This is a genomic window from Nitratidesulfovibrio sp. D1 (assembly GCF_051133415.1).
GTDB lineage: Bacteria > Desulfobacterota > Desulfovibrionia > Desulfovibrionales > Desulfovibrionaceae > Cupidesulfovibrio.
The window spans coordinates 114,832-172,502 of record NZ_JBPGNZ010000004.1 but is presented as its reverse complement, the minus strand read 5'-3'; the positions used below and the strand labels follow the sequence as shown (position 1 = coordinate 172,502).

Annotated in this window: 37 protein-coding genes (2 of these 37 only partly in view); 14 read left to right on the top strand and 23 right to left on the bottom strand. The window is 67.9% G+C overall.

The window, feature by feature from the left end:
- The 6 genes from ACR4XJ_RS08775 to ACR4XJ_RS08750 form a co-directional block, all read right to left on the bottom strand.
- Positions 1–1,129: the 5' portion of a tyrosine-type recombinase/integrase gene (locus ACR4XJ_RS08775; RefSeq protein WP_434754876.1), read on the bottom strand. The gene continues 14 nt to the left of window position 1, outside the view; 1,129 of the gene's 1,143 nt are visible here — the first part of the coding sequence; it begins with the start codon at positions 1,127–1,129; its stop codon lies beyond the left edge, outside the window.
- A gap of 504 nt (positions 1,130–1,633) precedes the next feature.
- On the bottom strand, positions 1,634–2,197 hold the full coding sequence (locus ACR4XJ_RS08770; protein WP_434754875.1) for a hypothetical protein: 564 nt from the start codon (positions 2,195–2,197) through the stop codon (positions 1,634–1,636).
- Positions 2,198–2,212: 15 nt separating this feature from the next.
- On the bottom strand, positions 2,213–3,139 hold the full coding sequence (locus tag ACR4XJ_RS08765; protein WP_434754874.1) for a phage tail protein: 927 nt from the start codon (positions 3,137–3,139) through the stop codon (positions 2,213–2,215).
- 33 nt (positions 3,140–3,172) lie between these two features.
- Positions 3,173–3,742, bottom strand: a complete 570-nt coding sequence (locus tag ACR4XJ_RS08760) for a YmfQ family protein (RefSeq protein WP_434754873.1) — start codon at positions 3,740–3,742, stop codon at positions 3,173–3,175.
- Positions 3,739–4,800, bottom strand: a complete 1,062-nt coding sequence (locus ACR4XJ_RS08755; RefSeq protein WP_434754872.1) for a baseplate J/gp47 family protein — start codon at positions 4,798–4,800, stop codon at positions 3,739–3,741. The genes ACR4XJ_RS08760 and ACR4XJ_RS08755 overlap by 4 nt, the downstream gene beginning before the upstream one ends.
- Before the next feature lie 8 nt (positions 4,801–4,808).
- On the bottom strand, positions 4,809–5,180 hold the full coding sequence (locus ACR4XJ_RS08750; protein WP_434754871.1) for a phage GP46 family protein: 372 nt from the start codon (positions 5,178–5,180) through the stop codon (positions 4,809–4,811).
- A 77-nt stretch (positions 5,181–5,257) separates the two neighbouring features.
- Between ACR4XJ_RS08750 and ACR4XJ_RS08745 the strand changes: the two genes are divergently transcribed.
- Entirely contained in the window at positions 5,258–5,878 is a 621-nt protein-coding gene (locus tag ACR4XJ_RS08745; protein ID WP_434754870.1) for a hypothetical protein, read from the top strand.
- Here the strand turns inward: ACR4XJ_RS08745 and ACR4XJ_RS08740 are convergent.
- Entirely contained in the window at positions 5,817–6,293 is a 477-nt protein-coding gene (locus ACR4XJ_RS08740) for a phage baseplate assembly protein V (RefSeq protein ID WP_434754869.1), read from the bottom strand. The genes ACR4XJ_RS08745 and ACR4XJ_RS08740 overlap by 62 nt on opposite strands.
- 78 nt (positions 6,294–6,371) lie before the next feature.
- Between ACR4XJ_RS08740 and ACR4XJ_RS08735 the strand changes: the two genes are divergently transcribed.
- From ACR4XJ_RS08735 to ACR4XJ_RS08690, 10 genes are all read left to right on the top strand, one after another.
- Positions 6,372–6,833 carry a MarR family winged helix-turn-helix transcriptional regulator gene (locus tag ACR4XJ_RS08735; protein ID WP_434754868.1) on the top strand — a complete coding sequence of 154 codons (462 nt, stop codon included), beginning with the start codon at positions 6,372–6,374 and terminating at the stop codon, positions 6,831–6,833.
- Positions 6,834–6,938: 105 nt separating this feature from the next.
- Positions 6,939–8,798, top strand: coding sequence for an ABC transporter ATP-binding protein (locus ACR4XJ_RS08730; protein WP_434754867.1), 1,860 nt, complete (start codon positions 6,939–6,941; stop codon positions 8,796–8,798).
- Positions 8,795–10,516 (top strand): ABC transporter ATP-binding protein, encoded by a 1,722-nt coding sequence (locus ACR4XJ_RS08725; protein WP_434754866.1) that lies wholly within the window; start codon positions 8,795–8,797, stop codon positions 10,514–10,516. The genes ACR4XJ_RS08730 and ACR4XJ_RS08725 overlap by 4 nt, the downstream gene beginning before the upstream one ends.
- Before the next feature lie 192 nt (positions 10,517–10,708).
- Positions 10,709–12,787 (top strand): TonB-dependent receptor, encoded by a 2,079-nt coding sequence (locus ACR4XJ_RS08720; RefSeq protein ID WP_434754865.1) that lies wholly within the window; start codon positions 10,709–10,711, stop codon positions 12,785–12,787.
- Positions 12,788–12,841: 54 nt separating this feature from the next.
- The gene (locus ACR4XJ_RS08715) at positions 12,842–13,564 is read left to right on the top strand and encodes an energy-coupling factor transporter transmembrane component T (RefSeq protein WP_434754864.1); all 723 of its coding nucleotides are present in this window, start codon (positions 12,842–12,844) and stop codon (positions 13,562–13,564) included.
- A complete protein-coding gene (locus ACR4XJ_RS08710; RefSeq protein ID WP_434754863.1) occupies positions 13,561–15,117 on the top strand; it encodes an ABC transporter ATP-binding protein in 1,557 nt (518 codons plus the stop codon). Before ACR4XJ_RS08715 ends, ACR4XJ_RS08710 begins: the two co-directional genes overlap by 4 nt.
- Positions 15,114–15,713: an MptD family putative ECF transporter S component gene (locus ACR4XJ_RS08705; RefSeq protein WP_434754862.1), complete on the top strand. Its 600-nt coding sequence runs from the start codon at positions 15,114–15,116 to the stop codon at positions 15,711–15,713. The genes ACR4XJ_RS08710 and ACR4XJ_RS08705 overlap by 4 nt, the downstream gene beginning before the upstream one ends.
- A gap of 24 nt (positions 15,714–15,737) precedes the next feature.
- Entirely contained in the window at positions 15,738–16,439 is a 702-nt protein-coding gene (locus tag ACR4XJ_RS08700; RefSeq protein WP_434754861.1) for a MotA/TolQ/ExbB proton channel family protein, read from the top strand.
- 2 nt (positions 16,440–16,441) lie between these two features.
- The gene (locus ACR4XJ_RS08695; protein ID WP_434754860.1) at positions 16,442–16,870 is read left to right on the top strand and encodes an ExbD/TolR family protein; all 429 of its coding nucleotides are present in this window, start codon (positions 16,442–16,444) and stop codon (positions 16,868–16,870) included.
- A gap of 1 nt (position 16,871) precedes the next feature.
- Positions 16,872–17,600: a TonB family protein gene (locus tag ACR4XJ_RS08690; RefSeq protein WP_434754859.1), complete on the top strand. Its 729-nt coding sequence runs from the start codon at positions 16,872–16,874 to the stop codon at positions 17,598–17,600.
- Between the two features lie 508 nt (positions 17,601–18,108).
- Here the strand turns inward: ACR4XJ_RS08690 and ACR4XJ_RS08685 are convergent.
- The 5 genes from ACR4XJ_RS08685 to ACR4XJ_RS08665 form a co-directional block, all read right to left on the bottom strand.
- A complete protein-coding gene (locus tag ACR4XJ_RS08685; RefSeq protein WP_434754858.1) occupies positions 18,109–18,975 on the bottom strand; it encodes an NAD(P)H-hydrate dehydratase in 867 nt (288 codons plus the stop codon).
- Complete coding sequence (locus ACR4XJ_RS08680) at positions 18,963–19,514, bottom strand: DUF3343 domain-containing protein (RefSeq protein ID WP_434754857.1); 552 nt, start codon at positions 19,512–19,514, stop codon at positions 18,963–18,965. The genes ACR4XJ_RS08685 and ACR4XJ_RS08680 overlap by 13 nt, the downstream gene beginning before the upstream one ends.
- Before the next feature lies 1 nt (position 19,515).
- Positions 19,516–19,737: a sulfurtransferase TusA family protein gene (locus tag ACR4XJ_RS08675; protein ID WP_434754856.1), complete on the bottom strand. Its 222-nt coding sequence runs from the start codon at positions 19,735–19,737 to the stop codon at positions 19,516–19,518.
- 12 nt (positions 19,738–19,749) lie between these two features.
- Positions 19,750–20,832 (bottom strand): YedE family putative selenium transporter, encoded by a 1,083-nt coding sequence (yedE, locus tag ACR4XJ_RS08670; protein ID WP_434754855.1) that lies wholly within the window; start codon positions 20,830–20,832, stop codon positions 19,750–19,752.
- A 372-nt stretch (positions 20,833–21,204) separates the two neighbouring features.
- Complete coding sequence (locus tag ACR4XJ_RS08665) at positions 21,205–24,804, bottom strand: SH3 domain-containing protein (RefSeq protein WP_434754854.1); 3,600 nt, start codon at positions 24,802–24,804, stop codon at positions 21,205–21,207.
- A gap of 573 nt (positions 24,805–25,377) precedes the next feature.
- Between ACR4XJ_RS08665 and ACR4XJ_RS08660 the strand changes: the two genes are divergently transcribed.
- Positions 25,378–26,247 carry a formyltransferase family protein gene (locus ACR4XJ_RS08660; RefSeq protein WP_434754853.1) on the top strand — a complete coding sequence of 290 codons (870 nt, stop codon included), beginning with the start codon at positions 25,378–25,380 and terminating at the stop codon, positions 26,245–26,247.
- On the opposite strand, the gene ACR4XJ_RS08655 is transcribed toward ACR4XJ_RS08660, so the two are convergent.
- The 11 genes from ACR4XJ_RS08655 to ACR4XJ_RS08605 form a co-directional block, all read right to left on the bottom strand.
- Positions 26,228–28,693 (bottom strand): MFS transporter, encoded by a 2,466-nt coding sequence (locus tag ACR4XJ_RS08655; protein ID WP_434754852.1) that lies wholly within the window; start codon positions 28,691–28,693, stop codon positions 26,228–26,230. The genes ACR4XJ_RS08660 and ACR4XJ_RS08655 overlap by 20 nt on opposite strands.
- A gap of 10 nt (positions 28,694–28,703) precedes the next feature.
- Positions 28,704–29,804 (bottom strand): ABC transporter substrate binding protein, encoded by a 1,101-nt coding sequence (locus ACR4XJ_RS08650; RefSeq protein ID WP_434754851.1) that lies wholly within the window; start codon positions 29,802–29,804, stop codon positions 28,704–28,706.
- 55 nt (positions 29,805–29,859) lie between these two features.
- Entirely contained in the window at positions 29,860–30,027 is a 168-nt protein-coding gene (locus tag ACR4XJ_RS08645; RefSeq protein WP_434754850.1) for a hypothetical protein, read from the bottom strand.
- 11 nt (positions 30,028–30,038) lie between these two features.
- Positions 30,039–31,178: a prohibitin family protein gene (locus ACR4XJ_RS08640; RefSeq protein ID WP_434754849.1), complete on the bottom strand. Its 1,140-nt coding sequence runs from the start codon at positions 31,176–31,178 to the stop codon at positions 30,039–30,041.
- Positions 31,175–31,654 (bottom strand): hypothetical protein, encoded by a 480-nt coding sequence (locus ACR4XJ_RS08635; protein ID WP_333506489.1) that lies wholly within the window; start codon positions 31,652–31,654, stop codon positions 31,175–31,177. Before ACR4XJ_RS08635 ends, ACR4XJ_RS08640 begins: the two co-directional genes overlap by 4 nt.
- Positions 31,651–33,360 carry an ATP-binding cassette domain-containing protein gene (locus tag ACR4XJ_RS08630; RefSeq protein ID WP_434754848.1) on the bottom strand — a complete coding sequence of 570 codons (1,710 nt, stop codon included), beginning with the start codon at positions 33,358–33,360 and terminating at the stop codon, positions 31,651–31,653. The genes ACR4XJ_RS08635 and ACR4XJ_RS08630 overlap by 4 nt, the downstream gene beginning before the upstream one ends.
- A 170-nt stretch (positions 33,361–33,530) precedes the next feature.
- Entirely contained in the window at positions 33,531–34,178 is a 648-nt protein-coding gene (locus ACR4XJ_RS08625; RefSeq protein WP_434754847.1) for a YcjF family protein, read from the bottom strand.
- 43 nt (positions 34,179–34,221) lie between these two features.
- The gene (locus ACR4XJ_RS08620; RefSeq protein WP_434754846.1) at positions 34,222–35,334 is read right to left on the bottom strand and encodes an ABC transporter substrate binding protein; all 1,113 of its coding nucleotides are present in this window, start codon (positions 35,332–35,334) and stop codon (positions 34,222–34,224) included.
- 130 nt (positions 35,335–35,464) lie between these two features.
- Entirely contained in the window at positions 35,465–36,259 is a 795-nt protein-coding gene (locus ACR4XJ_RS08615; protein ID WP_434754845.1) for a 4'-phosphopantetheinyl transferase family protein, read from the bottom strand.
- Complete coding sequence (locus ACR4XJ_RS08610; protein WP_434754844.1) at positions 36,256–36,990, bottom strand: thioesterase II family protein; 735 nt, start codon at positions 36,988–36,990, stop codon at positions 36,256–36,258. The genes ACR4XJ_RS08615 and ACR4XJ_RS08610 overlap by 4 nt, the downstream gene beginning before the upstream one ends.
- An 86-nt stretch (positions 36,991–37,076) precedes the next feature.
- Positions 37,077–38,216, bottom strand: coding sequence for a KamA family radical SAM protein (locus ACR4XJ_RS08605; RefSeq protein WP_434754843.1), 1,140 nt, complete (start codon positions 38,214–38,216; stop codon positions 37,077–37,079).
- Positions 38,217–38,592: 376 nt separating this feature from the next.
- Between ACR4XJ_RS08605 and ACR4XJ_RS08600 the strand changes: the two genes are divergently transcribed.
- The gene (locus ACR4XJ_RS08600; protein ID WP_434754842.1) at positions 38,593–55,539 is read left to right on the top strand and encodes an amino acid adenylation domain-containing protein; all 16,947 of its coding nucleotides are present in this window, start codon (positions 38,593–38,595) and stop codon (positions 55,537–55,539) included.
- On the top strand, positions 55,539–57,671 hold the 5' portion of the coding sequence (locus ACR4XJ_RS08595) for an AMP-binding protein (protein ID WP_434754841.1). 1,302 nt of this gene lie beyond the right edge of the window; the window shows 2,133 of its 3,435 coding nt (coding positions 1–2,133); it begins with the start codon at positions 55,539–55,541; the stop codon falls past the right edge of the window. Before ACR4XJ_RS08600 ends, ACR4XJ_RS08595 begins: the two co-directional genes overlap by 1 nt.

Genomic DNA, 57,671 nt, shown 5'->3' with positions numbered 1-57,671 from the left:
CGGTTGGAGCCTTGGAGAGCACGCTGTCGATGATGCTAGCGCCACGCTGTAGCGCTTCGTCGGCTAGGTGGGCGTATCGCTGGGTCATTTGCGGGCTGGAGTGGGTCAGAAGTTTCTGTAGGGTGTACAGGTCTACTTGACCGCTGGAGGCGAGGAAAGAAGCGTAGGCATGACGTAGGCCATGCAAGGGTCTGAAGTCTTCGGGTAGGCCTGCGCGCTTCTTCACCCGTCTTGCGATGCGTCGGAAGTCCTGCCGCTGCTCCCCTTCTTTCCCAGGGAACACGTGCTCGCTGCCGAGCCTGGGTATCTGCGCGAGTATCTGCCGTGCCGTTGCGGTCAGGGGGATGAAGTCGGTCGTTCTCTTCTTGGCGGATTCCCCCCGCAGGCGGATCATGCTTCGCTGCCAATCGATGTCATCCCATTTGAGGGCAATAAGAGCACCCCGGCGCATGCCTGTAGCGAGCGCCAAGCGGAGGAAGGCTGCAGCGCCTTGATCCTCCTCTTCGTCGAGGGCCTTGATGTATCGCGCCAGTTGTTCCGAGGTTAGCATTTCTGTTTTCTGATTGTCTATGCGGGGCATCTCGAAATGCAGTCGTGACGTGGGAGGGAGTTCGCAGATGCCTTTTTGCGCGCCGAAGCGAATGATCCTACGCAGTTGGCCGAGGATATGCTTGATCGTTTGTGGTGCCTTGTTCTGCTGAGTGAGTTCGATACGCAGGTTGTCGATTTCCAGTGTGGTTATATCTTCCGGAGAAGTGTGTCCGAAGCTGTCCTTGAGATAGCGATTGTAGCGGCTGATATCGCCTCGCAGACTGGCCTTCCCCGTGCTGTGTGTTTGATAGACGGTCCAGATGGCGTCGATGGTCACGCGGTTGACCTGGTTGGCTGCGGAAAGGCGTTTTTCCTTGTTGGATTGCCGCTTGCCCTCGATCCTCTCGGCCCGGATGCGGGCAGCCTTGGCGGCGGTCATGTCGTCCGCGTACTGCCGCCCGGCCTTCTCCTCGATAACCTTGCCGTCCTTCTTGAAGACGATGTAGAAGACTTTCTCGGCACCGGGGCCGCCGATTCTTCTGACTTCCCTGAAGAACACGCCCGGGTATTTGGTCTTTTCTCTGCCGGTTGCTGCCATGGGTGCCTCGCGCGTTTTCCAACCCTATTTCCAACCTTGGGTTGGAAAGTCAATGGCAAAGAATGGCATGTCGTGGCAAAGGATGTTAAGTATTCGCTTGAAATTTCTTGTCTATGTCGCTTGGTGGCGCTGGATGTAAAATGATCTGCGTGGACTTCTAAGCTCTTGGCCGGGGGTTCGAATCCTCCCGGGCGCGCCAGTAAAAACGGCTAGTTATGCAAATAAGCATGGCTAGCCGTTTTTGTGTTTTGAAATCTCTCCCACTTCTCTCCCACCTTTGGCCGTGACGCCCTGTGATGGCGAGTGAATAGGTTGGGGCCGACAGGCTCGACCGTGTGGGGAGCAGCACTTTTTTGGTGATGTACGCGCGCGCGACGTTTGACACGGTGGCGCAGCCCGCTTGGCACTAAAAGCCCCCGACGGATTTTTCGCCGGGGGCTTTGCTCTATTCCGTAGCCAGCGCATCGCGGTGGGCCGTCGCGCTGCGCTTCGCGGCGATGCGGTCTACGTGGGGTAGCTGACCACGATGGCCAGCACGGCGGCCACGGGGTCGGCGGCGGCCTGGGCGATCAGCAGGGCCTGTTCCAGTTCCACCCGGCGGGCGGTCAACCGCTCCACCAGATATTCCAGCCCTTCGGGGTCGCTAACGGCCATCAGGGCCGACCCCACGGCCACACCGGTGGCGGTGGCCTCTGCCCCGGCCAACACACCGGACAGAGCAGTGTCATAGCCGGTGCGGATTTCAGCCTGTTTGGCAGTACGGGCCTCTTCCAGCGAGGGATGCGGTGCCGTCTCGCTCCAGCCCTCCGGCAGCGGCCCCAGCGTGTCCATTACGTGCTGGGTGCCGTCCGCCAGCCAGCCCGCCTTGCCCCGGTGATCCTCGGCGTATTCCCAGGCATCGCCCCGCGCGTTCAGGACGCGGGCATGCCCGGCGCGCGCGGGCGGCAGTGGGGCGGCCTCGGCGGCCACGGCATCAGCGGGAAGGGCCACCCACGGATGCGGTGGTACCCAGTCTTCCGTGCGCAGGTATTCACGGGTTATAATGGCATAAATATATATTTCTTTCACATGGATATCCTTTCACTACACAAGCACGATGTACATTGTGGCTATGTTCCTCGTTCGGTTTTCACCAGACACGGACGGGGAATAGGGGTTGTCGGACAGTTCCCAGTTGTCTTGTGTGGTGTCACCGGCCAACTGCGAGTTCTGGTTGGTGGGTGTAAAGGCAGCCCCCCGCCCGAACGGGTTTGTTGCCTGCACACGCAAGTAGCCGCCCCGTGATTCGTCAAATCCGAAGGGCAACTGGTGCTTGTGCTGGGGCATGCTTTGCCCCTGTGCGCTGCCAAGCCCGCGCCCCGCATCCACGCCCCGCCCATGGTCCCACCCTCGGGGAAACTCGCCGCGTCGGTCCTGCATCCGGATGTATCCCCCTGCCGCATTGCGTACTCCGGCACCCGTGCAGCGGTACCACGCCGGAGCAGTGGCGTTCTTGGCCTCGCCACACCATTTGCGCAGCAGACGCGGAAACATGGCCAGCGCAACTACGTCACCCGCCAGTTCCAGCCCTAACGGCAACCCGTCAGCCAGCGTCGGGATGGTTTCGCTTTCCCACTCCACGATGCCGCCCGCCAGCATATCCCGCACGCTAGCCGTGACGCTGACCCGCCCCAGCAGTTCCGCCAGTTGCGGCGGCGAGATGTAGCCATCCCCCACCCCGGCCTCGGTATCCTCGTCGGTAGCCCGGCGCACCAGCCCCGGCGTTTCCGTGGTGGCGTAACCGGGCATCTCGGGCGCGGCGTTGGCGATCAGCGTGGCGATGGCCTCCAGCAACTGGCCGTTGTCGGCCTTGTCCAGGACGATGCCCGCCCCGGCGATGACGGCGGCCACCTCTTCCTGCACGGCGGTCAGCCATTCGGCGCTGACTTCCGTGGCGGCGGTGGGGATGGTGGGGTCGCCTTCGGTAAAGCGGTTGTCCGGCGTCGCGCCGGGGGGGTCTATGCGGTGCATGGCGGCTCCTGTCCGTTGCTATCCGTTCCGTAACTATCCGTAGATGAACAGTACGTTGGTGTGCGCCGGGGCAAGCCTGCGCATCACGCATTCCAGAATCTCGTCGCCCCAATGGGCCAGCGGTTCGCCCGCCGCGCTGCGTCCGGCCCGGAACCGGTGGACGGTCTGCGCGGGCGAGGCCACGGCCCAAGCGAATTGCCAGTCGCCGTTGGTCAGGGCGTCACCGGCGCGCGAACGCCCGGCCCGGAAGGGCTGGTATTCCCGCACCGTCACCGTGTAGCCCAGCATGGCCCCCAGCCGGACGTACCACCCGCGCGAGAGGCCGCCGCGCTCCTGCACGGCGATGGCCAGCGCGGTGATGCGCTCTTGCAGGGTGCGGTCGGCACGGGCGCACGGGTCTGGCAGGCCGTAGACGCGCTCCCAATCCTCCAGCCATTCCGTGGCCCGGAAGGGGTTGATGCCCAGCACAGCCCGCACGGACGATGCCAGCGCCGCATCCAGCGCCGCGCCCTCTGCGGTGAGGTGCGCGCCGATGGCCGTGCCGTTGGGGTCATAGCTGACGGGCGGCAGCAGCGTGCGCAGCAGGGTGGCGTGCCCGCTCACATGGCCTCCACGGTGACGGTGCCAAGGCGCGGCCATTCGATGCACGCGGCATCCACCACGGCCTGCACGTTGGCGGTGGGGGTGGCCACCTCGCAGTCGGCCACGCCGGGCAGCCCGGAAATGATGGCGGCGATGCGCGACCGCACCACCAGCCCGCCCGGCTCCAGCGTCAGGAAGTAGGCGGCAAGGGCGGCCTGCACCTGCGCCGCAAGGGTGGCCAGCAGCACGCCGGACAGGCGCACCCGCACCAGCACATCCACGGGCAGCGGCGCGGGCGGCAGCACCAGCGCATCCTTGCAGGCCACCGGGCGCTTGGCATCGATGCTGGCCTGCGCGGCGGCCACCAGTTCCGCCGACGGCAGCCCCCCGGAGGACAGCACGGCCACGTCAACGGTGCCGATGCCCCGGCGCAGCGGGTAGACCCACGCCCCGGTGATGCCCGGCACCTCCATGGCCCAGCGCCGGTAGTCGTAGCGGTTGCCGCCGCCGGGCGGGTTGCGCATGTAGTCCAGCAGGCGGGCCAGCAGTTCCGCGTCGGTTTCCGCGTCGGTGCCGCCGGTAAGGGTCAGCCGGGCCTCGGCCTGTACGCCCGTGGGCGCAGTGACGAACAGCACCGGCTCGTCCGCATAGTCGGGCATGGCCCCGGCGCTGGCCGCCGAGCAGGCGATGATGGCCGTACCGCCCTCGTTCAGGGTGATGGCCGCCGTAGTGGCAAAGGTGGCCCCGGTGGGCACGTGGCGCACCAGGGTGGACGCGGGCACCTCTGCCCCGGCGGTGCCGGTGACGGTCAGCGTGCCCGTGGCCGTGGTGGCCGCCTTGCGGGTGATGCCGCGCAGGGACGCATGCAGTTCAAGGTAGGCGGTATCCGCCGTGTCCGGCAGTATCTGGCGGGCCATCCACGCCTGATGCTGGTACAGGCCCTCCACCGCAGAGGCCACGGACGACGCGCGCACGTAGGCGTCGCTGTCCGTGGTGGTGGCGGCGTCGGGCAGCAGGTTCTTCACGTCGCGGAGCAGGGCCGCACGTATCTGCTCGAAGGTGGGGATGGTAAAGGACATGGCCGCCTCTACGCTACCCGCACGGGGTGGGTGTAGGTTTCGTGGCGGCCCGCCGCGTCGGTGACTTCCACATGCAGCAGGCAGCGCCCGCCGCCGGAATCGTCCCGGCCCAGGCCGCTGACGGTGACGCTGACGGCGCGGGCGCGTCCGTCCGTCACCAGCGGTTGCAGGGCCTGTTCGGCGTACTGGACGGCCAGACGCCGCACCCGCGCCACGTTCTTTTCCCGCTCCAGTTCGTGCAGGCGCGACCCCACGGAAGGGTCCGCCCACCATGTGCCTAAGGGCGTCATCAGGCGCAGGTACACGGCATTGGCTAGACTGGAAATGCGCTCACCGGTATAGTCGCCGGTACGTGTATCAAGTGCGGCATCGGTACCCATGCCGCCACTCTAGTGGCGGCGGGGATGGAAGACAGGGGGAAGGGGTTCAGTGGAACAAATTTGCAAAGAGAATAACCATGCTTAACAACATTGAATGTGCAGATGAATACGATAAAATCGCCCGTGAACTCCTTGAAATGTCAGATAGAGAAGCTGTCGTGTATGGTCTGTCAATGCTAGAAACTGCAATAACAGAATCCCTCGACAAGAGACTTATTCCCTTTGCACTTTCAGGAAACAACTGGATAACAAAACATAACAGCTTTACGATGAAGCTGAAGATTGCATACTCTGTAGGTCTAATCAGCGAACCACTATACAACGATCTTTGCACTATTGCAAAGATACGGAATGTTTTTGCACACAATCCGAGTGCAAACAGTGTAGACCAAGAGCATGTCAGCAAGCATATTTCAGCACTTCTGACATCAATGAACGACATAATTGAAGCCATGAAGCGAAGCGTAGTGGAGAATACAAAAAACAACTTGGGCGTCACATATGAACAAATCTCAAGCACCATGGACGCCAGCTTCACGCTTAGACACGTTATTTCATTATTGTACGGCCTCATTAAATCAGATGCAAAGTATGCAAAAATAATTTCATGCAATGCGTATCATGAATCGAACCAGCTCACACTGCTTCCCCCGTCGTCCCACCCGAATCCCCCGGATGGCGGTGATGGCGCAGACTGATACCCCCGGCGACGTGGTCCCCTTCAGAGGTCACGTCGCCGGTCGTGTTCAGGTCGGCGTCCAGCGTGGCCCGCGCGCGGGTGCCATCCATGCCCCCGAAATCCAGTGACGGCGAGGCGAAGGTGGTCCCCTCGCTGGCCGTGGCCTGCCACTGTTTGGTTTCCATCCGGATGGATTCCTGCGCCGCCACGCGGAAGTGATCGCAATCCACCTCCACGATCTTCTCCTTCTTCAGCGTGATCTTCGCGCCCCACTGGTTGTAGACGCACACCTCGCCCCCTTGCAGGGCCTGCACGCGGAAGGCCCCGTTTTCGGTGGCCACCACCACGGAATGGGCCGTCTTGCCGCCCAGTGGCAGCAGGATGCACTGCGTACCGGCGGGCGGGGCCGCGGCAAGCCCGAGGTCCAGTCCCACCCCGAGTAGGCTGACCAGGAAGAACCGGGCCTCATCCAGGCATTGACGTCCATATGTTCAGCTGCTAAACACTCTTCCATGCCACAGAACACCGCCATAGAGGCTCTCTTCGAGAGCCTGGAAAAGACGCTAGTAACCTATTCGGAAATCGAGCGGAAAGCTTATGATTTCGGGGTGGGGATGCCGCTCTATCCGGCGGAGATGCACATGATTTCCAAAGTGCACAAGCTTGGCGGCGCCAGCATAACCGAGTTGGCCCAGCAGACGGGCGTGACCAAGGGGGCTGTGTCCATGCTTGTTTCAAAGCTGGTGCAGAAGGGGCTGCTTGAAAAGAACGTGGACCCGGACAACCGCTCGCGGGTCGTGGTCTGTACCACCGGTGCCGGCGAGCGGGCCAGCGCCTGCCACGAAGCATTCCATGCCCGTCATGACAAGGAATTCCTTGCCTGGCTGGGCACGCTTGATGATGCCGCTTTCGCCTGCATCAACGAGTTCGGGCGGCGGATGAGCGTGTGGATGCGCGGTTACCTCGACGAGTAAGGCGCACGACGCTCCGTCACCGAGGGTACACGGTACCCTTTTTTGTTATGCAAAGTGTTTAGCTGCTAAACACCTTCAGACGCCACCACTGGCGAAGGAACACAAATGATCGACGCAGCCAGACTCCGCAAGCTGTGGCAGTTGCTGCGCCCCATTCGGGGGCGGTTGCTGGCGGCCTGCGCACTGCAGGCCGTGGCCACGACCTGCGGCATGGTCCCGTTCGTGGCCGTGGTGGAGCTTGCGCGGTTGCTCAGCGGACAAGGACTGGACACGACAAGCGCTTGGAGCGTCACGTCCTTGGTGCTTGGAGCGGTCGTGTTGCGTGTGGTGTGCTCGTTTTCCGCAGGCGCATTGACGCATTTTGCTGATAACGACTTCCAGTATCATATTCGGGCGCGCATGACAGAGGTGCTGCGCCGGGCTCCGCTGGGCTGGTTTTCAGGGCATGCTTCCGGTGCGGTGAAAAAGGCCGTGCAGGATGATGTGACTGCCATGCACCATTTGGTGGCGCACACCTGCCTGGACATCGTGGGGGCGCTGGTGCTGACGGTGCTCATTCTCGGCTACCTCGCCGCGATCAATTGGCCCCTCGCCCTGCTCACCGCTGTGCCGTGCGCCGTCAGCATCGTCGTGTACCTGCGGCAGATGACGGATTTCTCCCGCCATCTCGATGCGTACAATGCCCATCTCGCCGAGATAAACGCCGCCTCCGTGGAGTTCGTCCACGGCATAGAGGTGGTGAAGGTTTTCGGACGGACCCGGCAAGCCCATGGCAGGCTTGCGCGCGCGACACGCGCGTTCCTGGATGCGTTCGGCACCTGGGTGCGCGGGCTCGTGCGGCTTTCCGCCGCCAACGAAGTGCTGCTCTCACCCGGGGGGACGCTGGCATGGACATGCGCAACGGGGCTTCTGTTCGTGGCGTACGGAGGGTTGGTCCCCGTGGATCTGCTGCCCTTCCTGCTGCTGGGCACCGGGCTCGCCGCCCCCCTCGGCACCCTGACCAGCACCGTGCCCAAGTTGCAGGGAGCGGCGGACGCCGCGGACCGCGTGGCCGGGTTGCTGGGGGTTGCGCCTCTGGCCAGCCCGGCCGTACCGCGAACGCCGCAGGGCTCCCACATCCGTTTCGAGGGGGTCAGCTTCAGCTACGACGGCGTGCGAACTGTGCTGCACGACATTACGCTGGACCTGGCGCCCGCCACCATGACCGCGCTGGTTGGCCGCTCCGGATCGGGCAAGTCCACGCTGGCCAACCTGCTGCTGCGTTGCGCGGACCCCGCATCGGGCCGCGTCACGCTTGGCGGCGTGGACCTGCGGGGCATGGATCCCGACGAACTGGGACGGCACATCGGCTTTGTCTTTCAGGAGGTGCAGTTGCTGCGCGCCTCCATCCGCGACAACATCCGCCTCGCCCGGCCGGACGCGCCGCAGGACGAGGTGGAACGCGCGGCTCGGGCAGCACACATCCACGACGTCATCGCCGTGCTGCCGCGCGAATATGACAGTATCGTGGATGAAGACGTCCGCCTTTCCGGTGGCGAGGCCCAGCGCGTGGCCATCGCCCGCGCCCTGCTGGCCGATACCCCGGTGCTGATCCTGGACGAGGCCACGGCCTTCGCCGATCCGGCTTCCGAGGCCGAAGTGCAGCAGGCCCTGGCGACGCTCGTCGCCGGGCGTACCCTGCTGGTCATCGCCCACCGGCTGGATACCATTACCGGCGCGCACCGCATCGTGGTCCTGAACGAAGGACGCATCACGGAAACCGGCACCCACGGCGAACTGCTGGGGAAGGGCGGTGACTATGCCCGGATGTGGGCCGTGCACATGGGAACCGAAGCCGGTGGCGATGCCGACGCGCCGCCAGCGCGTCGGCGCCGGAGTGCCGCCTTGCCGGATATCGGGCATGCCGGGGGCGGGCAATGCGCTGATGCCCCCCGGACTGCCCCAATGCGGGAGGTGGAGGCATGATCCGGGTTCTGCGCAGCGTGTCGGCACATGCCGACCGTGACGTGACCGCCCCCCTGCGCCTTACGGCCATCGCCGCCATTGTTCAGGGTATCGGCTTTGCCTTGCTGGTGCCGTTTACCTCCGCCCTGCTGCAGGGGCGGGTCGATACGGCAGGCTGGTGGCTGGCGGGCATGGTAGGGTTGCTCGGCCTGTACGCACTGTTGCAGTACCGGGCGCAGTTGGCCTGCTACGCGGGCGGCGAGCGGCTGGCGGCAGACCTGTACGAGGTCCTTTCGGTGCACATTTCGCGCCTGCCGCTGGGCTGGTTCGGCGGCGAGCGGGTAGGGCAGGTGGGCCGCCTCATGAGCAAGGGGGTTATCGATGTCATGGGGGTGCCCGCGCACCTGCTGCGGCCCATTGTCGGTGCCTTCATCACCCCGGCGGCCGTCCTTGCCTGCATGTTCCTGTTCGACTGGCGTCTGGCGCTGGCTGCCGCCGTCGGAGCCCCCTGCCTGTGGGGGGCCTACCGTTACGCGGGCTGGCTGGCCGCCCGGGCCGAACACGCGGCGGACGCTGCAGGCAGCGAGGCCAACGGGCGGCTGGTGGAATTCGCGCGCATGCAGGCCGTGCTGCGCGCCTATGACAGGGGAAACAAGGGAATGGCGCTGCTGCATGCCGCGTTGCGGCGGCAGCATGTCACCGGCCACGCCCTGCTGCGTACCGCCGTTCCCGGTCTGATCCTCTTTTCCGTGGTCCTGCAGCTGTGCTTCACCGGCATACTGGGGCAGGGGGTGCTGCTGGTGCGTTCCGGAGCGCTGGGGCTGGCCGAACTGGTGGCGCTGCTGGTGCTGGCGGCCCGGTTCATGGAACCCATGGTCATCGCCGCAGACCTTGGGGCGTCCGTGCGCATCGCGGGCAACACGTTGCAGCGCATGCGCGAGGTTCTGGACACCCCCCCGCTGCCGGAGCCCGGCGTGCCGGAATCCATGGGCGACGATTCCGACATCGAGTTCGACGGGGTGCACTTCTCTTATGGAAACATACCGGTTTTGCGGGGCGTGACCCTGCACGCGAAACCCCGTGCGGTCACCGCGCTGGTGGGCCCGTCCGGAGCGGGCAAGAGCACGCTCCTTCAACTGGCGGCCCGGTTCCGCGACGTGGACGCGGGCCGCGTGCGGGTGGGCGGTACGGATGTGCGCAACGTGCCCGCCGAAGACCTGATGCGTCGTTTCTCCTTCGTGTTCCAGCACGTCTACCTGTACGACGCCACCATCGAGGAGAACCTGCGCATCGGCAACGAGCACGCCACCGACGCGCAACTGGCGGAGGTGATCCGCCTTGCCCGCATAGACGAGATGCTGGAACGCCTGCCTCTGGGCCTCGCCACTCTGGTGGGGGAGGGCGGTACGGCGCTTTCCGGCGGCGAACGCCAGCGCATCGCCATCGGCCGCGCCATGCTGAAGGATGCCCCCATCCTGCAGCTGGACGAAGCCACGGCGGCACTGGACCCGGAGAACCAGCGGGCCGTGCAGCAGGCCATCGACAGCCTGCGCGGTTCGCGCACCATCGTCGTGATAGCCCATCGGCTCCAGACCATTCGCGATGCCGACCACATCGTGGTGCTGGGTGCGCAGGGAACCGTCGTCGATGCCGGAAGGCACGAGGAACTTCTGGAGCGTGGCGGGCTGTATGCCGACTTCTGGCGCCGCCGCGAACAGGCGCAGGGCTGGCGGCTGTAGCGGTACGGCCCGGCTGGCCGGGCGCTTCGTGGATACCGGGCAATGCCTCATCTCGCACGGGTGTGGCCTGCCGTTCGTCACTGAGAACAACTCTGATTATCACCATCAACAAGAGCGAAAGAGGGCCAAGGGATGAAGGCAAAGCGACAGTTGCGAACGCTGGTTCATGCATCGGGAACTGCCGTCCTGTGCATGCTGTTGGCTGGCGGGCCCGGCGGCCTGCCGGGTTTCATCGGCGTCGCCCGCGCCGCGGACGCCAACGCCACCGGGCAGAAGGTCTACGTGCTCGACGAGATCACCGTCAGCGCAGACAAGCGCGAGCAGAGTGTGCAGGAAGTGCCGGTCAGCGTTTCGGTGATCGGCGCCACGCAGGTCGAGGACAAGGGCGTGACGAAGACCGAGGACATCTTTCCGCTGGTGCCCAACATCTACCTGACCAAGACCGGGCCGGCGGCCGCGTTCACCACCTTCGCCACGGTGCGCGGCGTCACCTCGTCCATGGGGGGCAGCCCCGCGCTGGGGTATTACGTGGACGACGTCTACTACCCCGGTCTGGACATGACCCTGCTGGACATCGAGCGCATCGAGGTCCTGCGCGGTCCGCAGGGCACCCTGTACGGCCGGAACACCGAGGCGGGGGTTATCAACATCATCACCAGGCAGCCCGAGAACGACTGGAAGAGCAAGCTGACCATGGACTACGGCAGCTTCAACACCCGGGGCATGCGCGGCACCGCCACCGGTGCGCTGGTGGAGGACACCGTCTTCCTGCGGGCCACGGGCAACTACGAGGCCTCCGACAACTACTTCACCAACAAGTTCGACGATGACGACAGCGTGAACGGCTACGAGAATTTCGACGGCCGGTTCAAGGTCCAGGCCTTGCCGTCCTCAGATCTCGACCTGTCCGTCACCTTCGACGTGCAGAACTACCGCAGCGACGGCTACGCGGAATTCGCGCCCATCGATTCCGCCAGCCTCGCCAAAAGCGTGGACGTGGACTACGCGGGCATGGCCGAGAAGGATGCCTACGGCACGGCGGTGCGCGGCGAATACGACCTCGGCGACATGAAGCTGTTGTCCATCACCTCCGGCAGGCAGGAAAACTACCTGATGGACAACGACATCGACTTCCTGCCCATGGATCTGGTGCGCCTGAAACTGGACAAGGAAGTGGGCCTGCTGAGCCAGGAACTGCGCTTGGTGTCGGACGACAAGACCTCGCCCCTGCAATGGCTGGTGGGGGCCTATGCCTTCTACGAGAAGGACGACCGCGCCTACAGCACCCGCATGAATCTCGAGAACATGGGCATGACCGGTATGGGCACCCAGACCATCCGGCAGGACAGCACTACCGACTCGCTGGGATCGGCCCTGTTCTTCCAGACCACCTACACGCTGTGGGAACGGCTGGAACTGACGGCGGGCCTGCGCTACGACCGCATCGCCAAGGACTTCTCGTACACGCAGAAGGATGGCGACATGCTGGGCTACGCCTCCATGGATGACGACGAGGACAAGACCTTCGATGCGTGGCTGCCCAAGGCGGCCATCAGCTACAGGCTCACCGACGACGTCCGGCCCTACGTCAGCGTATCGCGCGGGTTCCGCAGTGGCGGCTTCAACGACAACGAGGAAATAGGCGAGGCCTACGACGCCGAATACACATGGAACTACGAGGTCGGCGTGAAGACCGAGTGGCTGGACAAGCGGTTGCAGGTCAACCTGGCTCTGTTCCATATCGACTGGACCGACCGTCAGGTGGAGGTGATGTCTGCCGGCGGCAGTTCGTACCACATCGAGAACGCGGGCGAATCCAGCAGCGACGGCGTGGAGATCGAGGCCATCGCCCGCCCCGTGCAGGGCCTGGAACTGACCGGCAGCTTCGGCTACACCCGCGCCGAATACGACGAATACGCCCCTTCCGCCACCGAGGACTACTCCGGCAAGAACGTCATCGACTCCCCGGAGTATACCGCCAGCCTCGGGGCCACCTACCGCTTCCTGGACGGCTGGTTCGCCTCGGCCACCTACCGCCGGGTGGGCAAGGTGTACTTCGACGCGGCCAACTCCGAGTCGCAGGGCGAATACCAGACGGTCAACGCCAGGTTCGGCTACGAACAGGAAGGCTGGGACGTCTACCTGTGGGGCCGCAACATCTTCGACGAGGAATACGTGACCCGCGCGGTGGAAAGCGCCGCCGGTGCGGGCTGGTTCGGCCGTTCGGGCGAACCGCAGGCCTTCGGCGTGTCCGCCAGCCTGTACTTCTAGCATCCGGTGAGCGGCCGGGGCTGGTACCCGGCCGCTCACCGCCGGAGTTTGCGGATGTCTTTCATGTGCACGACGTCCGGGCCTCGCCTGGACATACGGGCAAAACTGGCGGTGGTTGCCATGGCGGGGCTGGTTTCCGTGATCGTTTCGGGAAGGCCGGGCATCCTTGCGCCGCTGGCCATGGCCCTGCCCGTCATGCTGTGGCTGCGCCAGTGGCGGCCGGTGGCGTTGCTGGCGGTGGCCATGCCCCTGTTGTGGGGCGGCTACGTGCTGCTGGCGCAACTGGGCGGCACCGCCGGTGGGCTTGCGGCCTATCTCTGCTATTTCGGCCTGAAGGTGGCGCCGCTGGTGGCCCTTTTCGCGGCCATCGGGGCCACCAGCATGCTGGGCGATCTGCTGGGTGCGCTCACCAGCGCCCGGCTGCCGCGCGACGTGGTGCTTTCCATGGCCGTGACCTGCCGGTTCGTGCCCACCCTGTGCGGCGAGTATGCCTGCATCCGCGACGCCATGGCCGTGCGGGGCGTCCGCACCGGCCTGCACGGCCTGCTCACCCGGCCGCTGAAGCAGGTGGAATACATCCTGCTGCCGCTCATGATGCGCGCCACCCGTCTGGCCGACGAGCTTTCCGCGTCGGCCATGACCCGTGGCGTGGAAGCCCCGGGCAGCCTGCGGCGTGATTTGCCGCCGTGGGGCCGTGCGGAATTCGCAACGGTCTGCTGGGCCGCGGTCGCAGGTGGTTGCTCGATTGCGGTCCAACTGAACGGGCTGCTGTCATGATCCGGCTTGGCGGCGTGACCTGCCGCTTTCCCTCTTCTCCTCGGCCGGTGCTGGAGGATGCAAGCCTGCACGTGCGGCGGGGCGGGTGCACCGTGCTGCTCGGCCGGAGCGGCGGCGGCAAGAGCACTCTGCTCAAGCTGGTTAACGGTGTGGTTCCCGCCATTACCCCTGCCGAAGTGGCCGGTTCGGTGCAGGTGGCCGGGCGCGAGGTGTCCGGGCGTCCCCTGCACGATGTGGGGCGCACCGTGGGCACGGTGTTCCAGGACTGCCGCTCGCAGTTCTTCATGACCCACGTGGCAGAGGAATTGGTGTTCGCCGCCGGAAACTTCGGATTGCCGCCGCACGTCATCCGCGACCGCCTGCAGCGGGCCGTGACTTTGATGGACCTTGGTGACCTGCTGCACAAGAGCGTGTTCCGGCTGTCCAGCGGGCAGCGCCAGCGGGTGGCCATCGCCTCGGTGGCCGTGCACGGTCCGGAAGTGGTGCTGCTGGACGAGCCCTCGTCCAATCTCGACGCCGCGGGGCTGGCACGCCTTGGCGTGCTGCTGCGGACCCTGCGGGAGGAAGGGGCCACCATCCTGGTGGCCGATCATCGGACCGACTACCTGCGTGGCGTGGCGGACGCCGCCGCATGCGTGGAGAATGGCCGGGTCCGGCCGGTGGAAGGTCTGGCCGCAGCCCTTGCCGCGCGGCCAGACATGGCAGTCGCAGCAACGTGGCAAGGGGAGGATGTCTTCGCGGCGTCCCACGGCCCCGGAATGCCCGATTCGCCGCCCCTGCTCGAACTGCGCAAGGTGTCCCTGCGGTTGCGCGGCACGCGCGTGGTGGACGCAGCCGACTGCGCCCTGCGCGCGGGCGAGGTGGTGGCCCTGACCGGTGACAACGGCGCGGGCAAGACCACGCTGCTGCGTGCCCTGTGCGGCCTGCTGCGACCGGCGTCGGGCGGGATCCTCATCAACGGCGTGCGCGCGGGCAGCCGGGCGCGGCGCAGGCGTTGCGCCGTGGTCATGCAGGACCCGGACTACCAGTTGTTCACCGAATCCGTGGAGCACGAACTGCGCTTGGGCAACGAGGGCATGTCCGATCTGGACGCCCGGGTAGCCGCGCAGGCCGGCCGTTTCGGCCTTTCCGGGCTGCTTGACCGGCACCCCGGCGCGCTTTCCATGGGCGAGAAACAGCGAACCCTGATTGCCGCCGCCCTGGCGGGCGACAGGGATATCGTCCTGCTGGACGAACCCACCAGCGGCATGGACCGTGCGCGCATGCTGCAACTGGCAGAGGTGGTGCGCGAACTTGCCGGGCAGGGAAAGCTGGTCTTCGTCGTGACTCACGATGCCGACTTCGCGCAGCGGGCCTGCACGCGCACCCTGTGCCTGCGCGGCGGGCGAATCCTGCCCTGCGAGGTCGACGGCGCGCCGTCGTGCGACGCCCCTCTTCCGGCCGCATTCCCCAACGACGCCTGTAGCGGTTTCAGCCATGACGGCGCGTACCGCGCCCCGAACCATGACGACGCGTACCGCGTCTGGTCCCCCCGCAAGGAAGCACTGCCATGAACAAACGACCCGCCCTCGACGTTCGCGACAGCATCACCCTTGGCATATTCACCGCGCTGGCGCTGATGCTGAACATGCTGCTGCTGGCCGCGCTGCACTTCCTGCCTGGCACCCTCGTGCTGTTCAAGGAAGCGGTGGTGGCGCTGGTCACCGGCCCCGTCTACGTGCTGATGCTGATCAAGGTGCCCCGGCGCGGCGCCTTTACCGCCAACGGGCTGGCCACGGCCGTGGCCTTCATGCTGACCGGGTTCTTCACCGTCTCGCTCATCGTGGCCGTGGGGGGCATCCTTGCGGACACCGTTGCTGCCGCAGGCGATTTCCGCAGGCCGTGGACCAACGTTGCGGCCTACGTGGTCTTCAGGGTGGCGCAGGCCGTGGGCACCTACATTCCCTTCTATCTCTGGGCCGACTCGTTCGTGGGTGAGCTGGCCGCGTCGGGCAAGGTGAACCAGGAATTCCTGGACATCTTCGTGAACAACCTCAGCCCGGCCATGGGCGGGGCCATCCTGCTGGCCAACGTGGCCGCCGCATGCCTCGGCGGCATCATGGGCTACCGCATGCTGGACCGGCACTTCCGCCGGGCGGGCATCGCGTAGCCGCAACAACGGAGAGACGGATACATGGATTCCGGAATGCTGCAACTCGTCGCGCAGGCCACACCCGTGGCCAAGGCGGTATTGTTGATGCTGGTGGTCATGTCGCTGGGCAGTTGGGCCATCATCTGCGCCAAGTGGCGCATGCTGGAACGCACCCGCCGGGGCATCGCCGGGGGCATAGCCGACGCCCTGTCGGCATCCGGCCTTGCCGACCTGCTGCAACGGCTTGAACGCGGCGGACGGGGCTCATCGCCCCTGCGACGCATGGCCCGGTTGGGGGTGGACGAATTCAACCGGCTGGCCAGCACCGGCGATGCCGACCGGCTGCTGGCCGACAACGTGCGCCGCACCCTGCGCCACGGCGTGGGCGAGGAAATCCGGCGACTTTCGCGGGCGCTGCCCCTGCTGGCCACCACCGCCAACACGGCGCCGTTCATCGGGCTGTTCGGCACGGTATGGGGGGTGATGCATTCGTTCCAGGCCATCGGGCAGATGAAGTCCGCATCGCTGGCCACGGTGGCGCCGGGCATCTCCGAGGCGCTCATCGCCACGGCGCTGGGCCTTGCCGTGGCCATACCCGCCGCCATGGCCTACAACGTGCTGCTCGGCAGACTGGCGACGCTGGAAGGGCAATGCATCAGCTTCGCCGGGCTGCTGCTGAACCGCTTGCAGCACGAGGCGGCCACCCATGCCGCCGGACTGACCGCCCCCGGCGGGAGGGGGTGAGCATGGGGGCAAGCACGGGATCGGGTGGCGGCTTCGTGGCCGAGATCAACGTCACGCCCTTTGTGGACGTGATGCTTGTCTTGCTCATCATCTTCATGGTCACCGCGCCCATGATGACCGAGGGGCTCGACGTGGCGCTGCCGCAGACGAAGACGGTGCAGGTGCTGCCTGAAGACGATGGCAGCGTGGTGCTGACCGTGCGGGCCGATGGCGCGCTGTTCGTGGATGACTACCGCACCGACATGGACGGGATGGGGCGGCTGCTTGCCACCCGGGCTGCGGAACGCCCCACAGCCGTGTTCCTGCGGGCCGACCGCGACGTGCCGTACGGCACGGTGGTGGAGGTCATTGGTCTTGTCCGGGCGGCGGGCGTCGAGAAGGTGGGCATGGTGTCGGAGCGCGAAGGGCATGGCCCGCAGGCGCGGAGCTGACATGCGCCTTGCGGACATCCTGTTTTCCTGCGGGGTGCATGTTGCGATGCTGGCCGTGGCGTTCGCCCTGCCGTCGCACGACGTGGGGCCGCCGCAGCAGGTCTACGAGGTGAGCTTGGCGGAGTTCGCACCTCCTGCGCCTGCCGCGCAACCCGAGCCCGCACCCGTGCCGCCCCGGCAGCCCGAACCGGTGGCGCCGGAGCCGCCCGTGCGAACGCAGAAACCCGTGGCCCAAGCCATTACCAAGCCCAAGGTGCAGGCCATCAGTCCCCGCAAGAAGGAACAGGCCACTGCACCGCCGCAACAAGCCGCGCAGGATGTTCCGGCCACTGCTGAGGCGGATCCCGTGCAACCGCCGGTCGCCACAGCCACTGGGTCGACGTCCCCGATGCCCTCGGGGGCAATTGCCCGCCGGTCCGTTCAGGTGGGGGGCATGCAGGCCTATGAGGCGGAGGTGGTGGACGAACGGCCTTCCGTTGTCCGGGGCGTGCGCCCCGAATATCCGGACAGGGCCCGACGGCGGAACATCGAAGGAAAGGTGCTGGTTCGCGTGCTCATCGACACACAGGGCCAGCCGCGCGATTGCGCCGTGCAGAGCGCCGAGCCCGCCGGACTGTTCGAGGACGCGGCCGTGTCCGCCGCCTGCCGCCACCGCTTCCTGCCCGGCAGGATCGACGGGCACAGCGTGATGACGGTGGTTATCCTGCCGTTCTCGTTCGTGCTGCGATAGACTTCGCGCCGCAGGGCTCCCTGCCTTCCCAATGTCCGAGGTTCCGGGTCGGAATCGAACTTCTGTATGGTGCACAGGTTGTTGCGGAACCCGCCGAACAGCATGCTGCGGATTTTGCCTTTCTGGACATCCGGCACGGGCCTGTGGAAATCGTGGATGCGGGCATTGCCATCCACGGTAACGGTGGTTTCGCGCAGTGCCCGGAATCCCCAGGTCACGCAGGCTTCATACTGTCCGCCTCGTGGACGAAGTTTGCCCCCAACTGTGCATGCACAAGCGCGCACAGGAGATCCTGATGGTACTGCAGGACGTTGGGCACCTTTTCATCGTCCGCAAGGTAGCTGCGCAGGTGGGCGACCATCTCCCCGGCCACTGGCCAACTTCCGGGGTACGCTGCACTGATCCGACACTGACGTGATGAGCAACACCGCCTCGGTAGCGGGGTGGGTGTGCACCACATCCAGCAGCGTCATGTCCGGGGTGATGCGGGGGGCGATGCGCGGGGCGCTCATTGGGCCTCTTCGGCAAGGGCAAGGGCGAGCGCCTGCGGAATGCAGGCGATGATCTCGGAGATGCGCGATGCGGGCGTGGGTTGGGCCAGCTTCGCGGCCAGCCGGTTGGTTCGCGCCGCGATGCGGGCAGCGTCGGCGACAGCGCGGCCGGATTCGATCAGGGCGGCCACGGTTCCGGTCAGGGTATCTCCGGTGCCGCCCATGGCTTCCATAGCGGCCTCGTTGGGGCTGTCCACGGTGAACAGCACGCCCGTGCGGTCCGCCACATGGTCCGTGCTCCCCTTGACCAGCAGGCACGCCGCCGCGTTGTCGCCGTCGTAGGCGCGGCGGATCAGGTCCGGGACGCGGTTGTCGTCATGCAGGATGAACCCCCGCGTGTAGAAGGGGTGCGGCGCCTGCTCGTCGGCCAGGAAGGCCAGTTCCCCGGCGTCGGGGGTGAACAGGTCGTAGGCCGTGGCCTGCCCGCTCATCTTGGCCGCGTACATGAACCCTGCGTCGACGATGAGCCTCGGGCGCGGGTGCATCTCGTTCACCGCGAACAGCACCTTGTCATGCCACATGACGTCCGGCAGCAGGTAGTGGAAGGCCAGCGTGGACAGCGAGCGCCGCGGCAGGACGTCCACGAGATGGCGGTACAGTTCGCGGCTGCCGTGGCCCCGCCCTTCGTCCCCCACCAGAAAGGCGAACGGCGCGGGCAGGCCGAGCACGCCGCAGGCCGCGCAGGCCGCGCCGAGCAGGGCGGGGGTGCCCCTGTCCGGAGCTATTTCCAGCCCCCCCACCGAAAGGCCGCCGCGCCCCAACGTCGCCGCCCCCTCGGTCACGGGCATGGCGGGGTCCGGAATGGTGCCGATCACTGCGAGCATCGGCGTTGCATCTCCTCGAAGGCCAGGCCAAGGGCATAGCCGCACAGGGTGTGTCCGATCTCGCGCGGGGAGGGCGCCTCGTCAAGGCGCAGGCCGATCAACCGCGCCGCAAGGTACGGCACGTCCGGGCAGCCGCCCCCGGAAATGTTGACGATCACCCCGGTGGCCTTTTCCACGGTAATCTTCATGTTGGCGGCCCGGACCATGAGGTATTCCCCGAAGTCCTTGACGTGGTACAGGTCCACCGGCGTCAGCAGCGGTCCGGTGACGGGTATGGCGTCCAGCGGGGGCGCGCCTGAATCCGTGAGCAGCCGCAGGATGTTCAGCCCTTCTATAAGCGGGTATTCCACCGCAAGGTCGCAGCCCCTGCGTACCTCCGGCGGCGGGCCGACCACCTTCACCGGAAACCCGGCGGCCTTCAGGGCCTTTTCCGCCCGGATGACCTCACTGGTGTTCTCGAAGATCAAAAGCCCCCTGTCCGCCTTCGAGGCAGGCGGAGCAGAGGGGGCCTTTTTTCGCAACCGGTCAAGAAATCCCATGTCATCCCTTGCTGATGGTGATGCGGTATTCGCCTCCGTCCACGGCGTCCACGGAGTCAAGGGACCAGCCCTTGGCCTGCGCGGCGCGGCAAACGTTTTCGCGCGAGGCTTCGGTATCCACCAGAATCTCGAGGGTTCCCTTTTCCACGGTTGCGACCCTGTTCAGGGTGACCAGAACCGGCTGGGGGCACGACAGCCCCCGGGCGTCGATGATCTCGCTCATGATGGTGTCTCCTTACGCCTTGGCGCGCATGGTCAGGCCGAAGTACAGGCATACGGCAAGCCCCACGACCACGGCGGCGATGCCGTGCGGACCCACGCCGTCGGGCGAACTCGCCAGACCGAAGTTGTGGGCGAAGGCCGCGCCCGTGATCATTCCGAACACGAACACCGCCGCGTCGCCGTCGCCTTCACCGGCAAGGAACAGCTGTCTGCCCGGGCAGCCACCGGCCAGCGCGAAGCACAGGCCCGCCAGCAGCATGCCCATGAAGTTCCACAGGTGCTGGACGTGGGCCACGGGCTGGCCCTCGAAACCGATCTTGACCTGTCCCAGCATGGCGTTGACGGTCACGGCCGCGACGAACAGGGCGATGACCCCGAGCAGCAGGTGGGTCTGCCGGAACAGGATCAGGTCGCGGAACGCGCCCATGGTGCAGAAACGGCTGCGCTGGGCCACCATGCCCACGAAAAGGCCCGCGGCCAGGGAGACGGCAAGGGGCGCGTGCATGGAACCCGGGCCCTTCACGCTGTAGAACAGCACGCCGCTCTGGGCTTCGCCGGAAATCTGGGGGTACAGGAACAGCAGGGCCAGGAAGCCGAGCATCACCAGCGGCATGACCAGCCCGGCGGGGGCGCCGGTCTTGTGGCTGCGGCCAAGGCTGTAGCCCTTGCGGAAGAAGATGGTGCCGATGCCGATGCCCGACACCAGCCCGAGGATGCCGACCACGGCGTTCAGGTCGCCCCCGGCAAGGCGCAGGATGGCCCGCCACGGGCAGCCCAGGAAGACCAGCGCCCCGATCATGGCGAAGGCGCCCAGAATGAACCGGACGGCGGGGGCGGACCCGGCGCGGGGGCGGAAGTCCTTGGCGAAAAGGGCCGCCAGCAGCGAACCGAGCACGAAGCCGATGATCTCCGGCCGCAGGTACTGCACCACGCCGGCCCGGTGCAGGCCCACGGCCCCGGCGATGTCGCGCTCGAAGCAGGCCACGCAGATGCCCATGTTGCCGGGGTTGCCCCAGAACTGCAACAGCGGCGCCAGCACGCCGATGGCCAGCCCCACGGCAATGATGCCGTACGTCGAGGAAAAGAAGTTTTTCATGGCCCCCTCTTTTGTGTTTGGGCGGTTCACCGTTCAAGACAACGGCCCGGTCAGCGCCGTAGCGAGCGGAAACTGACTTCCAGACACAAGTACGAGAGGAACAGGCCAGCGACAAATCGAAATATGCTTGTCATTGTGCATGGATGTATAGATGGATCGGATGAAATGGGGCGTGCCTTCCTGAATCCGGCGGAGCGGCTTCCTTTCGGGCCGTCCAACCCCCATGCCCAGCCCTCATGCCCAGCCCCCATGCCCAACCTCATATCCGGCACGATGGCCGCCCCTCCCGCCCGCGAAATGCAATGGAACAACCCCGCCGGAGCGGGGTTGCCAGGATGCGGATGCGATGGCGGATCGCCGGTGGAAAACGGGCTATGGGGCCGGTTGATCGATCTGTTGCCCAGTATGAACCCAGCCGATCACGCCCTTGAAGTTGACCCTGTACCAGCCGTCTTTGCCGTGTTCCAGGATATCGGCCTCCGCCATGTCGGGCACAAGGCCCAGGACGGGCGAATCCTCGGTCGCCTCGTGATGCATGGAGAGGTCTTCCCGGCTGTCGTTCCGGGCTTCGACGATGCTGTTCAGGGTCAGGAAGACAGGGCTCCGTTTTTCCGCGGGGTTGAGGGCGTGCAGGTCCTTTTTGCCCAGAACGTCGTTGAGCAGGAAGACTCCTTCCTTTCCGTCGGCCTGGGTCCAGTTGCACAGGGCAAGCACGTGGTCGTCAAGGGGAACCGAGACCTGCTGTTGCTGCACGTCCTTCCAGTCCAACTGGCTCCCGATGAGGTCCCAGCTCTCGAAGGACGCGCCGCCCTCGACCGCCGGAACGGACAGCGTGACCGTCGCCCCCTTGGGGTAGATGCGCAGCATGTTGTCGAAGCCGTCGCCGCGGTTCCCCATGTCCCGGGAACAACTGATCACGGCGCCGCCGTTGCTGCCCACGGACCGGACCGTCAGCACGCACTGGTGTTCCGGCGCCGGGGAGGAATCGCAAATGAATTCGAAGAGCAGGCGCTTTATCCTCGGCCTCTTGTCCAGGCTGAGGATGGGGGAATACGCGGCCTTGATGAACAGCTTGGACCAGACCGGAGGCAGCGCCACCTTCTGCCGGATTTTCTCGGAGCCCGGACCGAGGATCAGGTTCAGGATGTCCTCTGCCGCCTGGCTGCGTTCGCTGGCCTTGATTTTTCCGCTGGACATGCAGGTCCAGCTCCACTTGAGCGGGTAATCGCTGAACAGCGAGCACAGCCGTTCTCCCTTGCGCATGGCCCCGGTGTTTCCGGGCTGCACGGAGATGACCAGGTTGACGTTTTCCGGCATTTTCGGCCCTTCGGGGTCGAACTCCAGGGCCTTCAGGCTGATCTTGCTGATTCTGGCCAGATGCTGGTCCGGCAACAGCAGGCCGAATTCCAGGGGATCCACGACGGTGCGCTGCGCCCGGTTCAACTGCTCGATATCCAGCGGAGTCTGGCTTTCGCTCAGCCCCAGTTGCAGGGAGAAGGTGCTTTCATTGAAATTGTACTCCGCCATCAGCTTGCGGCGGACGGTGTTCAGGTTTTCCTCATAGATGGGGAGCAGGGCCTTGGTGTGGGCCTCAAGGGACTTCACGTCGAAGCCGCTGTCGGGCCCGACGAGGTTGATGATCTTGTCCGTCAGTTCGCTGCTTTTCCACTCCAGCGCGATAGGCTCCAGCACCGTGGTCTGGTAGGCCTTGACCATCAGGTAGACGTAGCGGGTCAGGGTCATGCGGGAGCGCTGGTCCATCTGCCTGATGAAGCCTAAGGAATGGTCGTCGATTTTTCCCTGGGTCTTGGCCATGTCCTGGCTCATGGAGACCACGGCCGCCCCGTTGGCGCTGATGCGGGCATAGCATTCGCCCAGCTGTTGCAGTGCGTTGATGGTGGTCGTCAGCAACCCCGTCTTCCTTTCGTTGACCTCCCTGATCTTCTTGGTCAGGGAGGCCCACTCCGCGCTTTCGGCCTCAAGGCGCTGCAATTCGGCCTCCACCGCGGACTGTGGAACCTGCAAGGCCTGCACGCCCTTGGCCACCTCGGCCATGGCCGGTCCCAAACCGGCCCCTACCTGGGCCCACGTGGCAGCCTTGGCTTTGGCCGCCTTCTGGTCCGCCGTGAGGTCCTTGGCTTCCTTTTCCGCGGCCTCCCTGGCCTTCTTGGCCTCCTTGGAGGCGGAACTGGCCTTGTCCAGCACCTTCCCTATTTCGGAGATGGTGTCGGGCACGGCCTTGTCGCCCGTGCCGTCGATGAGCTTGCCGGCTGTGGAGGCAAGGGAGCCCACTGCCCCAAGGGCAGGCTGGCCGACGGGCACCACCTGGCAAATGGCGCTGGCCATGTTGATGCAGAATTTGATCTTGGCCTTGCGGTCCTCGCTTGCCTCGGCCTTCTTGAGCAGTTTGCCGCGCAACGCTCCAAGGTCGTTGCTCAATCCGTTCAGTTCATCCTTGATGACCTTGATCCGGTCGTTGGCGTCGTGGAGTTGCGCTTCCGCCTCGGCCACCTGGGCGGCTGCCTGCGCGGTATCCGTGTTCAGCAGGGCCACGGCTTCGCCAAGGGCCTTGGCCGAGTCCCGGGCCTCCCTGTCCTTGGCGCAGATCCAGCGGGCCAGCAGCAGGCTGCGCAGTGCGCGCTCGGTTTCATCCTTGTACAGCTTCGTCGTGCTTTGCAGCGAGAGAAACGGCGTATACCCGGCGGGGTTGCCGAAATAGTCGAGGTGCCCATGCAGCTTTTGCAGCATGGAGGCAAGCTCCGCCCTGGCGGAGGTCAGTTGGGCCTTTCCGCATTCGTCCTTCCAGTGGGCGTTGCCGGGATCGGTCCCGAAGGCCTGTTCGTAGGAGGAAATCAGCGCGAGCAGGTCGTCGCGCGAACCGGCGAGGAAAAGGTCCCGCATGTAGGTCAAGGCGCATTGCACGCCGAGAGGGTGCAACCAGGCGTTCTGCTCTTTCACGACCTCTGCGGCGGGCGAGTTTCCGTTGTTTTTCGCGGGGGCGGGGGCGGGGGCGTTGCTGCCGTCCCTGGTGGTGCATTCCCCGTTGTTCGTCTTGTCTACAGAGGCGTTCTTGGTGCCGAAGAGATTGTGCCAGAACACGACCTTGTACTTGGCGCTTTTTTGCGGAGTTCCCTTTGCCCCGCCCCGGTAGTCCCGTTCCTTTTCACCGGCGGTTCCGCCCGGATTGCGCAGGCATTTGACCAGTTCCTGCCTGTTGGTTCTGAGTTTGCCGCCGTCGCCCGCGTTGCCCGGCCTTCCCGGGGCGATGGCATTCCCCCCGTCGGTGGGAAAATTGTTGACGCCTTCCGTCGTGCTGAACAGGCAACTGGCGGCCCAGCGCCAGGAAAAGTCGATGTAGATGGCCGGGGGATCGAAGGTTGTGCTCCCATGGCTGGTGGAGATTCCGGAATCATGCATTTCGTTTTTGTACGAGGTCCAGGACCTGCGGCTTTCGCCGTTGGCGCCGTCGAGGCCCCGGCCCGGGGCCTGCCCGCGCCCGCCAGAGGCCAGCAGCCTGCTGTCGCCATTGTCCGCGGGGGACACGCGCGCAACGAATATGCTCAGATTTCCGGCGTTTCTCCCGTGGGCTCCGTCCCGCCCCGGTGTGGTGCCCTGGGCGTCCGCGGCCTTGTCGACGGCCCAGTTCAGCGGGGAGACGTTGATGGCGGCGGAGCGGTCCGCCCAGACCAGTTCCCTGGCATGGATGACGACATCCGCCTCCGGTATGCACAGTTCGCCATGCACTTCCAGCCTGTCGCAGTATATGGAGACGGATTTCGTGGCGTTGCGCGGGTTGCCCGGATCAAGTTTCTGTGTGTTGCGGTCCACATGCAGGGTTTCCCACAGGCGGTTCGGATTGCCTTTTGCCACCACCACATCCACCCCGGTGATGGAATATCCGGCGGAACCATCGGGATTCTTGTCCTGTCTGATATTGAAGTACACGGAATCCGAGGGATTCGGGCGTGGCATGCTTGCATCCATGAAGGATAGTTGGGGGCTCGTCGCGGATACGTCGGACAGGTTTGGCAGGCTCATGGCAATGCTCCTTGCTGGATGAGAACACATGATCATCCAGTTTTGAAGTGCGTAAAAAACGGTATTGCCAACGATTGACGGGAGCAATGCGCAGGGAAATATTCGCCGGATGTCCGCTTTTTACCGGAACGCGCGGCGTCACATTGCCATTGCGATTGCGTTCCATGGTACATAGGGCCGTGCATATTTTCAATTGGTAAAACCGTCGGCAGCGAGCGTTGTGCTCCGGGACCGTCCGTGGCTTGCGGGCTTTCCGGACCGGCACGCACTGCATCGTGCCCCGGCAATGCCGCAAAGGACTGTGTCCCGCGCACCGGCAAACTCTTGAGCGCAGGAAGAACTGGCGCGAACCCGGCATCCGTAGTATGGGGAATCGCCTTGATTTATTTCGGTTCCAGCGTCGGCGGGCAAGAGGGCGCGAAGGCCCGGGCACACGGTTTTCCTTGGCAAGCGTCATCCTGCCGTGGCGAATGTTGATGTGATGATGTCGTGAATGAAGGTGTTGCTTTGAAGATTGCCATTTGCACGAAGAAGGATCTGGCGGCCTGCCTTGCCCTCAACAGGTTGCTGGATGGTCTTGCAGGCAGGCACGACGTGTTCGTGGTCCTTTCGGACTACGTGCTGGAGGCGGAAAAGGCCGACGGCCATGCCGCCCGCCTTGTGGCGCATGAGCGGGACATGGTGCTGGACCATGTCTTTCCGTTTCTGGACGGGCTCTATCCGGACGGTTCCTCCGCCGCCTGCGCCACCTACGCGGGGTTGCAGGCGCGGTACGGCGTTTCCATGGAACTCTGGGGACCCATGCGGTTGCCGCAGGCACGCGACGCCATGCGGGACATCGCGCCGGATGTCATCATATCATGCCGTTACGACTATATCTTTCAGGAAGATGTGCTGGCCCTTCCCCGGCTGGGCACCTATGGCCTGCATCCGGGGGCGCTGCCCGCGCTACAGGGGCTGTGCAGCCCGTTCCGCGCCATGCAGCGTGGGGACAGGCGTTCCGGCTGCACGCTGTTCCATCTGGATTCCGGGCTCGACACCGGCCCGGTGGTGGAGATCGGCTGGGCGGACATCACCTACGACCGGTCCGTGCTGTGGAATTTCGTGCAGACCTACTTCGCGGGCATCGACACGCTGATGCGCCACCTGCCCACCCTGGAGCAGAGCCGCAGGCTTCCCGCCAGGGCGCAGGACCCCGCCCGGCGGCAGTACTTCACCTACCCGACGGAAGAGGAGTTCCGCGAGTTCGCGCGGCGCGGAGGCCACCTGGTGCTGCCCGGCGACTATCTGGAACTGCTGTCGTGGTTTCTGCCGGACGGCCTGCGCGACGCGCGGTTTCCGGCACTGGAGAAGCTGGTCAGCTCCGTGGCGCACTAAGCCGCCACGCCGCCTGGAAGGCCAGGGCCAGCGCGCAGACCGTGCCTCCCACCACCAGCAGGACCTGGGTGGTGCCCATGACCACGGTGGCCGCGCCGAACAGCACGGGCCCGGCAACCTGCCCCACCCGTTCCAGCGCCCTGTAGAGGGACGCGGTCTTTTCCCGCCCCAGTTCCCGCGCGGAGCGCAGCGCAAGGATGCACAGCATGGAGGCCGGGGCCGCGATGCACTGCGACAGGCCCAGGGCCACCACCGCGGCCGACGTGCCTGCCAGGCCGGTGGCGTTTGCGGCCAGCAGCAGCGACACGCCCGACAGCAGGCCCGCCAGCGTCAGGAACAGGGGCTTGTCGGCCGTGCGGTCTATCCATTTGCCCAGCAGCGGCCCGGCGGTGATGAAGCACAATCCGTAGAGCATGAACACCCGCCCGATGTCGGACTGGTCCACCCTGGCATTGGCCAGCATCAGCGGCAGCAGGTAGTGCAGGAAGCCCGTGAGGCAGATGGCCACGGGAATGCCCACGAGCAGCAGCATCAGGTGCATGCGCGGGTCCTTCAGCAGCGTCATGCCGCCGGAGAGGATGGGGGTACGCGCCGTTCCCGCCGCACCCTCCGTCATCATGGCATTCGCGGCCGGCGGCGCGCCGTGCGGCGCATGCGCCGTCGCGCGGTCCCTGCCGGTCAGCACGGCGCGCATGGCGAACAGCGTCACCACTCCGCCCACGGTAAGCACCGCCTGGTAGGGCAGGTGCTCCGCCAGCATGGCCCCGGCGGCCGATCCGCAAATGCTGCCGGAAAAGATGCCCGCGAACACGCTGGCCAGCCCGGCCCCGGCGTGCTCGTGCTCCAGCGTGCCGATTTGCGAGGCCATGAGCACCAGCCCGAACCCGAACCCCGCCGTGATCCGCGCCAGGATGAGCATGGGCAGGCCCGTGGCCATTCCCCCCAGCAGCAGCCCCGCGGCCCCGGCCGCCGCCCCCAGCATGTAGATCCTGTGCCATCCGTAGCGCTGCGTGAAACTGCCGGAAACAAGCAGGGCCACGCCCGCGCTGACCATTTCCGCCGAGATGGGCAGGCCGATGACCACCTTTTCGGACAGGCCCCACAGGGGCTGGTACAGGGTGCGCGCCAGCAGCGGGATGAACGAGATGCCCATGTCGTACCCGAGAAAGAACACGAAGCCCCCCACCCGCAGGGCCTGCGCCGCGCGGGGCAGTTGGGGGCGCGCCTGGTCCGGCGGGGGCGTTCCGGCCTCCGCGCCCAGGCTGCGCCGGGCGATGAGGCCCAACAGCTTGGCCAGTTCCAGCAGCAGCAGGAAGCTGATGACCAGCGAGGTGCCCATGTCCACGGCCAGCTTGGTCACGCGCGCGGTGATCACCTGCGGGTCCAGGTCCAGCCGCAGTTCCATGACCTCCTGACGCTGCCGGAAGCGGCTGGGCCAGTACCGGTCCAGGGGTTCGCGCACGGAAAGGGCGGCGTCGGGCGTGCCCGGCGCATCGGGCGCGTACCGCCCGTTCGAAGGGCTGCCCGCCGTGGCCAGCGGCACGCCGTCGGGGGTCAGCAGGGCCGCGCCGCGCAACTCCTCGTTGTCGGCCACCAGTTGCGCCAGCAACTGGTCCTTGCCCTTCAACTGGGCGACGTCCACGCCCTTGTGGATGAGGTATTCGAAATCCCGCCCCACGGACTGCGCGAGGATGGCGGCCTTGGTGCGCACGGCCCGCTCGACGAACCCGTCGAACAGGGCGAGGGTGCCGCAGGAATACGCCAGTTGCGTGCCGCCCACCACGACCAGCAGCAGCCTGCCCAGCGTGGCGTGCAGGCGGGCCCGCGCGTCCGCCGTGCCGGTGAGCAGCCCCAGCCAGCCGGGCAGGATCAGCGCCACAGCAAGGCACGTCGCCAGCATCAGGAAGCCGGACCAGCGCAGGAAGTCGCGCGTGGCCGCGTCCACCTGGGCGCTGGCGACCTCCATGGCCACCCAGCCCGCCAGGCCGTTGTGCTGCAAGGGGACGAGAACGCGATATCCCGTGGGGGTCTTGCGCGCCTTCGGCGGCCCTTCGGCATGCGCGGAGAACTGCTTCAGGTCTTCGGCCCCGGCCCGGAGCGCGTCAACACCGGAATCGGGCCCGGAATTGGGCCGGGCGTACAGCAGTTCCCCCCTGGCGTCGAACAGCTGGACGCTGTCGATGCCCTGCACGCCATGCCGCAGTTCCGCCAGCATGTCGTCCATCCCGGCGTAGGCGTTCAGGAATTTTCCGAAGCGCAACCCCCGCTCCACCCCGCGGGCGAAGTGCTCGCCGCAACTGCGGTAGCCGGAAAGGATGGAGTCGGTGGCCAGGGCGTCCAGCGTCGAGGAGGAGAGCAGCACGTTGAACCCCAGGGTGAGCGCCAGCACCCCCAGGGACAGAAGCAGCGTATTCACGCGCAGCCGTTGTATGGCGCCGATGTGCACGCGGCTTCTCCTACTGCGCGCCGGAGGGCGAGGGACGGGTGATGGTTTCGTGCAGTTCGTCCGCCACCACCAGGACGTCGAAGGGGAATTGGAACCCGATGGCCTTGGCGGTGGCCAGGTTCAGGGCGATGGAAGGCTCCGTCCCGTCCTGCATGGAAAGGCCGCGCGGCGTGGCTCCCTCGAAGATGGCGCGCGCCTGCCGCGCGTGGAATGCGCCGATGGGGCCGAAATCCCAGGTGGAAAAGCCCATCAGCGCCCCGGCCTTGACGTATTCCGAGCCGTCCCGCGCGAAGGTGGGAATCTTCCAGGCGGCCAGGGTGTCCAGCAGCGGGGCAAGGCCGCTGCCCTCGATGTCGAAACAGTTCAGCGGGCCGATGAAGAAGGCGTCCATGCCCTGCCCGCGCAGCGTTTCCAGCCCTTTGCGGCATTCGTCGGCGGTCTCGGCAGAGGACAGCCCCTCGTACCGGACGAGCGAGAACCCCAGTTCGGAGGCGATGGCCTCGGCATCGCCCAGCGCCGCGTACACCCGGCCTTCCGGGGTGTCCGGGTACATGATGCCCATCTTCCGGAAGCGCACCACTTCGTGGAACACCCGGAACATGGAGGACCAGCGGTCCACCGTGACCCGGCAGGTGAAGTTGTCCGCGCCGGAATCCTGCGCGCTTGCGACGATGCCCGCGGCCACGGGGTCGGCCATGCCCATGCCGATGACGGGGATGCGCCCGTCGCTGGCGGCCAGCAGCGCCTTTACCGCCGCCGTGCCCATGCCCGCCACCATGTCCAGGTCCTTGCGTCGCAGCAGTTCCGTGGCCCTTTCGGGCAGGGTGCGCATCTGTTCCGGCTCCCAGCCGGGGCTGAACCGGGCATCGGGCGGATACTCGCAGCGGAAGCCGCCGTCGCGGGCCATGGCGGCGCGAAAGGCGTCCCAGGTCCGCGTGTACAGCCAGAACGGACCGGCCTCCAGGTAGCCGATGCGCTTGACGAGGGGCTGGGCATAGGCAGAGGGCAGGGGGGCGGCGGCCAGCAGCAGGGCGGCGGCCAGCGCCAGCAGGAGGGGGAAGGACGCGGGCGATGCCGCCCGTGCGGGCGCGACCGCGACCGCGCGGAACATATGCGCGGCGCGGTCCCCCGTCACGGCGTCTGTCTGTCCCGTATCTGGCACGTGGCTATTCGTGCCGGACGGGCTTGCCCGAGGCGGCGATGACCAGCAGCAGCCCCACCACCGGGGTAAGCAGCATGCTGGCGAAGAAGTTGCCCCAGAAGCCGAAGCGGGTGTGGATGCCGAACAACCCCACAAGCAGGCTCAAACCGAGGAAAATCGCGAATAGTTGCACGGTCGCCTCTCTTATTGTTTGGGCGTTTTCACCTGAGGCGGGTTCAGCAGGCTTTTGTCCAGCCGCTGGATGTAGTCCATGATGCTCTCGCCGGGTTCCCGCAGGCCAACGCCTTCCGGAACGGGCAGGGGGCCGGGCAGCGGCATGGCCTGGGGGGCGGGCTGCGGCGTCTGCTGCGGTTCCGGCTGCGAAGTCTGCGGCGCGGCCTTGTCCCGCGCGTCGCCTTCGGCGACGGACTTGGCGGGCGTTTTCGCGGCGGGCGCGGGCGCGGCGGCGGGACTGGCCGGAGCGGCGGAAGCGGGCTGGGTTTCGGTGTTCAGGATCAGCGGCAGGCCGTCCCTGCCCCCCACCACCACGATCTTGGCGTTGGGCGACGCGGCCAGGTCGCGGGTGGCCTTGATGCCTTCATAGCGCAGGAAGTCCTGCGTCATGTGGCGGTTCACCAGTTCCTGGTACAGCTGGATTCCCTGGCCCTCGATGGCCTTGCGCTTGGCCTCCTGCGTGGCTTCGAGCAGCAGGTAGTTGTAGCGCAGGTAGTTCTGCTCCGCGACCAGCTTGTCTTCTATGGCCTTGCGCAGCACCTCCGGCAGGGTGATGCTTTTCACCACGAACCCGTGGATCATGATGGGAATGCGGCCCATTTCCTCTATGGCGTCCACCAGCATCTGGTCCTGCAACTCCTGCCGGGCGGTGGAGTACAGGTCGTTGGGCCTGTAGTTGCTGATGGTCTGGCGCACGGCGGAGGTCATGATGGGAATGACGATCTTGTTGCGGTAGTTGGGGCCGATGTTCTGGTGCAGGGTGGGCAGCCTGTCGCGGATCAGCTGGTACCGCAGCGACACCTGGACGTTGATGGGCAGGCCGTCCACCGTCAGCACGTCGATGTTCTGGGTCTCTTCCTGCACGCGCACGTCGTAGACGTACAGGATGTCCCACGGCTGGATGATGTGGATGCCTTCCTCGTAGGTCCTGTCGAGGATGGTGCCGCCGAAGAAGCGCGAATACAGCACGCCGAGTTCGCCGGGCCGGATGGTGATGACCATGCTGGGCCACAGGAAGATGATGACCAGCGCCGTGACGACGCCGATGCACACGAGCCTGACGCGGTTCCGGCGCACCCTGTCGCGCAGATCGGTGAAGAGTCTTTTCATTGATCCAACCGGTAGGTTTGTTGCGTGTACTGGGCGGCGCCGCGCCAGAAGGTATCGAGCGTGTAGTCTATGCACTGCCTTTCGAACAGGATGCAGTGCTCCTTGTCATTTTCCGTCTGTCCCATGCACAGGTTGTGCAATATCGGGCACATGCTCACGTTGTAGGCGAACTCGCCAAGGCTGGGGCGCGAACGGACGGACTCGCGGGCCAGGCGCACGATCTTCTTGGTGTACGCATTGTTGCAGATGTGGATGCGCTGCGAGTATTCGTGGTATTCCTCGTAGCATTTCAGCCTGCTGCGTATGGCTTCCTCGTTGCCTTTCGCGTTCACCACGGAAGGGATGGTGGCGCTGACCTTTCTGTACAGTTCGCGCACGAAATTGATGTTCGAATTGCCCCGCAGGTCCCGCGCGGTTGATGGCAGGACAAAGCAGAGGCAGAGCAGGACCGCCAGTGCGCAGATGCGTGGTCTCATGCCGCCTCACCTCCGGTTCCGGCGGTTTCGCCGGTGGCGGCATCGGGCGCGGCGTCGGCAAAGACGCCCTCGCGCATGGTCAGCACCCTGTCCGCGACGTGGAAGTACCTGTCGTCATGGGAGATGGCCAGGACCGTGCCCCCCTGCCGGGTGATGCCGGGCAGCAGTTCCTCGTAGAAATGGCGGCGGAAGGCGGGGTCGAAGTCCGCCGCCACCTCGTCGAACAGGTACACCTCGCGGCCTTCCAGCAGGGCGCAGGCCAGGGCCAGCCGCTTGCGCTGCCCGGCGGACAGGTCCAGCGTGGAGAACGAACCGTCCTCCAGCAGGTGCACCTTGGTCTCCATGCGCATGGCGCGCAGCACCCCGTGCAGCCGTTCCGCCGAAACGTGCAGCCCCAGCGGGCGCGGGAACAGGTGGTAGTCGGTGGGCACCACGGTGAACAGGTTGCGGTAGGCCTCCATGTGCATGTCCGAAACCAGCGCGCCGTTGAGGTGGATGTCGCCCGTCTGCGGCGCGTACAGGCCCGAGAGCACCTTCATGAACGTGGACTTGCCGGAGCCGTTGCCGCCCCGGATGAACACCAGTTCGCCCTTGTGCAGCGCGAATTCGTCCACCCGGATGCCGAAGACCCGCATGCCGTTGGGGTCGTGGTAGTCGAAGCGGATGTCGCGCATGGCCAGCGATTCGAAGCCCGGCACGTCCGGGTCGGCGTGCTGCCAGCGCGCCTCCACGCCCCGCCGCTCGAAGGGTTCGGTCACGGCGTCCAGCCGGGCCTCCACGCTGGCCAGTTCCTGAAGGTTCATCTCCACCTTGGTCATCAGCGGCACGAAGGTGACCAGGCTGATCAGCGGGCTGAGGCTGAACATGCACAGCACCAGCAGGGTGGAGGTTTCCTCCGGCTCGAGGCCCAGGAAGCCGGGCATGAGGAACAGCACCAGCCCCAGGATCAGCAGGTTGAACATGGCGAAGAACGAGATGCCGAGGGCGTGCCGCTGCTCGGTCCGGGCGCGCGCGTCCGAGGCGGCGTCCAGGCCGGGGATGATCTGGCCGCCGAACAGGTCGGTGGTCTTGGGCTTGTGCACCTTGAGCTGCTGCAACCCTTCGTGCAGGTCGCGCAGGCTGCCGCTGAAGCGCATGTCGGCCTGCATGGCCGGACCCATCTGGGCCTGCACGCTGTTGATCAGCCGCAGGAACACCAGCAGCCCCATGGTCATGAAGGCGAACACCCCCAGCGTGCCCGCCAGGGACACGGTGGCCATCTTGACGCAGGCCACCAGGATCATGACCGTGTTGGCGGCAGAGGCCATGAGCATGCGCGCGGCCTCCACCACCATGTCCCGCCCGTCCAGCAGGGCGGCCTGGATGCGGCCCTTGTCCAGCCGTTCGTATTCCAGCAGCGAGATGCCGCGCAGCTTGGTGGCGATGCGCATGCGCCATTCCATGATGCCGCGCAGGGCGATCTGCGCCGAACGGCCGGTGATGTACCGGAACAGGAAGTAGAACGACCCCAGGCAAAGCAGGAACGCCAGGAAGGTGTGGAAGCGTATGCCGTCGCCGGACAGCTGTTCCAGCCCCTGCAGGACGGTGAACACGGCAAGCCCCTGCATCACCCCCGAGGCCAGGCACGCGGCGACGAGCCTTGCGCCCTCGTCGCCGGCCTGCGTCCAGAGCAGCTTCAGAAAGTGCGATTCCTTCAGTTGCAGCATGAAGTCCGTAAGCCTTGGGGTTCAGGTGCGTGCCGTCCGGCGGGGCGCGGCGAAGGGCTTCGGGCGTTGCGGTTCCGTGGTCCCGGCCTGGCCGGACCATGCGGAAAAGCCACCGGAAGGGCGGGCCGCCCGCCCTTCCGATGCTCTTTCAGAAGTCCGTTCTGAAAAGGCTACGCGGGCGAAGCCGCCTGCTCTTCCGCAGTGGTCGCCCCGGATGCCCCGGTCGCTTCGGCCGCTTCCGGCTGGCCCTTGCCGATCTTCTGCTTCATGCGGCCCACCAGGTTCTTGCCTTCGTCCATCTTGGTCTTGAAGTAGGCCTTGGCTTCCTGCGAGTCGAAGTTCTTCAGCGTGCCGCCGTTGCGGAAGTGGCGGTCGAACACCCAGCCCAGCGCGTAGGTGGAGGCCCCGCCCATGATGCTGATGGTGGCCGCCCCCGCCGTAAGGCCGATGATGGGGATGCTCTTGAACAGCGAGGCCGCCAGCGGCACGCTGGCCGTGGTCAGCACGCCCCCGCACAGCGAGGAGATGATGGACTTGACGCGTTCCTTCCTGAATTCCACGCCGTGCGCCTTGGACAGGGCGTGGATCAGTTCCAACTGCACGGCGGTCAGGCCCGCGAAGTCCACCAGCGGCACGGGGATGAAGCCGATGCCGATGGCCGCGTACACCCGCTTGCGGATGATGGCGTCGATGTCGCATTCCGAGGGGCAGCCGCAGGGGGCGGCTTCCGCCGTTTCGGCCGTTTCGGCGGCTTCCGCAGCAAGGGCTTCCTGCCCTTCAACACCATCAGTCTGGGCATCCATGGTCTTTTTAGCCATTGTCGTCGCCTCGTTGTGATCGGTTGCAGGGTTTGTGGAAAATCTACCGGGGCATGGCCGCGTTGTGCGTGCCGACGAGCGTGGCGTCGAATATCTCATCGGACGAAATGAGCAGCAGCAGGGGAATGTCCATGCCGAGGTTGTTTGCGGTGACGAGATTGAGCGTGATCTTGGGCGTGTAGGCTTCCCGTTCCAGTTGGGCCGTGGGGGGCAGCAGCCCCAGTTGCTGGGCCATGCGGTCGGCGTAGAACCTGCCCAGGGGCACGTAGTCCAGGGTGGAAAGGCCCATCAGCGCCCCGCGCCGCACGTGCACGCTGCCGTCGCGGGCAAAGGTCCTGATGCCGTGGCTGGCCAGGGCGTCGAACATGGGCTGGGGATTTTCCTGCGTCCAGTCGAAGCAGTTGAGCGCGGAAATGTAGAAGGCGTCTATGCCCCGGCCCAGCAGTTCGTTCACCCCCTGGGCGCAGGTGGCGCCGCTTTCCGCCTTGTCCAGGCCGGGGTACTCCACCAGGGTGAAGCCGCGCTCGCGCGCCACTTCGCGCGCCTCGTGCACGTTGGAGTAGGAAAGCCCTTCGGGGCTGTCGTGGTACATGATGCCCAGCCGCTTGAAGGGCAGCGCTTCGTGGAACAGCGCGAAGACCTTGTACCACTTGTCCCTGACGTAATGGATGGTCAGGTTGGGCGCCGTCCGGCCCGTGCGCGCGTCCACGATGCCCGCTCCCACCGGGTCGGCCACGTCGATGGACATGATGGGCGTCCTGCCGTTGTTTTCCGCCAGCAGGGCCTTGGTGGCGGCGGTGCCCATGCCCAGGATCACGTCCACGGACGGGTCCTGCATCAGCCTGCGGGCCGCGTCGCGGTAGGCGTCCTCGGTGGCGTCCCAGCCGGGGCTGATGTGCAGGGCTTCGGGAAAGTCGAAGCGCTCCAGCACCCCCCGTTCCTTCAGCGCCGTGATGATCTGTTCCCGCAGCAGGGAAAATTCCCAGTAGGGACCGGCTTCGAAGTACGCCGCCACCTTCCGGGGCGGCCGGGGGCCGGGCCGCGCGGCGTCCTCCGTGGCGCTGGCGGCGTGCGCCGGCCGGGCGGCCAGGCACAGCAGCAGGGCGCAGCCAAGCGCCGCAACGGCATGGAGAAGGGCACTGATGGTCCTGTTCATGGGCGGATACGGTTTCCGTTGCAGGTGCAGGCCGCGTCTCGCGGGGGGCTGCACGCAGGGTAACAGGATAAAAGCATTATCGTCCATACCCGGCCCCGGCCCCGCGTGGCCGACGGGCGCGGCGGGCCGCTCATGCCGCATCGTCTTCCACCGGATGCACCGCGACGGGCAGATGCGCCGCACGGGCCGCGACGCTGCACTGGTAGCCCGGCCCGGCGTCGATGTCGCGGGTGGTCCATGCCGGGACCGCGCCGTCCCCCGCCTGCGCGTCTTCGCGCGGCAGGGACACCAGCCAGTCCGCGCCGATGGCCCCGGTGTGCACCTGAAAGCCGTGCAGCGGCAGGCTCAGGCCCCTGCCCAGCGCCTTGAGCACGGCCTCCTTCCGGGTCCAGCACCGGTAGAAGGCGGCGGCGCGCTCCGTGGCGGGCAGGGCGCGGATGGCGTCGCGCTCGCACGGGTGCAGCTGTACCACCAGATCGGGCAGATCGGGCAGAACGCGCGTCTCTTCCACGTCGATGCCCACGCATCCGGCCCGGCAGAATGCCGCCCACACCATGGCCCCGGCGTGGGAAATGGAAAAATCGATGACGGCCGGTACGCCGTTCGTGTCCTGTCCGTCCTCGGCGTGGCGGGGGGGACAGACCGGCTTTCCCCACCGGGTGCGCGGAAAGTCCAGGTCCGCCGCCAGCGTGCGGCGGTCCGCCATCAGCGTGCGCCGCACGATGGCCCTGCCCACCAGATGTCTGGCGGCGTCCACGGCGTGCACGAAGCGCCCGGCATGGGCGCGCTCGCGCTCCGTGGTGAAGGGCGCCGCCGCCGCGATCCATTCCGTGGCGTCCCCGTCCAGCCGCACCCCCACGCAGACCAGCGCGGTATCGTCCACCCGCGGCAGGCGGCAGCCGGAAAATGTCCGGGGGGCCGTCATGCGGCCGCCGCGCCGCAGGCGTGGGCGATGCAGGACGCCAGACCTTCCCAGTTGTCCTGCAAATAGAAATGGTTGCCCTGAAAGATGCGGATGCGCAGTTCTTCCGTGGTCAGCCGCTGCCACTGGCGGGCCATGTCGTCGGTGATGACGTCCCGGTGCCCCCTGAACACGGTGACGGGCACGGGCAACGGTTCCATGGGCGCGGGCAGCCAGGCTTCCAGCGCGGTGAAGTCGGCCCGCAGCACCGGTTCCAGATACCGGCGGAATTCGTCCGATGCGGCGATGCCCTGCGGCACGCCGCCGATGCCCACCACGCATTCCCAGAGCTTGCGGGGCGACAGCGACGCCACCGGAGGCACCGGGGGCCGTTCCCGGCAGCCGGGGGGCGAGGCGGCGGAAATGAACAGCGCCCTTGGCAGCGGCATGCCGCTTTCCCGCGCCCGCGCCGCGCACAGCAGCGCCAGCAGCGCGCCCATGCTGTGGCCGAACAGGGCGTAGGGGGCTGTTTGCGCCACGGGCTGGATGTTCCGGAAAAGGTCGTGCGTCAGCGCTTCCATGCTGGTTTGCGGCGCTTCGCGGTGGCGGCGGCCCCTGCCGGGCAGTTCCAGGGGACGGAAGGCCACCGTTTCCGGCAGGCACTGGCCGAGCCTGGCGTAATAGGCGGCGCTGCCCCCGGCGTGGGGAATGCAGAACAGCGTGGTGGCGCCGTGGGGCGCGGGCGCGTCCGCCACGGGAGCCTCCGGCCGCGCGGCGCGGGGCGGGCGGGCGAGGGCGGGTTCCGCCCCGTCGTCCCGCAGGGTGCACGGCCTGCGCCCGGTCACAGGGTCACCCACCCGGCGCTGTCGTCCAGTTCCTGCATGATGATGCGCGAGGCTTGGCCGTCGTGCCCGGAGCGGGCGTGAATCTGCTTGAGCACGATATTGTCGCCGGACATGCCGCAGATTTCGAGTTTTCCGACGTCGTGGCCGATGATGTACTTGAAGCGCTTGCCGTAGCCGTTGAGCCTGGCCCTGGCCCGGTCCACGATGTCGATGCCCTGGCGGAGGGGAATCTGGAAATGGTGGCGCACGCGTGAAACGGGCATGCACTGGTAGAGGTAGTACGGGTTCACCCCGATGCGCAGCAGGCCGTTCATCAGCGCCACGATGCCGTCGGCGGTGTCGTTGACCCCGCGCAGCAGCACCGCCTGATTGTTCACGGTGGCCCCGCAGCCGCGCAGCCGCCGGATGGCTTCCGTGGCGGTGGGGGTTATTTCGCGCGCGTGGTTGAAGTGCGTGGCGATGTACAGGGCCTTGCGGCCGTTGAAGCCGCGCAGCAGGTCGATCAGCCCGTCGTCGAAGAGGCGCAGCGGGTAGGTGACCGGAGTGCGCGAGCCGATGCGCACGAAATCCACGTGGCCGATGTCGGCCAGCCCATCCAGCATGGTGCGCAGGGCCGGGGTGGAAAGCATCAGCGGGTCGCCGCCGGACAGGATGACGTTGTTGATCTCCGGATGATCGGCGATGTACCGCAGCGCGCCGGAAAAGTCGCGCCGCGCGCTGCCGTCGGGCCGCCCCACGATGCGCCTGCGGAAGCAGTGGCGGCAGTACATGGCGCAGCATTCGGTGGCCACGATGAGGGCGGTGTAGTCGTACTTGTGCAGCACGCCGTTGCCCTTGTCGTGCTTGTCGTCGCCGTAGGGGTCGGCCGTGGTCTCCCCCATGGCCCCGGCGACGACCAGTTCTTCGGCGCTGGGAAAGCACATGCGGCGGATGGGATCGTCCGGGTCGGACCTGTCGATGAGGCTCAGGTAGTAGCGGGGGATGTTGACGGGATGGACCTGCGCGACCTCGCGGATGGCCGCCTCCTCATCGGGGGCGAAGGCCGCGTGCTCCAGAAGCTGGTCGATGCTGACGACGCTGTTGGCGAGTTCCCTCTTCCAGTCGAGCTGCGTCCAGTCGATGTCGGCATGCATCATGGATTCCTCGTGTACCGGGCACGTGAGGTCGGCGTCGCGGTGTCGTGGTGGAATATCGGCTTGGGGGAATGTATGGCGCGGTGACGTACCTGTACCGAAGATGTCTGCCGTTGTCTGTCCGGCGGAAGAAGCTCCGGGGCCGGATGGCGCGGCGGAGCGGGACCGGCGCGGACTTGCGGCTGGCGCATGGGGGGCTGCCCCCGTATCCGCTGTGGCGCATGCTCCTGCCGGTAGGGCTTCCTTCCGTGAGCATTCACCTTTTCGTATCGCCGTAGGGATACATCATAGGTGGGAGCAGGTACAGCCCAAAGTGATAGGTTAACCTTGCCAACAAGTTGGGAGGTGGGGTAGTTCTCGCATCATAGAGAGGTTGTTCATGAAAGACGCCGTGATGGATGACGGGCTGGCAGAGATCGTTCCGCTTACCGGTTGCCAGAAGGAACTCTGGCTGGCTTGTCGGACATCACTGTCGGAGTATGCGGAAGTGTCCATCCGGGGCAGTTTTCCCATCGCCAATGCCGTCTGCCCGGAACGGCTGCGCGAGGCCATCCGCATCGTGCTGCGGCACACCCCCCTGCCGGGCGCCACGCTGTGCGCGGACGGCGACGAGCCGCAGTTCATCGTCGGCGGGGCGGAGAACGTGGATTTCCGCTTTCTGGACCTGCGCGGCGCGGCGGACCCGGAACAGGCCGCCGGGGACTACGCGGACGCCTTTTTCGAGGAATCCGTGGACAACCCTCTCATGCGCTATGCACTGCTGCGCACGGGAGAGGCGGAAAGCCTGTACCTGGTCAAGAGTTCGCACCTTGTCCTCGATGGCCTGGGCTTCTTCTACCACACCGCGTTCGTGGCCGAGGTGTACACCGAGCTTGCGCAGGGCCGCACACCGGGGCCGTACGACCGGTGCCCGTGCAGCGAGGAATACCGCGCCGATGCGGAGCACGCCGCCTCGCCCCGCTTCGCCAAGGACATGGAGTTCTGGGAACGGCACCTGGAACGGCTGCCCGAAAAGCGCATCTTCCGGGCGCTGCCGGGCCGCCCCGATGTGCTGGGAAACACCCGGTACAGGAAGTACCTGCTGTCGGAGGAGACCTCGCGCCAGGCCGGGGAGTTGCAGGCCAGATACGGCGTGAGCCCCGCCGGGCTGTTCACGGCGCTGCACGCGCTGGTCCTTTCGTACATGTGCGACGAGAAGGACATCGTGGTGCAGACGCCCCTGGCCTTCGGCGAGCGCAAGGCGTTCCGCAAGCGGCAGGGGGCGCACATCTGCATGCCCCCCACCTGGCTGGACATGCGCCGGCACGAGACGTTCGCCTCGCTGTTGGCCGACGCGGGCGCGCAGAGCGCCGCCTTCTTCCGGCGCGCGCGCACGCCGTTCCAACTGGCCATGCGCAACCTGGGCCACAAGAACCTGGCCCACATCGCCGACACGTTCATCAACTACCTGCCCAACGCCCCGGAAGGCTCGCCGGATTTCCGCATATGCGAAGCCGTGCAGCACCACAGCGTGCACGAGCCGGTCCTGTTCGGCGCGCTGGTCATGGAGGAATGCCACACCCGGCGGCTTTCCCTGACGGTGCGCAGTTGCCGCAACCACCTCAGCGAGCGGGACGTGGACCGGTACGTGCGGCGCGTGGAACATCTGGTGGGCCAGTTGGCCTCCGGCGCGGACCTGCCGCAGCTCGGCTACCTGCTGGAGGAGGAGGCGCGCGAACTGCGCGCCTGGCAGCGCGGTGACGAGCGGCCGTACCCCGTGCGGTCCATGCCCGGCCTGTTCGACGAGAAGGCGCGGGAGTTCGCGCAGCGCGACGCAGTGCGCGACGGGCGCGGGGCGGTGCTGACGTACGCGCAACTGCGCGAAAATTCGCTGCGCTGCGCCGCCTGGCTGGCCGGGCAGGGGGTGGGCAAGGGCGGCGTGGTGGCCGTGCTGGCCCGGCGCACGCTGCGCCTGCCGGAAATCGTCCTGGGCATACAGCGTGTTGGCGCGGTGTACCTGCCCGTGGACCCGGACGCCCCGGCGGAGCGCATCGCCTTCATCATGGCCGACGCGGGGGCCACGCTGACGCTGGACGCGGACGGCGACGCGCACCTCGCGCCGCCGCCGGAAGATTGCCCGGCGGCCCCGGCCACGGAACCGGACCCGCGCGACGGGGCCTACCTCATCTACACTTCCGGGTCCACGGGCAGGCCCAAGGGCGTGCTGGCCCCGCACGGCGGCTTCGTGAACATGATCCTGGGGCAGATCGAGGTCTTCGGCGTGGGGCCGGACGACCGCGTGCTGCAATTCGCGCCGCCCGTGTTCGACGCATCCCTTTCCGAAATGTTCATGGCCCTGTACGCCGGGGCCTGCCTGTACCCGGTCGGCGACGCGTACCGCAACGCGCCGTGGGACCTGAAGGGGTACATGGCGGACAACGGGGTGACCGTCACCACCTTTCCGCCGTCCTACCTGCGCCTGTTCGACGGCGAGCCGTTCCCCGGCCTGCGCGTGCTGATAACGGCAGGGGAGCCGCCCGTGGCCGCCGACGCGCTGCACTATGCGGAGACGTTGCGTTATTTCAACGCCTACGGCCCCACCGAGACCTGCGTGTGCGCCTCCATGAAGCGCGTGACGCCCGGCGAATCCCTGCCCATCAGTTCCGGGCGGCCCGTTCCCAACGCCGCCGCGTACATCCTGGACTCCGGGCTGCGGCCCCGGCCCGCGGGCATGGTGGGCGAACTGTGGGTGGGCGGGGCCAGCGTGGCCCTTGGCTACCACGGCAACCCGGAACTGACCGGGCAGCGTTTCCGCCATCTGCCCGGCCATCCGCCGGGCCTGCTGCCCGGTGAAGACGGCGGCGTGGCCTATGCCACCGGCGACTTGGCCCTGTGGTCCGAAACGGGTGAAATACTGCTGGTGGGGCGTGCCGACGACCAGGTGAAGGTGCGGGGCAACCGGGTGGAGCCGGGCGAGGTGGCCTTTCTGCTGGAGCGCTGCGAGGGCGTGCGCCAGGCATCCGTTCTGGCGGTCAAGGACGGCGACGGGCAGACCGAACTGGCGGCGTTCGTGATGCTGCACCCGGACGCCACGCAGGAGGCCGTGGCCCGCTGGAGCCGGGGCAACCTGCCCCCGTACATGGTGCCGTCCGTCTGGCGGGTGCTGGACGCCATGCCGGTGACCCCCACGGGCAAGGTGGACCGCAACGCGCTGCGCCGCATGGCCGAGGCCCCCGCGCAGGCCCGCCGCCGCGAACGCCCCGTGGACGGGCGGCTGCTGGATGCCTGCCGGCGGACCATGGGCGGCCAATACGACCCGGAAGCCAACTTTTTCGACCAGGGCGGCAACAGCCTGAAGGGCATGCTGCTGCTGCGGGAAATCCGCAAGATCTTCGGGGTGGACGTGGCCTTCCGCGACTTCGTCGCCTGCGAGACCTTGTTCGACGTCGAGGAGGTGTTGCGCGGGCGGGGGGAGCAGGCCGCGCCGCCGCCATCCGATACCGCGCCCCTCAGCCGCGCCCAGTACCGGATATGGGCGTACCAGCAGGCCAATCACGGCACGGTGGACTACAACATGCCCCTTCTGCTGGAGGTGCGCGGAGAGAACGCGCGGCCCTTCACCGATGCGCTGCACCGGGCGCTGGGGGATCAGGAATTGCTGTGCAGCCTTGTCGGGGGCGACATCGACGCCCCGCATCTGGCGCGTGGCGGCGGGGCCATTCCCGTGCGGGAGCAGGCGTTCGCGGACGATGCGGCGGCCATGGCGTTCCTTGACGGGCAGATCCACACCCCCTTCGACCTGCGGCGCGAGGCTCCGGCGCGCATGGCCGTGGCCCGGATCGGGGACCGGTTGCAGGTGCTGGTGGTGGCGCACCACATCGCGGGTGACGGCGAAACTCTGGACATCGTGCTGCGCAACGCGCTGGAATACCTGCGCGGCGGGCAGCCGGAACGGGGAACGCTGGCCGTGCAGGCGCGGTTCTGCCACAGGGAGGCGGAATACCTGCGTTCGGACGCCTGCCGGGATGATGCGGCGTACTGGCAGGCGGTGCTGACCCCGCCGGTTCCGCCAGTGTCCCTGTCCTCGGAACGTGCCGGGGGCGGGGGGCGTACGGGAGCCATGGCCGACGTCGGCCTGCCGCCAGCGCTGGCCGAAGGGCTGGACCGGCTGGCCAGGCGGTCTGGCGCCACGGAACTGACCTGCTTCGTCACGCTGCTGGCGCGCTTCCTGTGCCGGACCTGCGGCAGGCCGGAAATGCTGGTGGCCGTGCCCGTGGGCCTGCGCGAGACGCAGGAGGAGTTCCGCACGGCGGGATTCTTCGTCAACACTGTGCCCCTGCGGTTCGCGCCGTCCCCGGCGGCGAGGATGGAGGAGGACGCACGGGCCACGGCGCGCCAACTGCGCGAGGCCGTGGCGCACGGCCGCTACTGCGACATCCCGGCGGTGCCCGACTTCCTCGCCACCCACGTCCACGCGGAGTCTTTCGAAGGGCCGGGCCTGGCGGTGTGCAGGCTGCCCCTGCAACTGCGGGCCAGCAAGTTCGCGGGCAGCTTCACGCTGGTCACCGGGGAAGAGGCGCGGATCATCCTGGAGCACGACGCGGGCTTCATCAGCGATGGCGCGGCGTTGCTCGCGGCGCTGTTGCGGGACATGGCGTCCGCGCTGGGCGATGGCGACATGGCGGACGCCACGGGCACGGCTGCCTTCTCCCTTGCCGTGTCCCCTGACGCGCTGCAACCGGGCGACGCCGCGCCACGGGCCGCTGCTCCCAACGCCACGGCCGCCACGGCAGCGGACCGGCCCGCACCGTCCTCCCCCCGCCAAGCGCTGGCGCAGGCCTGGGCCTCGATACTGCACGCGGGAGCAGGGGACTCGGCCGATTTCTTCCGGGCGGGCGGCGATTCCATCAAGGCCATCCAGATCACGGGCATGCTGCACCGGAGCGGCGTCACGGCCCTGTCCGCGCCCGATTTCCTGCGTACCCCCCATTTCTCCGACCTGTGCGCGCTGCTGGATGAGGCGGACTCCGGCCAAGCGGGCGCGCAGGGCGCTGCCGATGACGCCGGGTCCGCCGGGGGCGACGGACAGCCGGTCCACCCCCCGCTGGCGGCGGGGCAGGTGGCGGCCTTGCTGCCCATCCAGCAGGCCCTGCTGCGGGACCACCCCGACCACTGGACCTCGTTCCACATGCTGCTGCCGCTGGAACTGGCCCCGTCCATCGCGCCGGAGGCGGTGCAGGCGTGGCTGGACAGCCTGCCCGGCAGGTACGAAGCCCTGCGGCTGGCCTTCACCCCGCGCGGGGCGGAAGTGCTGGCGGTCCCCCGGCCCGTGGCGTTGCGGCGTTTCGACATGCCGCCCGGCGCCACCCGGACGGACGCCCTGCGCCACATGGTCCGGGAGGTCACGGCCGGGCTGGACCCGCAAACGGGGCACACCCTCGGCGCGGGGCTGGCGGACTGCGGCGGGGCGCGGCTGCTGGCGCTGGTGGGGCACCATCTGGTGCTGGACGCCGTCTCGCTGGACATCCTGCTGCGCGACCTGAGGGCCTTCGTCGCCGGGGCGGACGGAGCGCACGCGGGCGAGGGCTGCGGCCTTGCCGCCCGCTCGGCGGCCATGGAACGGCTGGTGGAGGAGGGCGTGTTTCCCGCCGCCGAAGACCGCGAATTCTGGCAGGGCGTGTGCGGAACCCCCGCCGCGCCGCTTGATGCCCTGCGAAAGGATGGCGTTCCCATCGTTCTCGATGACGCCCTGCAAGCGGGCGGCGCGGACACCGCCGCCGAACGCGTGACAGCCCGCGCCAGCGTGCGGGGCTTCCGCCCCGGATACACCCGGTCCGTTCCGGCGGACCTGCTGGCCGCGCTTGCCGCCGCGCTGCACGGGCAGGGGCAGCGCGCCACCGTGTTCGTCACCCTGGAAAGCCACGGCCGCGACAGCGTGGTCCCCGGCTGCGACCTGAGCCGCAGCCTGGGCTGGTTCACCGCCGTCTGCCCCCTGCCGCTGGCGCCCGCCGCCACCGGCTCGCAGGCCCGCCGCCATCTGCTGCCGTGGCTGCGCGAGGTCTTCACCCCCCGCAACTGCAATGCCTACGGCTACCTGCGCCGCGCCGACCCGCAACGCTTCGGGTACGCCGCCCAGATCGGCTTCAACTACCTGGGCGCGGCGGGCGATGCCGGAGAAGGCGCAATCGTTCCGCTGTCGTCGCTGGGCAACCCCGGCGATGTCCCGGAACTGCTGCACCCGCACTACCGGCCGGATGCGCCGCTGGACCTTGCCGCATCGTTCGACGCTGACGGCGAACTGCACCTGATGGCGTGGTTCAGCCCGCAGATGCTGGTCCCGGAATGGGTGGCCAGCCTGCTGCAAGGCTGGACCGCCGCACTGCGGACGCTTCCCGCCTACTGCCCGCCGCTGGAGGACGACACCCGCGCCGCCATCCTGGCTGCCTGCGGCTGCGCGGAAGAGGATGTCGAGCGCATCGAGCGCCCGGATCCCAGCCACGAACCGATGCTGTACCAGCACCTGTCCTCCGGCCACGGGGTATACACCCAGCAGGTGGAATTCCACTTCGACGGCGAGGTGGACGAGTTCCGGCTCATGGCCGCATGGAACCGCGTGGTGGACCGGCACGAGAGTTTGCGTTCGCTGTTTCCCATGGTCCACCACGGGGAATTTCACCGCGTGGCCCTGCGCCGCGCCCGGAGCGGCGCGGAGTACCACGATCTGTCGCACCTGCCCCCGGACGCCGCCCGGGCCGAGGCCGATACCCTGCTGCGCGCGCGGCGGGGCAGGGCGTTCGACCTCGCGCGCGGGCCGTTGCTGCATGCGCAGTTCTTCCGGCTGGATGCGCGTACCGTGGTCATGAGCTGGTGCTTCCACCATCTGCTCATGGATGGCTGGTGCATCGGCGTGCTGTTGCAGGAACTGTTCGACATCTGGCGCGGCCTTTCCGGGCGTCCTGCTGCACCGCTGCCCGCGCCCTTCCCGCTGCCGGAGTACGAACGGTGGCAGGCGGACTTCGACGAAGAGGCGGCGCGGGAATACTGGGCCGCGCTGCTGGAAGGGTATGGCCCGCTGGCCGGGGTGGCCCCCGCCCCCAACGCGCTTTCCGCCGCCCCGCCGTCGGGCGGCGGCGAGCCCGAAACGCTGGAGCTGACGCTGGACGGCCCGCTCAGCGACGCCCTGCGGCAGACCGCCGCGTCGCACGCGGTGACCCTGTCGGCGCTGACGCAGGCGCTGTGGGCCGTGGTGCTGGGCGTGCGCAACGGCCACCGCCGCGACGTGGTGTTCGGCGTGGTCACCTCCGGCAGGCCCGCGGAGGTGGACGGCATGGACCGGGCCGTGGGGCTGTTCATCCGCACGCTGCCCCTGCGGGCGCGCTGGAACGAGGCTGACGGCATCGCCGCCTTGCTGGCCGGACTGCGCGAACAGGGGCTGGGGCAGATGCGGCACGGGTACCTGCCCCTTGCCGCCATGGGCCGTGACCTGCTGGACCACCTGATGGTCTTCGAGAACTATCCCGCCGACGTGTCCTTCGGCGGGCTTGGTCTGCGCCTGCTGGACGTGCGGGGCTACGAGAAGATTCCCTACCCCCTCGGCATCACCGTGATTCCCGGCGCGGAACTGCGCTTCCGTTTCCTGTACGACCCCGCCGTGCTGGGCCGGGCCGACGTGGAAAGCCTGCGGGACAGGCTGCACGCCGCCCTGCGCGCCGTGGGCAGGGACAGGAACATTGCCTGCCAAGCCCTGGAAGCGGTGGTGGCCGCCGTGCCCGCCCCCGGCGTTGCCGCTCCGGCGGGCGCGGAACTGGTGGATACCGGACAGGCGGATACCGGACAGGCGGACGCCCAGCGGGCGTCCTTCGCGCACCCGGACGATGGGCCGGACGACGGCCTGGAGGATGCCATCCGGGACATCTACGCGGAAGCCTTGGGGCGTTCCCCGGTGGAGCCCGACGCGGATTTCTTCCTGCTGGGCGGGCACAGCCTGTCGGCCATGCGCGTCATGGCCTTGCTGGGCAGGCGGCTGGCCGTGAAGGCGGGCATCGACGACATTCTGTCCTACTCCAGCCCCCGGCAACTGGCGGCGCGCATCCGGGCTCTTGCGCACGGCGGGACGCCCCCGGACCACGTGGCGCGCATTCCGCGCGTGGACCCGGAAGGGGCGCACCCCCTGTCCCCGGCCCAGCAGCGCATCTGGTTCCTGCAACGGCTGTACGAAGACGGCAGGATATATCAGATTCCGTTCGCGGCGCGGCTGCCCGGCGACGTGGACGCGGACGCGCTGCAACAGGCCCTGCTGCTGCTGGAAGGCCGCCACGACGCGCTGCGGCTGCGCGTTTCCGCCGATGCGCCGGAACAGCGCCTCGTGCCGCCCGGCGGCCTGAGGCTGGAACTGCGGGACGGGGTCTGCGCGGAACAGGACCTGGAACCGGCCCCCATGGACTTCGGGTTCGACAGGCCGCTGGTGCGGGCGACGCTGTTCCGCGAAGGGGCATCGGGCTGCGTGCTGCTGTGCAGCGTGCACCACATCGTGTTCGACGGCTGGTCGTCGGAAATCCTGCTGCGCGAACTGAACGAAGCCTATGCGGCGGTGCTGCGCGGCTCCCCGCCCGCGTGGCCGCCGCTGGAAACGGACTACCTCAGCCACGTGGCGTGGGAGCGGCAGCGGGAGCCCCAAGGGCTGGACAAACTGAAGGCCGCGCTGCTGCCCCTGCCGGAACGGCTGCGCCTGCCGCTCGATTTTCCCCGGCCCGCCGTGCAGGGGCTTGCGGGCGGCGTGGAGGTCTTCCGGCTGGACGCGGCGCGGGGCCGCGCGCTGAAGGCCCGCGCCCGCGACGCGGGCGTGTCGCTGTTCCCGGTGCTGCTGGCGCTGGTGGGGACCTTCCTGCACCGGCATACCGGGCAGGACGACCTGGTCGTGGGCTGCCCCGCCGCCAACCGGGAACTGGAGCAGACCCAGGGCATGATCGGCCTGTTCGTCAACACCCTGGCCATCCGCATGCCGTTGCGGCCGGACGGGGACTTCGACGAACTGGTCCGCACCGTGGACGCGGCGTTCCGGCGCGCCCTGGCCGCCCAGTCCTGCCCGTTCGACAGGCTGGTGGACGCGTTGGGCGTGGAGCGGGACACCTCGCGCACGCCGCTGTTCGACGTGTTCGTGGCGCTGGAAGACGCCACCTGGCACGACTTTGACCAGGGTCCCCTGTACATGCGGCCCCAGCCGCTGCCGCATCGCAACAGCAAGTTCGACCTCAGCTTCTATTTCCGCGAGACGGAGCCCGATGCCTACGAAGTGCATCTGGAATACCGGACCGACCTGTTCACCGCCGCCACCGCGCGCAACCTGTGCGACCGCCTGTCCACCCTGCTGGAGGCGGTGCTGGGCCGCGACGGCGCGCCCCGAAGCGTCCCCCTGCACGCGCTGGACCTGATGCCGGAGCGAGAACGGGAACTGCTGCGCCGCTTCAACGACACGGCGGAAGCCTTCGACATCGAACGGGACGCGGACGGCCTGTTCCGCGAACAACTGGCGCGCACGCCCGGCCATGTGGCCATCATCGACCCCGCCGGGCGGCCCTGCACCTATGCGGAGTTCGACGCCAGGGTCGCAGCCATGGCCGCCTGGCTGGCCGGGCAGGGGGTGTCGCCGGGCGGCTACGCCTGCGTCTGCTTCGAACGGTCGCTGGAAATGATGGTCTGCATCTTCGCGGTGCTGCGCGTGGGGGCCGTCTACGTGCCCGTTGCGCCGGGCCTGCCCGAAGCGCGCCTGCGCGCCATGCTCGAAGACCTCGGAACGCCCGTGGTCATCTGCGACCCCCGCTTCGCGCCCGCGTTCGAGGGGTGCGGCGGGCGCGTGCTTGCGCCGGACATGTTCGCACCGGACATGTTCGCGCCAGACACGTTCGCACCGGACATGCATGCACTGCCGCCCGCCGGGGCGGCGGCGCGGGGCGGCATCGCGCCGGATTCCCTGGCCTACGTCATCTTCACCTCCGGCTCCACCGGGCGGCCCAAGGGCGTGCAGACGGAGCACCGCAGCCTGTGCAACCGCCTGCTGTGGATGCAGTCGCGCTTTCCCATCGGGCCGGGCGACGTGGTGTTGCAGAAGACCACCGTGTCGTTCGACGTGTCCGTCTGGGAACTCTTCTGGTGGTCGTGGTGCGGGGCCGGGCTTGCGCTGCTGGAACCGGAAGGGGAGAAGGACCCGGCCCGCATCGTGGAGGCCATCCACGCGCACAGGGTCACGGTGCTGCACTTCGTGCCGTCCATGCTGCGGGCTTTCCTGGACTACCTGGAAGCCGTTCCGGACGAAACACCCAGGATTTCGACCCTGCGCCACGTGTTCACCAGCGGAGAGGCGCTTTCCCGCGAACTCGTGAGCCGGTTCAACGCGCTGCTCCCCGACAAGTCGCACAATGGGCTGCACAACCTGTACGGCCCCACGGAAGCCACCATCGACGTCTCGTGGTACCCCTGCGCCGAAACGCCCCCCCACGCGGTGCCCATCGGCAGGCCCGTGGCCAACACCGGGCTGTACGTGCTGGATGCCCGGATGCGCCCGGCGCCGCCCGGCGTCGCCGGAGAGGTATGGATCAGCGGCGTGCAGGTGGCGCGCGGCTACGTGAACCGGCCGGACCTGATGGAGAGCCGCTTCGTGGCGGACCCGTCCGTCCCCGGCGGGCGCATGTACCGCACCGGCGACCTTGGCCGGTGGCTGCCCGACGGAAACATGGAATACCTTGGCCGCAACGACGACCAGGTCAAGATTCGCGGCCACCGCATCGAACTGGGCGAGGTGGAGGCCGCGCTGGCCCGCTGCCCCGGCGTTTCGCAGGCGGTGGCGCGCGCCTGCCGCATCGGCGGGCACGACGCGCTGGAAGCCTTCCTGCTGCCGCACGCCGGAGCGGCCCTGTCGCTCCGCCACATCCGGGCCGCGCTGGCGGACATCCTGCCCGAGTACATGTGCCCGGCTCTGTTCCACACCGTGGACGCCATTCCGCTGACCCCGTCCGGCAAGGCGGACCGGGGGCGGCTGGCGGGCGCGCCGCTGCTGCCCCCCGCGCGTCCCGTCGAAAATCCGGAAGCGGCCTCGCTGCTGGACGAGGTGCGCGCCCTGTGGCGGCAGGCCATGCCGGAAGTGGACGTGCGGGACGCGGACCTCGGCTTTTTCGAGGCCGGGGGCAATTCCCTGCTGCTGCTCCAGTTGCACGGGCTGCTGGACAAGCGCTGGCCGGGCGTGTTCACGCTGGCGGGGCTGTTCTCGGAAAGCACCATCCGGGCGCAGGCGGCGTGCATCGACCAGGCGCGCGGCGTGGCGGTCCGCCGCGAGGCCACGGCCGCGCCCCATGCCCCGGTGGCCATCATCGGCATGGCCGTGCGCCTTGGCGACCATGCGGACACCGAACGGTTCTGGCAGGACCTGGCCAGGGGGGCGGACCTGAACGTGCCGTTGCCGGAAGCGCGGCGGCACGAGGTGCGGCAGGTGTTCGAGGCCGTGGGCTTTCCCTTCGACGAGGCCCGGCTGCGCGAGGCCGCGTACCTTTCCGACGTATCCTCCTTCGATCACAAGCGGTTCGGCCTTGCCCCCGGCGATGCGGCCCTGCTGGAGCCCCGGCAACGCGTGTTCCTGGAAACGGCCATGCGGGCGCTGGACGACGCGGGCTACGGCGGCGCGGCGCTGGAAGGGCGCAACGTGGGCACCTTCGTGGGGGCCAGCCCGTACCGGCTGTTCCAGGACGCGGCGACCAGGGCCTTTCCCGACCAGGCGGAGCAGATCTACCTGCTGAACGTGCCCTCCAACGTGGTGGCGCGCCTCAGCTACCTGAAGGACTGGAACGGCCCGGCGGCCACCGTGGACACGGCCTGCTCCTCGGTGCTCAAGGCCGTGCACGACGCCTGCCGCAGCCTGCGCGCGGGCGAAAGCTGCGTGGCGCTGGCGGGCGGGGTGCACCTCATCGATCTGCCGGTCAAGGCCGACCGCGCGTTCACCATCGAGGCCGCCTCCGGCCTGACGCGCACCTTCGACGCGGCGGCCGACGGCGTGGGCGCTGGCGAGGGCGCGGCGGTGTTCGTGCTCAAGCTGCTGGACGAGGCGTTGCGCGACAACGACGCCATCCATGCCGTCATCGCGGGCAGCGCGGTGAACCAGGACGGTCGGTCGTCCAGCATGGCCGCGCCCAACCCCGGCGCGCAGGCCGAGGTCGTGGCGCTGGCGGCGCGGGGGGCGTCCGTGGCGCTGGAGGACATCAGCTTCTTCGAGGCGCACGGCACGGCCACCGTGCTCGGCGACCCGGTGGAGATCGAGGGCTTGACCCGTGCCTTCGCCCGCGAGGGGGCGCAGCCGCGCGGGAAGATTCCCATCGGCTCGGTAAAGGGCAATCTGGGGCACCTGGACGCCGCAGCCGGTGCAGTGGGGCTGGCCAAGGCCGTGCTGTGCCTGGAAAAGGGCATGGTGGCGCCGCAGCCGCACTTCGAACGGCCCAACCCGCACATCGACTTCGACGCCGCGCCCGTGCGGGTGGCGCAAGCGCTGGAGGCGCTGCCCGAAGCGCACCGGCCGTGGCGGTGCGGGGTGAGTTCCTTCGGCCTCAGCGGGGTGAACACCCATGTCATTCTGGCCGAGCACAGGCCGGCCGAGTCCGGGAAGACCGGGCACGGGGGGGCGGGACCATCCGCGCGGGATGGCGACGGCGCATGGTACTGCGTGCCGTTTTCCGCCCAGGGCGAGGCCGACCTGCGCGCCTACTGCCGCAGCGTGCGGGACGCGGTGGCCCGCAATGCCCGCTGGCCCCTGCACGCCATCGCCGCCACGCTGGCGGCGGGGCGCGACCATCTGGACGTGCGCGCCGCGGTGGTGGCGCGCACGCGGCAGGAACTGCTGGACGCGCTGGACGGCGACATCGCCCCGGCAGCCTGCCAGACGCGGCAGGCGGGGACCGTGGACGCCGTGCACGACACGCCGGAAGCGGCCGACGAAGCCGTGCGGGCGTTCCTGACCGGGCAGCGGCCGATCTGGCCCGCAGGCCGCCCCCTGCACAGGGTGCACCTGCCCGCCACGCCGTTCGCCCGCGTCCCGCTGTGGCCGCGCTTCGCCACGCCGTTCCTGTCGGCCCCGCTGCCCACGCCCTCCGGCAGCGCCTTTGCCGTGGCGCTGGACCGGTCCGACTTCTGGCCCGTGGCGGAGCACCGCCTGAACGGCGTGCCCACGCTGGTGGGTATGGGCATGCTGGACATTATCGGCAAGGCCATCGATTGGGACAGGGCCGTGGACCGCCTGCCGCTGTGCATCGAAAACCTGCGCTGGCGCAGGCCGGTGACCATGTCCGGCGACAGCCGGGCCACCCTGCTGGTGGAGCGGCGCGGCCACGGGCACGCGGTGGAACTGCACCACCTGCGCGACGGGGCGTGGAGCGTGGCGGCCAGCGCCCTGGTGCGGGATGGCGGGGAGTCCGCACCCCCCGCCGCACTGGACGTGGCGGCCCTGCGCGAAGGTCTGCATCCCTTCGAGGCGCAGGGCGAGCAGGCGCTGGTGAGCATCAGCGGGCGCTGGCTGTGCCGCGAGGGGATGTGGATTTCGGACAGGGGCGACCGGCTGCTGGCGCAACTGGCCCTGCCGGACGCATACCGGCACGACCTGCATACCTTCAGGTGGCACCCCGCCATGGCCGACGTGGCCGCCAGCCTGGCCCTGCACGGCGTTTCCGGCTTCGTTCCGGCCAGTTGCGGCACGGTGCGCCTGTACCGCGCCCTGCCCGCCAAGGCCCTTGCCCACGTGAGCATCACTGGGCGGCAGCCGGGCATGATCACAGCCCGCTGCACCGTGGCCGACCGTTCCGGCAACGTGGTGCTGGAGATGGAGGATTTGACCTTCCTGTCCCTGTCCCAGGCCCGGCCCGTGATGGCCGATACCGTCCGGCCGGAGCCGGAACTGTATGCCGTGGAGTGGATACGGGCGGAACTGCCGCCCGCCGCACCGGCGGAGCCCGTGGCGGGCGGCGGCCTGATGCTGCTGGGCGGGAGCGGCGGCCCCCTGCACGACGCGCTGGCCGGGCACGCCGGCCTGCGGTGCGAACTGCCCGCGCGGCTTGAGGAACGGCAGGCCCTGGCCGGGGAAATCCTGGACCGGGACATCCGGCACATCGTCTACCTGCCGTCCCCCGGCGACGAGCACTGGGCGTTTTGCAGCCAGCTTCAGGAACTGTGCCGGGCCCGGCTGCGGCACCCCCTGCGCGTCACGACAGTGGGGGGCGGGGATGCGGCGCCGGATTCCGGCGGCGCGCTTGACCGGGCCCTGCTGCTGGGGCCGCTGCTGTGCCTGCATCAGGAAGAGCCGCTCATCTCCTGCGCCCACGTGGAAGTGGATTCGCCGGAGCCTGCGGCCCTGAGGGCATTGGCGGACAGCCTTGGCCGCATCGACGGGCCGTACCGCATCGACGGGGACGGGCACATTCTGGTGCGGCGGCTCGGCGCGCTGGCCGCGCCTTCCGTCACCGCCTTGCCCGCCATTGCCCCGGAGGGGTGCGTGGTGATCACCGGCGGGCTGGGCGGCATGGGCCTGACCCTTGCCCGCAGCATCGTCGAAACCGGCGAAACCCGCGTGGCGCTGCTGCACCGCAAGCCGGAAATCCCGGCGGATCTTCCCTTCGCCGCCTACCGCTGCGACGTCACGGACGCCGGGCAGGTGGCGGCCGCGTTCGCCGCCATCCGGCGCGAGGTGGGGCCCGTGCAGGGCATCATCCATGCCGCCGGGGTGGCGGGCGACGGCTATCTGCTGACCAGAAGCCGCGAGGCGTACGAGGCGGTGCTGGCCCCCAAGGTGGCCGGAACGTGGAACCTGCACCGCGAAACTCTGGACGATGATCTGCGCTTCTTCGTGCTGGCCTCGTCGCGCACCGCCCTCACGGGCGCGCCGGGGCAGGGCGACTACACGGCGGCCAACGCCTTCCTGAACGCCTTCGCGGGGTACCGCCGGTCCATGGGCCTGCCCGCCCTGTCCATCTGCTGGAACACCTGGTCCGGCGTGGGCATGGCCGCGCGCCACGGGGCGGACAAGGGCGCGTTCACCCTGGCTCCGGAACAGTCCTTCGGCGTGCTGGCGGCGGCGCTTGCCAGCGGTTCGGACCTTGCCGTGGTGGCCATGCCCGGCGAGGGCGCGGCGGAGCATCCGCTGGCCGCCTTTGCCGAGGCGGGGCGGCCCGCCGGGCCGCAGGCCGTTCCCCATGCGCAGCCCGCTCCGGCCGCCCCGGCAAACACCGCCGCAACGGACGATGGCCTGGAAGCGCAACTGCTGGAAATCTTCCGCGACTGCCTGGGCTACGACGCGGAACTGACCCGCGAGGACGATTTCTTCGACCTCGGCGGCGATTCCATTGCCGGAACGCGCATCGTCAGCCGCATGGACCAGACGCTGGGCATCAAGGCCAGCGTGGTGGACCTGCTGGAAAGCGACAGCCTGGGCGACTTCGTGGACCGGGTGCTGGCCGGGTGCGAGCGGGCGGCACCGGCGGCGCGGGGCGTGCAGCCCGCCCCGGCGCGCGACACGTATCCCGTGGGCCGCGAACAGCTGGCCATCCTGTACGCGGACATGCTGAGCGAAGGCCACCTGGGCTTCAACCTTCCGGCCTTCCTGAAGCTGCCGCGCGACCTGGACAGGCGGCGGCTGGAAGAGTCCATCGCCACGCTGGTGCAGCGGCACGACGTGCTGCGGACCTCGTTCCGCGACTTCGAGGCCGAGCATCCCACCATGGTCATCCACCCCTTCGCGGGCTTCACGCTGGAAGAAACGCGCCTGCCGGACCTCGCGCACAAGGACGCCCTGATCACCCCCTTCGACCTCAAGAAGGAACCCGGTTTCCGGGTCCGCCTGCTGACGCTGGACGACGGCGAGCACGTCCTGTTCTACGACATCCACCACGCGCTGGCCGACGGCAGGACCATGTCCCTGCTCAACGCGGAGCTTTACCGCCTGTACCACGGGCTGCCGCTGGAGCCGGTGCGCGCGCAGCAGAAGGATTTCGCGTGGCACCAGTTCACGCAGTCCAACGCCGGGGACAAGGACTACTGGCTGGCGCTGTTCGGGGACGGCCTGCCGAAGCTCGATCTGCCCGCCGCGTACCCGCGCCCCCCGGTGCAGACCAACCGGGGCGGCATGTACGAGTTCGAACTGCCGGACGGACTGGTGGCGGGCATCCGCGACCTGGCCCGGCGCGAAGGCGCGACCAACTACCACGTGGTGCTGGCGGCGTGGAGCCTGCTGGTCCACGCGTACACGGGCGACGAGGACTTCGTCATCGCCATATCCGTGGACAGCCGCGACGGGCACCTGAACACGGCGGGCATGCTGGCCTCGCTGCTGCCCCTGCGGCTGCGCGTGGACGGAGCGAAACCGCTGGGCGCGCTGCTGCGGGACACCCGCACGGCCAGCAACGAGGCGTTGCGCCATCGCGGCTACATCCTCGGCAACCTGCTGGCCGACCTGAAGCCGCCGGTGTGCCTGGACCGGTCGCCGCTGTCGGAAGTGATCCTGTCCTACATGAACTTCGAGTTCGCGGCGGAGGGCGGCCAACTGTTCGAACCGTTGCGGTTCAGCAAGCACGCCAGCAAGACCGATCTGTCCATCTTCGCCAGCGACACGGGCAACGCCATCGGCTTCGCGCTGGAATACTACGCGGACCTGTTCAGCCCGCAGGACATTGAGGACATGGCGCGGGACCTCACGCGCATCCTGCACCTGATGACCACGGGCAGCGCCGACGAACCGGTGGGCTTCACGCATGCGCCGCAGGCGCCGCGCATCGAGGCGCGGGCGCAGGGCGTCACGGGCGCGCTACGGCGGGAGCTGGGCGTGAACCTGTGCGACGGCATCCGGAGCCTGGCGGAGCGCAAGGGCGTCTCCCCGGCCTCGGTCATGCTGGCCACCTACGCGGTGCTGCTCGGCCGGGCCACGGCGCGGCAGGACATCGCGGTGGACGTGACGCCGGGCGGCCCGCTGCGGCTCGCCATCGACGACGAGACGGAGTTCGGCCACCTGCTGGCGCTGGCCCAGGTGCATCTGTCACGCAACGGCCAGGGGGCGCGCAACGGGCAGGAAGCGCCGACGCCGCATGGCGGGGAACCCGGCGGCCCGCCGCGCATGGCCTTTGCCTGGGGGGCGGCGGAAACGGGATCGAGCGCCGATGGGCCGGGACGGTACGCTCTGGTGTGCCGCGCGCTGGACCACGGAGGCCGGGGCAGCCCCATCAGCGTGCGGTTCGAGCATGACCCGCTGGCCATCGACGCCGAAACGGCCGGAACCTGGCTGGAATACTACGAACGCTTTCTGGACGGCGCGGCCGGGGGGAATGGATGATGAAGATAGCTGACTTCAGGTTCGACATGCCCGCCCCGGCGGCCCCGCGCACGGACGCGCCGTATGGGGCGGACGGGGCGGCCACCCTGGAAGCCCTGTTCCGGCAGGCTGTGGACCGCGACCCCGGCGCGGTGGCCCTGACCGACGACGCCGCGTCGCTGACCTTCGCCGGGCTGGACGAGTTCTCCATGGCCGTGGCCGGGTTCATCCTGGCGCGGGGCTACGGGAAAGAGGCGGCCGTGGGCGTCCTGTGCAGGCGGGGGGCGCACTACCTCGCGGCGGCCCTTGGCGTGCTGCGGGCGGGCGCGGTGTACGTGCCGGTGGAGCGCGACCTTTCGCCCGCGCGGCAGGAGGCCATGCTGCGGCCCGTCAGGATGATCGTCACCGACAGCCACTGCCTGCGCGAGGCCGAATACTTCCGCTACCGCAATCCCGGCATCGGGCACGTGCTGTGCATCGACCTGCCGGACACCGGCGGCTTTCTGGAAAAGCCCACCGGGCTTGGCAGCACCGCCTACTGGGAAGGCGTGGCCGGTGCGGGCGGCGACCAGGGCTGGAAAGGCTGGTTCGACGGGCAGCCGCTGCCGGCGGACGTGCTGGAAGGCATGGCGGCCGGCATCCTTGCGGAAACGGGGCTGGCGGACAGGCCCCGCAGGCGGGTGCTGGACGTGGGCAGCGGTTCCGGCACGGTGGCGGCGGCGCTGGCCGGTGCGGCGGAGCGGTACACCGCCGTGGACCTTGCGCGCAACGAACTGGACCGGGCCGGACGCCTGGGGCCGCCCTCCGTGGTGCGGGTGCACCAGATGGAGGCCGTGGATATCTGCTTCCTGGCCGGAGAGGAATACGACCTCGTCTGCCTGAACGGGGTGGTGGAGAACTTTCCCGGCTACAACTACCTGCGCCGGGCGCTTGACCATGCCGTGCGGCTGCTGGCCGACGGCGGCACGCTCTTCGTGGGCGCGGTGCGCGACCTGGACCGCAGGGACGCCTTCCGGGCGGCGCTGGTGGAACACGCCGGGCGCACCGGCGAGAGCGCCGGGCTGCTGCGGCTGGACTCCGGGCAGGAACTGTTCGTCCCCGAGCGGTTCTTTGCCGAATGGGCGGCGGAAAGCCCGGTGGGGGTACAGGTTTCCATTTCCCGGCGCGGCGCGGCGCACCGGGATTTCGCCCACTGCTACGACGTGGTAGTCCGCAGGGCCGACCACAGGACCGACCGGGCGGCCCCGCCCGTGGAGCGCGGCCTTTACGGCATGGCGCACGCGCGGGAACTGCCACGGCCGCAACTGCCCGCCTGCGCGCCGGAGCAGGCCGCGTACATCGTGTACACCAGCGGTTCCACCGGGATGCCCAAGGGCGTGGTGGTGGAGCACCGCAACCTGCTGCACATCATCGCGGCGCTGCGGGAATATTCCGACGGCTGCCGCAAGGCGGCGCTGGTGGCCCCGCTGTCGTTCGACGCCTCCATCCAGCAGTTGGCGGTGTCGCTGTTCTGCGGCAAGCCGCTGCACGTCATGTCCGACGCGGCCCGCAAGAGCCCGGAACAGTTCTGCGAAAGCGTGCGCAGGCACGGGGCGGACCTGTGCGACATGACCCCGGCCTTCTTCAACGTGCTGGCGGACCACCTGCACGCCCGGCGCGAACCGTTGCCGATGGCGCGGCTGCTGCTGGCGGGCGAGGTGCTGCGCCCCGACGCCATCCGCAAGTTCTACGCCATTCCCGGCAACGAGGGCGTGGTGCTGTTCAACGTGTACGGTCCCACGGAATGCACGGTGGACAGCAGCGCGTTCCGCATCGATATCGGCAACCATGCCGCGTATTCCGCCTATCCCATCGGCAGACCGCTGGCGGGGGTCGAGGTGACCATCCGCGACCGGGACGGCAACCCGCTGCCGGATTCCGTGACCGGCGAACTGTGGATTGCCGGGGCCGGAGTTTCGCGCGGCTACCTGAACGGGGAAAGCCCCGGAGCCTTCGCCATGGCCGAAGGGCGGCCCTGCTACCGCACCGGCGACTACGGCCACGCCCGCGACGGGCTGCTGCACTACGCCGGGCGCGAGGACCAGCAGGTGAAGATACGCGGCAACCGCGTGGAAATCGGCGAGGTGGAGAACGCCATCGCCGGTTTTCCGGGG

Excerpts from the sequence above, each read along its gene's own strand:
- ACR4XJ_RS08765 (WP_434754874.1), bottom strand. The coding sequence starts at position 3,139 with ATGCACCGCATAGACCCCCCCGGCGCGACGCCGGACAACCGCTTTACC.
- ACR4XJ_RS08755 (WP_434754872.1), bottom strand. The coding sequence starts at position 4,800 with ATGTCCTTTACCATCCCCACCTTCGAGCAGATACGTGCGGCCCTGCTC.
- ACR4XJ_RS08750 (WP_434754871.1), bottom strand. The coding sequence starts at position 5,180 with ATGGGTACCGATGCCGCACTTGATACACGTACCGGCGACTATACCGGT.
- ACR4XJ_RS08745 (WP_434754870.1), top strand. The coding sequence starts at position 5,258 with ATGCTTAACAACATTGAATGTGCAGATGAATACGATAAAATCGCCCGT.
- ACR4XJ_RS08735 (WP_434754868.1), top strand. The coding sequence starts at position 6,372 with ATGCCACAGAACACCGCCATAGAGGCTCTCTTCGAGAGCCTGGAAAAG.
- ACR4XJ_RS08730 (WP_434754867.1), top strand. The coding sequence starts at position 6,939 with ATGATCGACGCAGCCAGACTCCGCAAGCTGTGGCAGTTGCTGCGCCCC.
- ACR4XJ_RS08725 (WP_434754866.1), top strand. The coding sequence starts at position 8,795 with ATGATCCGGGTTCTGCGCAGCGTGTCGGCACATGCCGACCGTGACGTG.
- ACR4XJ_RS08720 (WP_434754865.1), top strand. The coding sequence starts at position 10,709 with ATGCTGTTGGCTGGCGGGCCCGGCGGCCTGCCGGGTTTCATCGGCGTC.
- ACR4XJ_RS08715 (WP_434754864.1), top strand. The coding sequence starts at position 12,842 with ATGTCTTTCATGTGCACGACGTCCGGGCCTCGCCTGGACATACGGGCA.
- ACR4XJ_RS08710 (WP_434754863.1), top strand. The coding sequence starts at position 13,561 with ATGATCCGGCTTGGCGGCGTGACCTGCCGCTTTCCCTCTTCTCCTCGG.
- ACR4XJ_RS08705 (WP_434754862.1), top strand. The coding sequence starts at position 15,114 with ATGAACAAACGACCCGCCCTCGACGTTCGCGACAGCATCACCCTTGGC.
- ACR4XJ_RS08700 (WP_434754861.1), top strand. The coding sequence starts at position 15,738 with ATGGATTCCGGAATGCTGCAACTCGTCGCGCAGGCCACACCCGTGGCC.
- ACR4XJ_RS08695 (WP_434754860.1), top strand. The coding sequence starts at position 16,442 with ATGGGGGCAAGCACGGGATCGGGTGGCGGCTTCGTGGCCGAGATCAAC.
- ACR4XJ_RS08690 (WP_434754859.1), top strand. The coding sequence starts at position 16,872 with ATGCGCCTTGCGGACATCCTGTTTTCCTGCGGGGTGCATGTTGCGATG.
- ACR4XJ_RS08685 (WP_434754858.1), bottom strand. The coding sequence starts at position 18,975 with ATGCTCGCAGTGATCGGCACCATTCCGGACCCCGCCATGCCCGTGACC.
- ACR4XJ_RS08680 (WP_434754857.1), bottom strand. The coding sequence starts at position 19,514 with ATGGGATTTCTTGACCGGTTGCGAAAAAAGGCCCCCTCTGCTCCGCCT.
- ACR4XJ_RS08675 (WP_434754856.1), bottom strand. The coding sequence starts at position 19,737 with ATGAGCGAGATCATCGACGCCCGGGGGCTGTCGTGCCCCCAGCCGGTT.
- yedE (WP_434754855.1), bottom strand. The coding sequence starts at position 20,832 with ATGAAAAACTTCTTTTCCTCGACGTACGGCATCATTGCCGTGGGGCTG.
- ACR4XJ_RS08665 (WP_434754854.1), bottom strand. The coding sequence starts at position 24,804 with ATGCCACGCCCGAATCCCTCGGATTCCGTGTACTTCAATATCAGACAG.
- ACR4XJ_RS08650 (WP_434754851.1), bottom strand. The coding sequence starts at position 29,804 with ATGTTCCGCGCGGTCGCGGTCGCGCCCGCACGGGCGGCATCGCCCGCG.
- ACR4XJ_RS08640 (WP_434754849.1), bottom strand. The coding sequence starts at position 31,178 with ATGAAAAGACTCTTCACCGATCTGCGCGACAGGGTGCGCCGGAACCGC.
- ACR4XJ_RS08635 (WP_333506489.1), bottom strand. The coding sequence starts at position 31,654 with ATGAGACCACGCATCTGCGCACTGGCGGTCCTGCTCTGCCTCTGCTTT.
- ACR4XJ_RS08630 (WP_434754848.1), bottom strand. The coding sequence starts at position 33,360 with ATGCTGCAACTGAAGGAATCGCACTTTCTGAAGCTGCTCTGGACGCAG.
- ACR4XJ_RS08625 (WP_434754847.1), bottom strand. The coding sequence starts at position 34,178 with ATGGCTAAAAAGACCATGGATGCCCAGACTGATGGTGTTGAAGGGCAG.
- ACR4XJ_RS08620 (WP_434754846.1), bottom strand. The coding sequence starts at position 35,334 with ATGAACAGGACCATCAGTGCCCTTCTCCATGCCGTTGCGGCGCTTGGC.
- ACR4XJ_RS08615 (WP_434754845.1), bottom strand. The coding sequence starts at position 36,259 with ATGACGGCCCCCCGGACATTTTCCGGCTGCCGCCTGCCGCGGGTGGAC.
- ACR4XJ_RS08605 (WP_434754843.1), bottom strand. The coding sequence starts at position 38,216 with ATGATGCATGCCGACATCGACTGGACGCAGCTCGACTGGAAGAGGGAA.
- ACR4XJ_RS08600 (WP_434754842.1), top strand. The coding sequence starts at position 38,593 with ATGAAAGACGCCGTGATGGATGACGGGCTGGCAGAGATCGTTCCGCTT.